The sequence below is a fragment of the Stenotrophomonas sp. TWI700 genome (assembly GCF_039673645.1).
GTDB classification, from domain to species: Bacteria; Pseudomonadota; Gammaproteobacteria; order Xanthomonadales; family Xanthomonadaceae; genus Stenotrophomonas; species Stenotrophomonas maltophilia_AA.
On sequence record NZ_JBDJMB010000007.1, the window covers coordinates 1 to 57,671 of the forward strand.

The 57,671-nt window shown below is 67.8% G+C and carries 33 protein-coding genes (1 of these 33 running past the window's edge); 19 read left to right on the forward strand and 14 right to left on the reverse strand.

All coding sequences use genetic code 11. The features are described from left to right. Positions 1–118 precede the first annotated feature (118 nt). From ABE473_RS07395 to ABE473_RS07410, 4 genes are all read right to left on the reverse strand, one after another. Positions 119–2,188 carry a TonB-dependent receptor gene (locus ABE473_RS07395; RefSeq protein ID WP_346489008.1) on the reverse strand — a complete coding sequence of 690 codons (2,070 nt, stop codon included), beginning with the start codon at positions 2,186–2,188 and terminating at the stop codon, positions 119–121. 214 nt (positions 2,189–2,402) lie between these two features. Next, positions 2,403–5,528, reverse strand: coding sequence for an efflux RND transporter permease subunit (locus ABE473_RS07400; RefSeq protein ID WP_346489009.1), 3,126 nt, complete (start codon positions 5,526–5,528; stop codon positions 2,403–2,405). 34 nt (positions 5,529–5,562) lie between these two features. After that, entirely contained in the window at positions 5,563–8,802 is a 3,240-nt protein-coding gene (locus tag ABE473_RS07405; RefSeq protein ID WP_346489010.1) for an efflux RND transporter permease subunit, read from the reverse strand. 88 nt (positions 8,803–8,890) lie between these two features. Further along, on the reverse strand, positions 8,891–10,129 hold the full coding sequence (locus ABE473_RS07410) for an efflux RND transporter periplasmic adaptor subunit (RefSeq protein ID WP_346489011.1): 1,239 nt from the start codon (positions 10,127–10,129) through the stop codon (positions 8,891–8,893). Positions 10,130–10,361: 232 nt separating this feature from the next. Here ABE473_RS07410 and ABE473_RS07415 point away from each other — a divergent pair, with 232 nt between their 5' ends. The 7 genes from ABE473_RS07415 (at position 10,362) to ABE473_RS07445 (ending at position 19,101) form a co-directional block, all read left to right on the forward strand. Beyond that, the gene (locus ABE473_RS07415) at positions 10,362–11,693 is read left to right on the forward strand and encodes a M20 family metallopeptidase (protein WP_346489012.1); all 1,332 of its coding nucleotides are present in this window, start codon (positions 10,362–10,364) and stop codon (positions 11,691–11,693) included. A 170-nt stretch (positions 11,694–11,863) separates the two neighbouring features. Then, on the forward strand, positions 11,864–12,682 hold the full coding sequence (gene queF, locus ABE473_RS07420) for an NADPH-dependent 7-cyano-7-deazaguanine reductase QueF (RefSeq protein ID WP_346489013.1): 819 nt from the start codon (positions 11,864–11,866) through the stop codon (positions 12,680–12,682). 127 nt (positions 12,683–12,809) lie between these two features. After that, complete coding sequence (locus ABE473_RS07425; protein ID WP_070426094.1) at positions 12,810–13,103, forward strand: LysM peptidoglycan-binding domain-containing protein; 294 nt, start codon at positions 12,810–12,812, stop codon at positions 13,101–13,103. Positions 13,104–13,142: 39 nt separating this feature from the next. Then, positions 13,143–13,646 carry a hypothetical protein gene (locus tag ABE473_RS07430; protein ID WP_346489014.1) on the forward strand — a complete coding sequence of 168 codons (504 nt, stop codon included), beginning with the start codon at positions 13,143–13,145 and terminating at the stop codon, positions 13,644–13,646. 305 nt (positions 13,647–13,951) lie between these two features. Next, a complete protein-coding gene (locus ABE473_RS07435) occupies positions 13,952–16,177 on the forward strand; it encodes an NADP-dependent isocitrate dehydrogenase (protein ID WP_346489015.1) in 2,226 nt (741 codons plus the stop codon). A gap of 183 nt (positions 16,178–16,360) precedes the next feature. Further along, positions 16,361–18,073, forward strand: coding sequence for a bifunctional isocitrate dehydrogenase kinase/phosphatase (aceK, locus tag ABE473_RS07440; protein WP_346489016.1), 1,713 nt, complete (start codon positions 16,361–16,363; stop codon positions 18,071–18,073). A 173-nt stretch (positions 18,074–18,246) separates the two neighbouring features. Further along, a complete protein-coding gene (locus ABE473_RS07445) occupies positions 18,247–19,101 on the forward strand; it encodes a protein tonB (RefSeq protein ID WP_346489017.1) in 855 nt (284 codons plus the stop codon). 42 nt (positions 19,102–19,143) lie between these two features. On the opposite strand, the gene ABE473_RS07450 is transcribed toward ABE473_RS07445, so the two are convergent. Beyond that, entirely contained in the window at positions 19,144–20,730 is a 1,587-nt protein-coding gene (locus tag ABE473_RS07450) for a sensor domain-containing diguanylate cyclase (RefSeq protein WP_346489018.1), read from the reverse strand. A 366-nt stretch (positions 20,731–21,096) separates the two neighbouring features. Between ABE473_RS07450 and ABE473_RS07455 the strand changes: the two genes are divergently transcribed. Then, positions 21,097–22,374, forward strand: a complete 1,278-nt coding sequence (locus tag ABE473_RS07455) for a sugar MFS transporter (RefSeq protein WP_346489019.1) — start codon at positions 21,097–21,099, stop codon at positions 22,372–22,374. Positions 22,375–22,497: 123 nt separating this feature from the next. On the opposite strand, the gene rho is transcribed toward ABE473_RS07455, so the two are convergent. Beyond that, complete coding sequence (gene rho, locus ABE473_RS07460) at positions 22,498–24,288, reverse strand: transcription termination factor Rho (protein WP_346489020.1); 1,791 nt, start codon at positions 24,286–24,288, stop codon at positions 22,498–22,500. A gap of 221 nt (positions 24,289–24,509) precedes the next feature. Beyond that, the gene (trxA, locus tag ABE473_RS07465; protein WP_176987992.1) at positions 24,510–24,839 is read right to left on the reverse strand and encodes a thioredoxin; all 330 of its coding nucleotides are present in this window, start codon (positions 24,837–24,839) and stop codon (positions 24,510–24,512) included. Between the two features lie 561 nt (positions 24,840–25,400). Between trxA and rhlB the strand changes: the two genes are divergently transcribed. From rhlB to ung, 5 genes are all read left to right on the forward strand, one after another. Next, positions 25,401–27,122 carry an ATP-dependent RNA helicase RhlB gene (gene rhlB, locus ABE473_RS07470; RefSeq protein WP_176987993.1) on the forward strand — a complete coding sequence of 574 codons (1,722 nt, stop codon included), beginning with the start codon at positions 25,401–25,403 and terminating at the stop codon, positions 27,120–27,122. Between the two features lie 232 nt (positions 27,123–27,354). After that, on the forward strand, positions 27,355–28,041 hold the full coding sequence (ftsE, locus tag ABE473_RS07475; protein ID WP_019183511.1) for a cell division ATP-binding protein FtsE: 687 nt from the start codon (positions 27,355–27,357) through the stop codon (positions 28,039–28,041). Then, complete coding sequence (gene ftsX, locus ABE473_RS07480; RefSeq protein ID WP_346489021.1) at positions 28,038–28,988, forward strand: permease-like cell division protein FtsX; 951 nt, start codon at positions 28,038–28,040, stop codon at positions 28,986–28,988. Before ftsE ends, ftsX begins: the two co-directional genes overlap by 4 nt. Before the next feature lie 7 nt (positions 28,989–28,995). Continuing rightward, positions 28,996–29,838: a response regulator gene (locus ABE473_RS07485; protein ID WP_176987995.1), complete on the forward strand. Its 843-nt coding sequence runs from the start codon at positions 28,996–28,998 to the stop codon at positions 29,836–29,838. Further along, entirely contained in the window at positions 29,835–30,554 is a 720-nt protein-coding gene (ung, locus tag ABE473_RS07490) for a uracil-DNA glycosylase (RefSeq protein ID WP_346477846.1), read from the forward strand. The genes ABE473_RS07485 and ung overlap by 4 nt, the downstream gene beginning before the upstream one ends. A 17-nt stretch (positions 30,555–30,571) precedes the next feature. Here ung and ABE473_RS07495 read toward each other — a convergent pair whose 3' ends face one another. Then, positions 30,572–30,931, reverse strand: coding sequence for a helix-turn-helix transcriptional regulator (locus ABE473_RS07495; protein WP_346489022.1), 360 nt, complete (start codon positions 30,929–30,931; stop codon positions 30,572–30,574). Between the two features lie 468 nt (positions 30,932–31,399). Between ABE473_RS07495 and ABE473_RS07500 the strand changes: the two genes are divergently transcribed. The 6 genes from ABE473_RS07500 (at position 31,400) to ABE473_RS07525 (ending at position 51,464) form a co-directional block, all read left to right on the forward strand. Continuing rightward, on the forward strand, positions 31,400–33,427 hold the full coding sequence (locus ABE473_RS07500) for a hypothetical protein (protein WP_346489023.1): 2,028 nt from the start codon (positions 31,400–31,402) through the stop codon (positions 33,425–33,427). Positions 33,428–33,506: 79 nt separating this feature from the next. Then, the gene (locus ABE473_RS07505) at positions 33,507–45,824 is read left to right on the forward strand and encodes an Ig-like domain-containing protein (RefSeq protein WP_346489024.1); all 12,318 of its coding nucleotides are present in this window, start codon (positions 33,507–33,509) and stop codon (positions 45,822–45,824) included. A 7-nt stretch (positions 45,825–45,831) separates the two neighbouring features. Further along, positions 45,832–49,506 carry a TonB-dependent receptor gene (locus tag ABE473_RS07510; RefSeq protein ID WP_346489025.1) on the forward strand — a complete coding sequence of 1,225 codons (3,675 nt, stop codon included), beginning with the start codon at positions 45,832–45,834 and terminating at the stop codon, positions 49,504–49,506. Between the two features lie 444 nt (positions 49,507–49,950). Further along, entirely contained in the window at positions 49,951–50,826 is an 876-nt protein-coding gene (rpoH, locus tag ABE473_RS07515) for an RNA polymerase sigma factor RpoH (RefSeq protein WP_019183519.1), read from the forward strand. A gap of 153 nt (positions 50,827–50,979) precedes the next feature. Then, complete coding sequence (locus ABE473_RS07520) at positions 50,980–51,114, forward strand: type II toxin-antitoxin system RelE/ParE family toxin (protein WP_346489026.1); 135 nt, start codon at positions 50,980–50,982, stop codon at positions 51,112–51,114. A gap of 17 nt (positions 51,115–51,131) precedes the next feature. Beyond that, positions 51,132–51,464 carry a DNA-binding transcriptional regulator gene (locus ABE473_RS07525; RefSeq protein WP_346489027.1) on the forward strand — a complete coding sequence of 111 codons (333 nt, stop codon included), beginning with the start codon at positions 51,132–51,134 and terminating at the stop codon, positions 51,462–51,464. A 64-nt stretch (positions 51,465–51,528) separates the two neighbouring features. Here ABE473_RS07525 and purD read toward each other — a convergent pair whose 3' ends face one another. The 6 genes from purD to ABE473_RS07555 form a co-directional block, all read right to left on the reverse strand. After that, positions 51,529–52,815 carry a phosphoribosylamine--glycine ligase gene (gene purD, locus ABE473_RS07530; protein WP_346489028.1) on the reverse strand — a complete coding sequence of 429 codons (1,287 nt, stop codon included), beginning with the start codon at positions 52,813–52,815 and terminating at the stop codon, positions 51,529–51,531. 93 nt (positions 52,816–52,908) lie between these two features. After that, the gene (locus ABE473_RS07535; protein WP_346489029.1) at positions 52,909–53,724 is read right to left on the reverse strand and encodes a hypothetical protein; all 816 of its coding nucleotides are present in this window, start codon (positions 53,722–53,724) and stop codon (positions 52,909–52,911) included. A 92-nt stretch (positions 53,725–53,816) separates the two neighbouring features. Further along, entirely contained in the window at positions 53,817–54,677 is an 861-nt protein-coding gene (locus ABE473_RS07540) for a hypothetical protein (protein WP_346489030.1), read from the reverse strand. A gap of 17 nt (positions 54,678–54,694) precedes the next feature. After that, positions 54,695–56,278: a bifunctional phosphoribosylaminoimidazolecarboxamide formyltransferase/IMP cyclohydrolase gene (gene purH / locus ABE473_RS07545; RefSeq protein WP_346489031.1), complete on the reverse strand. Its 1,584-nt coding sequence runs from the start codon at positions 56,276–56,278 to the stop codon at positions 54,695–54,697. Positions 56,279–56,450: 172 nt separating this feature from the next. After that, positions 56,451–56,726 carry a DNA-binding transcriptional regulator Fis gene (fis, locus tag ABE473_RS07550; RefSeq protein ID WP_026069829.1) on the reverse strand — a complete coding sequence of 92 codons (276 nt, stop codon included), beginning with the start codon at positions 56,724–56,726 and terminating at the stop codon, positions 56,451–56,453. Between the two features lie 114 nt (positions 56,727–56,840). After that, on the reverse strand, positions 56,841–57,671 hold the 3' portion of the coding sequence (locus ABE473_RS07555; RefSeq protein ID WP_346489032.1) for a DUF3426 domain-containing protein. The gene runs 81 nt beyond the window's last position; only the last 831 of its 912 coding nucleotides appear in the window; its start codon lies off the right edge, out of view — the gene reads right to left on this strand; its stop codon occupies positions 56,841–56,843.

The following is a 57,671-nucleotide window of genomic DNA, read 5'->3' on the forward strand; positions in this document are numbered from 1 at the left end:
GGGGGTGCGGGGGCCCCCTACCCCGCCGCGGGGAGGGCCGGCCGCTGGCCGGCATGGTCGGGCGCCCGGCATGGGGGGGCGCCGCCCCGCGGCGGGCACTACCTGTGGGTTTTCCGGCTTACATGTCGAAGCGCACGCTTACCGCAAAGGTCCGTGGCAGGCCCACGCCTGCATTGGACCAGTACGTCCGGTTGGCGAGGTTCTCCACGCCGGCGCGCCAGGTGACGGGGTGACCGGCGGCCTGCATGCGGTAACCCACGCCGGCGTTGACCAGCGTGTAGTCGGGCAGCTTGAGGGTGTTGTCGGCGTCGTAGTAGACGTCGCCGTAGTAGCGGGCCAGTGCATACACGCTCAGCCCCTCGACCTGCCGGACGCTGTAATCGGCATGCAGCACGCCCTGCCAGCGGGCGGCGCCGGCGGTACGGTTGCCTTCCTGGGCCGCGCTGCCCGGGGAGAGCTTGTCGTAGGTCGGGTCCAGCCAGGTGACGCCGCCGCCGAGGGTGAACGCATCGGTCAGGCGCACGTCGGCGCTGGCTTCCACGCCTTCGTACAGGGTGATGCCGTCCTGCACCAGCCGCTTGCCGGCGGAGGTGATCAGATCGATGTTCGCGCCACGCTCCAATCGGAAGGCGGCCGCATTCGCGCTCCAGCGCGGGTACTCGATCTTGGCGCCGATCTCATACTGCTTGCTGATGGTCGGGTCGAGCACGTCACCGGCGTTGATGTAGTCGCTGCCCACGCGGCTGCCGGCTTCCAGCGATTCGACGTAGCTGGCATACAGCGTCACCGCATCGGCCGGCTTGTACATCAGGGCGTAGGTCGGGGTGACCGGATAGGTGTGGTACGCGCCCTTGTTCTCGAAGTCGTTGTAGCGCGCACCGGCCAGCAGCGACCAGCCATCGGCGAAGCTGACGGTGTCGCTGACGAACACCGCCTGCTGCACGGTCTCGCTGCCGCGCGTCAGCACGCGGGAGCCCACCGCGTCGTGGCGCAGGGTCGGGCGCTGGTAGATGTTGCCGCGGCCGAGGGTGTTCCATTCGGACGGGCGGTCCCAGCCCAGCCCGGTCTGGTGGGAGACACCGGCAACGACCTGGTGCGACAGCAGGCCGGTCTGGAAGCGGCCCTGCACGAGGGCCTGGGCCAGCTTCCACTCGCTCTTGCCGCCGAGCTCGTAGGTGTTGACGTCGTAATCGCCGTTGACGTCATCGATGTAGGCGAAGATCTTGTTGACGTCGTTCCAGGAGGTGGTCACGCCATAGCTCAGGCTGGCCTTCCAGTCGCTGTTGATCTGCCAGTCCAGGGCGGTGGAGAGCAGGCTGGAGCGGGTGTCGTAGTAGCTGCCGTCGATGCTGTTGTCGATGTCGCCCGCAAGCGGACGCGGCAGCCCGGTCAGCCCGATGAAGTAGTACTGCGGGGATTCGTTGCCGAGATCGCGCGACTGGAACACGCCATCGAAGGTCCAGGTGAGGCGGTCGCTCAGGCGCGCATCCAGCGACAGCGCACCAACCTTGCGGTCCACGTCGCCACCGTTGAAGGTCTCGCCCTTCTCCTGGTAGGCATTGAAGCGGTAGCCGAACATGTCCTCGTTGCCGAAGCGCCCGCCCACATCGACCTGGCCGCTGACGATGCCGGCCTCGCGCCAGCCCAGCTGCGCCGACAGCGTGGTGACCTCGGTGGGCTTTTTGGTGACGTAGTTGACGATGCCGCCGGGCTGGCCGAAGCCGTACATGAAACCGCCGGGACCCTTCAGCAGTTCCACCTGCTCCATGACTTCCAGTGGCCACTCGGTGCCCCACGAGGACACCTGCAGGCCGTTGACGCGGTAGCTGTCGTAGCTCAGGTCGATGCCGCGGTTGCGGATCGGCGAGCTCCAGCCGCTGGCATAGGCGCTGACCTGGGTGACCACCGAGGGGTCGGTCAGGAAGGCCTCGCCGAGCGAGACCACTTGGCGCTTCTCGATGTCCTCGCGGCCGACTACCGAGATCGCGAACGGGGTGTCGCGCACGGCGCGGTCACCCAGGGCGCCGGTGTCGGTGTGGGTGCGCTCGGCGGTGACCTTGATGGCATCCAGGTCGGTGGCGGAGCGCACCCGGGCGCCGCCGTCGGGCGCGGACTGGGCATGGGTGGCGCAGGCGAGCGACAGCGCAACGGCCAACGTGGCCAGGCGGGGCAGGGAGGACGACAGCATCGATGGGTTCCTTGGCGGACAGCACAACGCCGTCCGCGATCTACAGAGGGCGGGGGAGGGTCGATGGCTGGATCGCGCAGGCTGGCCGGGAACCGGCAGCGGGGGCATCGCAGAGGGCGATGCAGGACCGTGGCTGGATGAGAATTGTTGTCGTTTTGTTACGTGGCGTCAAACCGAGGGGCAACGACCTGGTGTACCGACCAACGGTCGGTACCTACCGGGCGATGGCGCTGCGCTTCAGGGCCCGCTTCTCGCGGCGCCGCGCCCGCCGGGCCACCCAGCGCTCGCGCAGGCACGAGAAGATCACGTACAGCGCCGGGGTGCTGAGCAGGGTCAGGCTCTGCGAGAACAGCAGGCCACCGATCATCGCGATGCCCAGCGGGCGGCGCAGCTCGGAGCCTTCGCCGAGGCCGATCGCCAGCGGCACCGCCGCCAGGATCGCCACCATGCTGGTCATCATGATCGGGCGGAAGCGCACGATGCTCGCTTCGCGTGCGGCTTCCAGCGGGCTCTTGCCGTGCTCGCGCTGCGCCACCACCGCGAAGTCGATCATCATGATCGCGTTCTTCTTGACGATGCCGATCAGCAGCACCAGCGCGATCATCGAGATCACCGACAGCTCGGTGTTGGTGCCGTACAGCGCCAGCAGCGCGCCGACGCCCGCCGCCGGCAGCGTGGAGAGGATGGTGACCGGATGGATCAGGCTCTCGTAGAGCATGCCCAGCACCAGGTAGACGGTGATGATCGCCGCCATCACCAGGATCAGCATCGCCATCGGGTCCGAATCGAAGCCGAAGCCGGCGTTCTCCGCCAGGCGGATATCGCCGGGCATGCGCATGCCGTTGACCGTGCTGTCGATGATGGCCTTGGCCTCGCCCATGCTGGTGCCGGGGGCGAGGTTGTAGCTCAGCTCCATCGTGGTGTACTGGTTTTCGTGGGTGATCTGCGACGGGGCCAGCCCCGGCACCTGTTCGGCCACGGCGGTGATCGGCACCATCTCGCCATTGCCGGCACGCACATGGATCTGGTCCAGCGCCCCCGGTGTCGCGGTCTGGTCGGGCAGGGCGTTGACCACCACGCTGTACTGGTTGATGTCCGAGTAGATCGTGGAAATCTGGCGCTGGCCGAAGGCGCCGTACAGCGCGCCGTCGATCGCACCGACCGACACGCCCAGGCGCGCCGCCTTGGCGCGGTCGATCACGATGTTCTGGCGCAGGCCGGCGGCGTCCACGTCGGTGCCGACGTCGGCCAGCTTCGGGTTCTTCTTCAGTGCGGCCTGCAGCTTGGGCAGCCACTCCTGCAGCTGGGCCAGGTCGTTGCCCTGCAGCGAGACGCGGTACTGCGCGCCCTGGCTGGCGCCACCGCCATCATTGCTGGGCAGGTCCTGGATCGCGCGCAGCCGCAGCTGCAGGTCGGGATAGCGGTCGGCCTTTGCGCTCAGGCGGGCCAGGGCCTGCGCGGTGGTCTCGCGGCGGCCGTCCTTGCGCGACTTCAGTTCGACGTTGAACTGCGCGCTGGAGCCCTGTCGGCCACTGCCCAGGCGCACGCCCACGGTCTTCACCGCCGGGTCGGCCATCAGCATGTCGGTGATGCGGCGCTGGCGGTTGACCATGTCTTCGAAGGAGACGGTCGCGCTGGAATTCGCGCGGCCCCAGATCAGGCCGGTGTCCTGGGCCGGGAACGCGCCCTTCTTGACCGCACCGAACAGGAACACCGTCGCACCGATCAGCAGCAGCGGGGTCAGCGACAGCAGCAGCGCATGGCGCAGCGAGAAGTCCAGCAGCTTCACGTAGATGCGCAGCATGCGGTCGTGGCCGGCATCGAGCAGGCGGCCGAAGCGGCTCGGTGCGCCGCCATCGGCATGCGCACTCAGGAAGCGGCTGCACAGCGCGGGCGTCAGGGTCAGCGAGATGACCATCGAGACCACGATGGCCGCGACCAGGGTCACGGTGAACTCGCGGAAGAACGCACCCATCATGCCTTCGGCGAACAGCAGCGGGATGAACACCGCCACCAGCGAGGCGGTGATCGATACGATGGTGAAGCCGATCTCGCGCGCGCCGGTGAGGGCGGCCTGCATGCGCGTCATGCCCTCGTCGAGGTGGCGCATGATGTTCTCGATCACCACGATCGCATCATCGACCACGAAGCCGATCGCGATCACCAGCGCCAGCAGGCTCAGGTTGTTCAGGGTGAAGCCCAGCACGTACATCACCAGGGCCGCGCCGGCCAGCGACAGCGGCACGGTCACCGCGGCGATCAGGGTCGGGGCCAGCCGGCGCAGGAACAGCGCCATGGTCAGCACCACCATCGCCAGTGCGATCAGCAGGGTGATCTGCACTTCATGCAGCGAGGAGCGGATGGTCGGGGTACGGTCGAAATACGGGGTGAGCGTGGTGCCCGGCTGCAGGTAGTCGCGCAGGGTCGGGATCTGCGCCTTCACCCGGTCCACGGTCTCCACGATATTGGCGCCGGCGCGGGTGAACACGTACATCACCACCGCCGGTTTGTGGTTGAACCACGCGGCCTGGTAGGCGTCCTGCTGCCCGTCGTAGACATTGGCGATGTCCTGCAGGCGGATCACCCGGCCATCGTCGGCGGTCTTGATCACCAGCTGGGCGAAATCGGCCGCGCGCGCGACGGAGTCGTTGGCGATGATCGCGGTGGTGGTGTTGCCATCGGTGAGGAAGCCGGTCGGCGAGGTCACGTTGGCCGCGCGCACGGCGTTGCGCAGGTCATCGGCGGTCAGGCCGAGCGCGTTCATCAGGCGCAGGTTGACGTCCACGCGCACGGCCGGCGTGGAGGCCCCGGCGATATCCACCGAGGACACGCCGGTGATCTGGCGGATGCGCTGGGCCAGCAGCGAATCGGCCACGTTGTAGAGGTCGTCGGCCGACTGCGTTTCCGAGGTCAGGGCGATCGCGATGACCGGGTCGTCGTTCGGGTTCGCCTTCTGGAACATCGGCGTGCCCAGCCCGGCGGGCAGGTCGGACTGCGCCGAGTTGATCGCGGTCTGCACGTCCAGCGCGGCCGAATCGATGTCGCGGTCGCTCTGGAAGATCATGAAGACCAGCGAGCTGCCTTCCGAGCTGGACGAGCGCATGCGGTCGATGCCCGGGAGCTGGCCGAGGTGGCGCTCCAGCGGCGCGGTCACCGTGGAGGCCATCGTCGTGGCATCCGCGCCGGCCTGGTTGGCATGCACGAAGATCACCGGGATCTGGATGTTCGGCAGCGCCGACACGCCCAGCTGCAGGTAGCAGATCACACCCACCACGAACAGGCCGATGGCCAGCAGGGCGGTGCCGATCGGGCGGCGGATGAACGGACCGGAGATGTTCATCGAACGCCTCCGCAGCGGTCTGCGGTGCTCATCATCACGCCTGCGGCTCCCGCACCGGGTCATGGCCGTGGCGCAGCGCGCGCTGTTCGCGCCGCTGGCGCAGGCGCTCGGAGAAGCGTTCCATGTACAGGTAGATCACCGGCGTGGTGTACAGCGTGACCAGCTGCGACAGCAGCAGGCCGCCGACGATGGCGATGCCGAGCGGCCGGCGCAGTTCCGAGCCGATGCCGGTGCCCAGCGCCAGCGGCAATGCACCGAGCATCGCGGCAGCGGTGGTCATCATGATCGGGCGGAAACGCAGCAGGCAGGCACGACGGATCGCTTCATGCGCGTTGGCCCCGGTGCGGCGGGCCTCGATCGCGAAGTCGACCATCATGATGCCGTTCTTCTTGACGATGCCGATCAGCAGCACGATGCCGACGATGCCGTCCACCGACAGCGGCAGCCCGCACACCATCAGCGCCAGCAGCGCGCCGACACCGGCCGGGGGCAGGGTGGAGATGATGGTGAAGGGGTGGATATAGCTCTCATACAGCACGCCCAGCACGATGTAGATCAGCACCAGCGAGGCCAGCAGCAGCCACACCACGTCGGTCTGGCTGCCGGTGAACTCGGCGGCCTTGCCGATGAACTGCGCATGCACCTGCGAGGGCATGTCCAGGCTGGCCTTGGTCTCTTCGATCGCCTTCACCGCATCGGACAGCGAGTAGCCGGGCGCGATGTTGAACGACACCGTGACCGCCGGCAGCTGCTGCTGGTGGCTGACCACCAGCGGGGTGCTGGTGACCCGGCCTTCGGCCAGCGCGGCCAGCGGGATGATGTTGCCGGCGCCGACCGGGATGCCGGTGTTCTGCGCGCCGATGCCGGTGGCGGTGGACGAGTTGGACGAGGTCACCTGGCCGAAGTTGGTCGCATTGCTGCCGGTCAGTGCGCCGGCGCCGTTGGAGGCGACCGCCAGCTGGTTCATCAGCGCGGTGCTGGTGCGGAACTCGGGCGCCACTTCCAGCACCACGCGGTACTGGTTGAGCTCGGTGAAGATGGTCGAGATCTGGCGCTGGCCGAAGGCGTCGTACAGCGTGTCGTCGATGGTCTGCATCGGCACGCCGAGCACGCTGGCCTTGTCGCGGTCGATGGTCAGCTCGAGCGCGCGGCCCTGGTTGGACAGGTTGTTGTCCACGTCGGCCAGTTCCGGGCGCTGGCGCAGCGCCTCGGTCATCCGCGTGGCCTGCAGCGCGACCTGGGCGCTGTCCACGTCCGACAGCGAATACTGGTACTCGGTGGCGGCCACGCGGGTATCCAGGGTGACGTCCTGCACCGGCTTGAGGTACAGCGCCACACCGGGGATACCGGCCACGGCCTTCTGCAGGCGCGGAAGGATTTCATCCAGCCCGTCGCGGTCGCCGCGCTCCTTCAGCACGATCGACAGCTGGCCCTGGTTGAGCGTGGGGTTCATGGTGCCGGCGCCGATGAAGGCCGACACGCCAGTCACCGCCGGGTCGCCGCGCAGCGCTTCGGCCACGGCCTTGGTGCGCTGCTCCATCTGCGGGAAGGCGATGTTCTGGTCGGCCTGGACCACGCCGGTGATCAGGCCGGTGTCCTGCTCGGGCAGCAGGCCCTTGGGGATCACGATGTAGAGCACCACGGTCAGCACCAGTGCGCCGGCGGCGACGGCCAGGGTCAGCGGCTGATGCTCGAGCACCCAGTCCAGGCTGCGTTCGTACACGCCGACGGTGCGCGACCACACGGTGGTCTTGCCGGCCGCGGCCGCCCGCTCGTGCGCGTCTTCGCCTTCGGGCAGCGCATCGGGCTTGAGCAGGTAGGCGCACATCATCGGGGTGAGCGTCAGCGAGATCAGCATCGACAGCGTCACCGCGATGCTCAGCACCCAGGCGAATTCGTGGAACAACCGGCCGGTGACACCGGGCATCAGCAGCAGCGGCAGGAACACCGCCACCAGCGAGATGGTCAGCGAGAGCACGGTGAAGCCGATCTGCTGCGCACCGATCTCGGCCGCTTCGGGTCCGCTTTTGCCCTGTTCGATGTAACGCACGACGTTCTCGATCATCACGATCGCATCGTCGACCACGAAGCCGGTGGCCACCACCAGCGCCATCAGCGAGAGGTTGTCCAGCGACATGCCGGCGAATGCCATCACGCCGAAGGTGCCGGCCAGCGACAGCGGCACCGCCACCGAGGGAATGATGGTCGCCCACAGGCGGCGCAGGAACACGAAGATCACCGCGACCACCAGGCCGATGGTGAGGATCAGGGTGAACTGCACCTCATGCACCGAGGCGCGGATGGTCTCGGTCCGGTCGTTGAAGATCTCCAGGTGCACGTCGGCCGGCAGCACGTTCTGCAGCTGCGGCAGCAGCGCACGGATGCGCTCGACGGTCTGCACGATGTTGGCGCCGGGCTGGCGGCGCACTTCCAGCAGCACCGCCGGCTTGCCATCGGCCCATGCGGCCAGCTGGTCGTTCTCCACGCCGTCGACCACGTTGGCCACGTCGGACAGGCGTACCGGGCGGCTGTTCTTGTAGCTGATGATGGTGTCGCGGTACTCGGCGGCGCTGGTCAGCTGGTCGTTGGTGCCGATCGAGTAGGACTGGGTCTTGCCGTTGAGCGAGCCCTTGGGCGCGTTGACGTTGGCTTGGGTCAGCGCGCTGCGCAGGTCTTCCAGGGTCAGGCCCATGTTGGACAGCTGCGCCGGATTGACCTGGATGCGCACGGCCGGGCGCACGTTGCCGGCGATGGAGACCAGGCCCACGCCCTGCACCTGCGACAGGCGCTGGGCGAGGATGGAGTCGGCGTAGTTGTTGACGTCGCGCAGCGGGCGCGTGTCGGAGGTGAGCTTGAGGGTGACGATCGCCGCGTCGGCCGGATTCACCCGGTTGTAGACCGGCTGGTAGGGCAGCGAGGAGGGCAGGGTGGCCTGGCGGATCGCGGCCTGCACGTCCTGCGCGGCGATGTCGATGTCGCGGTCCATCGAGAACTGCAGGATGATCGTGGACAGCCCCGCCGATGAATCGGAGGTCATGATCTCCAGCCCGGAGATCTGCCCGAACTGGCGCTCCAGCGGCGTGGTCACCAGCGAGGCCATGGTGACCGCGTTGGCGCCGGGGTACTGGGTGGTCACCACCAGGCTCGGCGCATCGATCTCGGGCAGCGCCGACACCGGCAGCTGGCGGTAGCCGAGGATGCCGAGCAGCAGCAGGCCCGCCATCAGCAGCGAAGTGGCGATCGGGCGGCGGATGAAAATCGTCGAAAAGCCCACGGGCGGGTCCTTGCTGGTGCGTCGTGCTGCGGTGGATCAGGCGAACGCCGGCAGGTGCGCGGGCGTCAGGAACGTGGGGTGGGCGCGATCAGCGCGGACCGCCGCCGCGGCGTCCACCGCCACCCTGCTGCTGGGCGGCCTTGAGCTCGGCTTCGGTCGGTGCGGCCGGGGTTTCGCCCGGCTTGAGCGCGGTGACCTTGGCGCCCGGCTTGAGCCGGAACTGGCCTTCGCTCACGACCCGCTCGCCGCCCTTCAGGCCCTCGGTGATCTGCACCTGGCTGTCGCCGACTTCCACGCCGCTCTTGACCGTCTGCATGGCCACGGTGCTGTCCGGCTTGACGATATAGACGTACTCGCCATCCGGGCCGCGCATCACCGCCTGGGTCGGGATCACCACGCCGCCGGCGATGGTGCGCAGCTGCATGCGGACGTTGACGAACTGGCCCGGCCACAGCGAATTGTCGTCGTTGTCGAACAGGGCGCGCGCGCGGAAGGTGCCGCTGTCGCTGCTGATCTGGTTGTCGACCACGTCGAGCTTGCCGCCATCGGTGAGCACGTGCGCATCGTTGCGATCCAGCGCGGCGATATCCACCGCGCCGGCGGCCTGGGCTTGGCGCACGGCCGGCAGCTGGCGCTCGGGCAGGTTGAACACCACGTGGATCGGATGGATCTGGGTCAGCGTCACCAGCGCGGTGCCGGCGCTGACGATGTTGCCGGCATCGACCGCGCGGATACCGGCGATGCCGGAGATCGGCGCGGTGACGCGGGTGTACTGCAGCTGCACCTGGGCGGCGCGCATGCTGGCCTCGTTGGCGGCCACGGCACTCTCGAACTGGGCGACCTGGTTGCGCTGGGTGTCCAGGTCGGTCTTGGCCACGTACTGGCGGTACTCGGCCGAATTGGAGCGCTGGTAGTTGGAGCGCGCGGTGGCGAGCTGGGCCTGGTTCTGGCGCTTGGCCGCCGCGGCTTCATCAAAGCTGGCCTGCAGGGTGCGCGGATCGATCTGCGCGAGCAGGTCGCCCTTCTTCACTTCCTGGCCTTCCTTGAAGTTCAGGCTGATCAGCTGGCCGCCCACCTGCGGGCTCACCGTGACGGTATTCATCGCCGCGACCGTGCCCAGCGCGCTGGCATAGACCGGTACGTCCTGGCGGACCGCATCGATCACCGTGACCGGCACCGGGCCTGCATTGGCCGGATCACCGCCCTGGCGCCCTTCGGCTGCCGGACCCGCCGCGTCCCCCTTCTTGCCACCCATCAGGCGCACGCCGACAACGGCAACCACCAGCACTGCGACCACCAGCAGCACGATCTTCCAGAAACGCGACATTCAATAACTCCTGAGGGGGCTGGCGGAGGGCGGGGGGCCCCGGTTGGCTAGGCGCAAAGCATACCCGTCGCCCGTGGGCTTTCATGCATGACGGATGGGACGGGCGATCAGACCGGATGTGACGGGTGAGGTTCCCTCCATGAACGTCTGCCGGGGCAGAAAGTTACAGCGTGATCGGCGCCGATGCCCTACATTCAGGTTCGACCGCCGTCCTGACCCGTGGAGACCCTCAATGCCCCGTCTGTCGCTGTTGATGTCCGCCCTGCTGCTGGCTGCCCCCGGCCTGGCCGCCGCCGCCCCTGCCGAACGCCCGGAAGTGGCCGCCGCCGCGACCCGCCTGAAGGCCCAGGTGATCGACTGGCGCCGCGACTTCCACCAGCACCCGGAGCTGTCCAACCGCGAAGAACGCACCTCGACCAAGGTCGCCGAACGCCTGCGCGCGATGGGCCTGAAGCCGCAGACCGGCATCGCCCACCACGGCGTGGTGGCCATCATCAAGGGCGGCAAGCCCGGCCCGCGGATCGCCCTGCGCGCGGACATGGACGCGCTGCCGGTGACCGAGCAGACCGGCCTGCCGTTCGCCTCCAAGGCCACCAGCACCTACCGCGGCGAGACCGTCGGGGTGATGCACGCCTGCGGCCACGACGCCCACACTGCCACCCTGCTGGGCGTGGCCGATGCGCTGGTGAAGATGCGCGCGAACCTGCCGGGCGAAGTGATGCTGATCTTCCAGCCCGCCGAGGAAGGCGCGCCGCCGCCGGAAGAGGGCGGTGCGGCGTTGATGCTCAAGGAAGGCCTGTTCAAGGACTTCAAGCCGGAGGCGGTGTTCGGCCTGCATGTGTTCTCCAGCGTGCCGGCCGGCCAGATCGCGGTGCGCGGCGGCCCGCTGATGGCGGCGTCGGATCGTTTCGGGATCAAGGTGATCGGCCGCCAGACCCATGGCTCGGCGCCGTGGAACGGGGTGGACCCGATCGTGGCCACGGCCGACCTGGTCGGCACCGTGCAGACCATCGTCAGCCGCCGCGCCAACCTGTCCAAGCAGCCTGCCGTGGTGACCTTCGGCGCGATCAAGGGCGGCATCCGCTACAACATCATCCCCGATGAAGTGGAGATGGTCGGCACCATCCGGACCTTCGACGAGGGCATGCGCCAGCAGATCTTCGCCGACCTGCGCAACGTGGCCGATCACACTGCCGCTGCCCATGGCGCCAAGGCGGAAACCGAGATCTACGAGGCCGAGGGCAACCCGGCCACGGTCAACGATCCGGCACTGACCGCGCGGATGCTGCCGAGCCTGCAGGCCGTGGTGGGCGAGGGCAACGTCTACGAGCCGCCGCTGCAGATGGGCGCGGAGGACTTCTCGCTGTACGCCCAACAGGTGCCCGGCATGTTCTTCTTCGTGGGCTCGACCAGCGAAGGGATCGATCCCGCCAACGCGCCGGCCAATCATTCGCCGAAGTTCCTGCTCGATGAGAAGGCGCTGGACGTGGGCCTGCGCGCGCTGCTGCAGGTGAGTCTGGATTATCTGAATGGGACGCCGGCTGCGGCGCCTGGCGCAGGCTGAAGTCAGCGGACGGCTGGTAGACGGTGGGTCCCGGCCGTTGGCCGGGGCGAAAACCGGCACGGGCGGGAGGGTTCCGGTCCTCCCGCCGACCGGGAACGCCATCACCCGGTCGCCGTGGCCGTTCGTTTTCGCCGCCGGACGCCGCGCGCCTGCCGGCGTAAAATGGCGGCATGAATACCCCCCAGGACTCCAGCCTCGGTCGCGAGGTGGCTTACCCGTCGCAGTACGATTCCGGCCTGCTCTTTCCCATCCCGCGCCGTGGCGCCCGCGAGGAGATCGGCCTGGACGAGGCGGCACTGCCGTTCGTCGGCCATGACCGCTGGCAAGCCTATGAGCTGAGCTGGCTGGACGGTCTCGGCAAGCCGCGCGTGGCGGTGGCCACGGTCAGCGTGCCGTGCACCTCGCCGAACCTGATCGAATCCAAGTCGTTCAAGCTCTACCTCAACTCCCTCAACAGCACGCGTTTCGACGATGACGCTGCCGCACGGCTGTGCATCACCCGCGACCTGTCGGCCTGTGCCGGCGCGGTGGTGACGGTGGTGTTCGGCGTGCCGCCGCTGGTGGAAGACGCCGAGGGCGAGTCACTGGACGAACGCGATGTCGCCATCGAACGCTACGGCCCGCCCGCACCGGAATTCCTGTTCGCCGACGCGGATGAGGTGGTGACCGAGACGTTGAGCTCGGCCCTGCTGAAGTCCAACTGCCCGGTCACCGGTCAGCCGGACTGGGCCAGCGTCAGCGTGCGCTACCGCGGCCCGAAGATCGACCGCGATGGCCTGCTCAAGTACCTGATCAGCTACCGCGAACACGCCGAATTCCACGAGCAGTGCGTGGAGCGGATCTTCAGCGAGATCACCCAGCGCTGCCAGCCGCAGTGGCTGGAAGTGGAAGCGCGCTACACCCGCCGCGGTGGCCTGGACATCAACCCGTGGCGGGCCAGCCCGGGCATCGCCGCCCCGGCGCGCACCGTGCGCGACCTGCGGCAGTAGGCATCGACCGTTGGTCGATGCGCCCCGTCTGTCAGGTTCGGCGCGTCTTCACATCCACGCCATGCCCCATTAACAAGGGCTGTGACACCGTGCCTCCCATGTCGTCAATCAAGACGGGAGTGTATGGATGAGTACCGATAAGAAAGTCGACTTTTCCGGTGTCAGCGCCAGCGTTGATACCACCGCGCAGAAAGTCGATCAGGTTGATTTCTCGGGCGTGACCGCCTCGGTGGATACCACCGCGGAGAAGGTCGGAGGCACCTACACGGTGCAGAAGGGCGATTCGCTCTCGAAGATCGCCAAGCAGGAACTGGGCGATGCCAATGCGTGGAAGCGCATCTTCGAGGCCAACCGCGACGTGCTGGACGACCCGGACAAAATCCAGCCGGGCCAGACCCTCAAACTGCCGCCTAAAGCCTGATCCGCTGCACTGCCCACCATCTCACAGGGAGCAACCTCCATGAAGAAGTCGTCCATCAGTACTGCCGTTCTCGCCGCGCTTCTGGCCACCGTGGCCTTGGCCGGCTGCAAGAAGAAAGAAGACACCGCCGACAACAACGCACAGCCGGCAGCGACCACGCCTGCCGCCCCGGCCCCGATGACCGAAGCCGCCCCGCAGCCGATGACCGCTGCAACCGGTGTGATGGTCTCCGCGGTCACCGTCGGCAAGACCGCCGCGGCGGACAAGACGGTCACTTCGGCCGCGCTGTTCGCGCCGAAGGACGACATCATCGTCTCCGTCCGTACCGATGGCAGCGCCAACAACGCCAACCTGGCGGCCAAGCTGACCTTCCAGAACGGTCAGGTCGCCGGTGAGCAGAACCAGGTGGTCAATACCACCGGTGCCGAAACCACCAACATCTCCTTCAAGAATGCCAACGGCTGGCCGGCGGGCAAGTACCGCGCGGAAGTCATGGTGGATGGTAAGGCGGCTGGATCGCCGCAGGAGTTCGAGGTCAAGTAAGCCCAGGCGCCGACTCTCTCCCGGCAACAGGCTCACGATGGACGCAGCCGCGAGGCTGCGTCTTTTTTATGGGCGCCTGCCGGACCACAGCGTTCCAGTACGTTTGCGTATGGGACGGCTTTGCTCCGGGGGGCTGAAAACGCGACAATGCGGGGGTTTCCCGCCGTGCGCGCCGTTGGTTGGCGCGGTCCCCGGGGAAAGTGCGGGCCACGCTCTGCAAAGCCCTGCACGCGACACGGTTGCACGCGGCCCGGCATTGCCGTCGGCCATCATTCACGAGATCTGCAAGAGAGCCCTGATCCCCCATGTCGAACACGCCCAAGATTCTCTACACGCTCACCGATGAAGCCCCGTTCCTGGCCACGCAGTCGCTGCTGCCGATCGTCGAGGCCTACACCGCCACCGCCGGCATCGCCGTGGAAACCCGCGACATCTCGCTGTCCGGCCGCATCCTGGCCCTGTTCCCGGATTACCTGAAGGACGAGCAGAAGGAAGCCGACCACCTGGCCGAACTGGGTCAGCTGGCGACCACCCCGGACGCGAACATCATCAAGCTGCCCAACATCAGCGCCTCGGTGCCGCAGCTGAAGGCCGCGATCAAGGAACTGCAGGACCAGGGTTTCGCACTTCCGAACTACCCGGACGTACCGACCGACGACGTCTCGCGCGACATCAAGGCGCGCTACGACAAGGTCAAGGGCAGCGCGGTGAACCCGGTGCTGCGCGAAGGCAACTCCGACCGCCGCGCGCCGCTGTCGGTCAAGAACTACGCCCGCAAGCATCCGCATCGCATGGGCAAGTGGTCCACCGACTGCAAGTCGCATGTCTCGCACATGGACGGCGGTGACTTCTACGGCAGCGAAAAGTCGGCCACGCTGGCCAACGCCGGCAGCCTGAAGATCGAGCTGTTCAAGGCCGACGGCAGCAGCGTCGTGCTCAAGGAAAAGACCGCGGTCAAGGCCGGTGAGATCGTCGACGCCGCGGTGATGAGCCGCACTGCGCTGGCCTCGTTCGTGCAGGCGCAGATCGCCGATGCCAAGGCCAAGGGCGTGCTGTTCTCGCTGCACCTGAAGGCCACCATGATGAAGGTCTCGGACCCGATCATGTTCGGCGTGGTCGTCGAAGAGTTCTACAAGGATGTGCTGGCCAAGCACGCCGACGTGCTCAAGCAGGCCGGTTTCGATCCGAACAACGGCATCGGCGATCTGTTCGCGCGCCTGCCGCAGCTGCCCGAAGCCACCCAGGAAGCGATCAAGGCCGACCTGGCTGCCGAGTACGGCAAGCGCCCGGCCCTGGCCATGGTCAATTCGGACAAGGGCATCACCAACCTGCACGTGCCCAGCGACGTGATCGTCGACGCCTCGATGCCGGCGATGATCCGCGACTCCGGTGGCATGTGGAATGCCGACGGCAAGCTGCAGGACACCAAGGCCGTCATTCCGGACCGTTGCTACGCCGGTGTGTACCAGGCCGTGATCGACGACTGCCGCACCCACGGTGCCTTCGACCCGGCGACCATGGGCTCGGTGCCCAACGTCGGCCTGATGGCGCAGAAGGCCGAGGAATACGGTTCGCACGACAAGACCTTCCAGATCCCGGCCGACGGCACCGTGCGCGTCACCGATGACGCCGGCAAGGTGATCTTCGAGCACGCCGTGCAGACCGGCGACATCTGGCGCATGTGCCAGACCAAGGACGCCCCGATCCAGGACTGGGTGAAGCTGGCCGTCAACCGTGCCCGCCTGAGCGGCACCCCGGCGGTGTTCTGGCTGGACGCTGCCCGCGCGCACGATGCGCAGGTGATCGCCAAGGTCGAGACCTACCTGAAAGACCACGACACCAGCGGCCTGGACATCCGCATCCTGGCGCCGGTGGAAGCGACCGCCTTCTCGCTGGACCGCATCCGCAAAGGCGAGGACACCATCTCGGTCACCGGCAACGTGCTGCGCGATTACCTGACCGACCTGTTCCCGATCATGGAGCTGGGCACCAGCGCCAAGATGCTCTCCATCGTGCCGTTGATGGCCGGCGGTGGCCTGTTCGAGACCGGTGCCGGTGGTTCGGCACCCAAGCACGTGCAGCAGTTCGTCGAAGAGGATTACCTGCGCTGGGATTCGCTGGGTGAGTTCCTGGCCCTGGCCGCGTCGCTGGAGCACCTGGGCAACCGCTACGACAACGCCGGTGCCACCGTGCTGGCCAAGACCCTGGACCAGGCCAACGGCCAGTTCCTGGACAACGACAAGTCGCCGTCGCGCAAGCTGGGCGGCATCGACAACCGCGGCAGCCACTTCTATATCGCGCTGTACTGGGCCCAGGCCCTGGCCGCGCAGGATGACGATGCCGCGCTGAAGGCCCGTTTTGCTCCGCTGGCCAAGGCACTGGCCGACAACGAGCAGGCCATCGTCGGTGAGCTGGCGGCGGTGCAGGGCAAGGCGGTCGACATCGGCGGCTACTACCGTCCGGACGTGGCCAAGGCCAGCGCCGCGATGCGTCCGAGCAGCACCTTCAACAGCGCGCTGTCTGCGCTGTAAGGCAGCGGTACCGCACATGCGGTGATCGATGAAGAACCCGCGCTCCGGCGCGGGTTTTTTCATGGGTGCCCGCTGGGCAAGCGCCCAGTCGCTGCCGTATGGTGGCGGCAGGTCCTCTGGAAGTGGCTGCATGCGCGCCTGCTGTTTCTGCCGGTTCCATCACTGCGCCATCCGGGGCGTCGCATGAACGCGACGCCGGACGCGCTCGCGCGGCAGATCCGCGATGGCTTCGAGGACTACCATGCGCGCTTCGCGGCGATCAGCCGGCGTGCACGGCAGCGCTTCGAGCAGCGGGACTGGGCCGGGGCACGGCAGGACGCCGTGGAGCGCATCGCGCTGTATGACCAGTGCATCGCCGAGACCGTCGATACCCTGCGCCGCGCCGTCGGTGAACGTGTGGGCGAGCGCGCGCTGTGGCTGCAGGTTCGCGCGGCGTATGCCGCGCTGCTGGCCGGATTGATCGACGCCGAGCTGTACAAGACCTTCTACAACACGCTGGCACGCCGGCTGTTCGCGACCCGCGGCGTGGACGGGGCGATCGAGTTCATGGCGATGGATGTGGAGCCGTCCGACGCCATCACCCATCCCGTCGCGCGGCACAGCTATACCCTCTCGCCGACGCGCCCGGCCGACGCGTTCATGCGCGTCCTCGGTGACTATCGCTTCCATGTTCCCTATGCGCACCAGCTGCGCTGCGCTGCCGCGATCGCGGTGCGGTTGCAGGATGATCTGGCGCACTGGGGCGATTACCCGGTGCGCAGCATCGAACTGCTCGACACCGTGTTCTACCGTGAGCGCCGCGCCTATCTGGTCGGACGCGTATTCGGCGAGCATCGCTTCTCGCCCTGCGTGATCGCGCTGGTGCATGACGAACGCGGCGTTCGCGTGGATGCGGTGCTGACCCGGCGCCGCGATGTGGCCCATCTGTTCGGCGTCTCGCGCAGCTATTTCCAGGCGGATCTGGCGACCGTCGGCGACGCGGTGGTATTCCTGCGCAGCCTGCTGCCGGGCAAGCCAGTGGATGAGATCTACACGGTGCTCGGGCGCGCCAAGCAGGGCAAGACCGAACGCTATCGCACCTTTTTCCGTCACTTCCATGAGCAGCCGGGCGAGCAGCTCGTCCATGCCGATGGCACGCCCGGCATGGTCATGGCGGTGTTCACCCTGCCCAGCTATCCGCTGGTGTTCAAGCTGATCCGGGACCGTTTCGCCTGGCCGAAAACCATGACCCGGCACCAGGTCGAGGAGAAGTATGCGTTGGTGTTCAACCTGGACCGTGTTGGCCGACTGCTCGACGCGCAGCCCTATCGGCACCTGCGCTTCCCGCGGGCGCGTTTCTCCGCGGCGCTGCGCGACGAGCTGCTGACCCAGTGCGCCAGCAGCGTGCATGAGGACGGGGACGAACTGGTGATCGCGCTGTGCTACGTGCAGCGGCGGTTCCGTCCGCTCAACCTGTACCTGCGCGAGCAGACCGTGGAGTCGCGACGCGTGGCCGCACTGGACTATGCGCAGGCGATCACCGACATGGCACGCAACAACATCTTTCCGGGCGATATGTTGCCGAAGAACTTCGGCGTCTCGCGGCATGGGCGTGCGGTCTTCTACGACTACGATGAGCTGTGTCTGGTCACCGAGTGCAACTTCCGTGCGTGGCCGGTGCCGCGCAACGAGGAGGAAGCGCTGGCTGACGAGCCGTGGTTCCAGATCGGTCCGCGCGATGTGTTTCCGGAGCGCTTCTGGATGTTCATGGGCCTGCCGGCGGCCGAGCTGGCGGCGGTGCGCGAGCATTTCGCCCACCTGTTCGATCCGGCATGGTGGCAGCGGCTGCAGGCGGGGTTCGCGGCCGGCGATTTCCCGGATACACCGCCCTATGCCGCGGTGCTGCGACTGGCGTGATTGGCTGCAGGAGCGCAGATGCGCTACGTCGCCCGCCATTGACGCCTTGCACCTACTGCGAAAGCGCCTTTCGTAAGACCGGGATGGATCCATCGATTCGATTGGTAACGTGGTCAGTGCTCGCTATGCTTTCGATATCGACAACGATGGATGGCACAAGGAGGAACAACGGAATGGATATCATCAAGGGACTTGCCGTGGCAGTCGCGTTGGCGGTAGCACCGGCGCATGCCGCCAAGCTGGGCGCCGATGTGCCCGTGGAAATGGGCATGCGGATCGAGGGCGCCCTCACCATTGGCGACGACGGTCGTATCAGCGCGCTGAAGATCGACAAGCAGGACAGGCTTCCCGAGGCAGTGGCCACGCTGGTGCGTGACACCGTGCAGAAATGGGAGTTCGAGCCGCACCTGCGTGACGGCGTTGCAGTGGCAACCGAGACACAGATGACCGTGCGCGTGGTGGCGCGGCCAGGTGACAACGAGACGTTCAACGTGCATCTGGTCAGTGCGCACTTCGAGGCTGCAAAGAGTGATGCCGATCGGGCCGCCGACATCCGTGGGCGCATGCCGGCGCCGCGCTATCCCGCTGACGTATTTCGGGCCGGCGGCCAGGGAACGGTCTATCTGGCGTTGAAGGTCGACCAGGACGGCCGTGTGGTCGACCAGGTCGCTGAGCAGGTCAACCTGCGCAGTACCGGTACGCCCAAGCAGTTGGAGGCGTTCCGCAGTGGCCTGGCCAAGGCCTCGCTGGGTGCCGCGCGCAGGTGGCGCTTCACCCAGAGTGCCGAGGGTGAAGCGCTGGATCAGCCCTACCGAACCCTGCGTGTGCCGGTCACGTTCTCCATTGGCGGAACGCCAGCGGATGATCTCAGGCACTGGCGAGCTTATGTGCCGGGGCCGCGCAGCCGGATTCCGTGGACCACCCGTGCCGACAATGCCGGCTTCTCACCCGATCTGCTGAGCGAGGGCTCGGCAACCCTGGCCGGGGACCCGGACGTGCCGCGCCTGCGCACGCCACTGGGCGGTTGATCCGCACAGGATCGCGGGCGTGCTGCGCCCGCGGCCCTTGTCTCAACCGCTGCCCGGGCCTACCGGCTGCGGATACACCACGGTGCGGTTGCGGCCCTGTTCCTTGGCCATGTACAGCGCCTTGTCGGCCAGCCGCAGTGCCTGCTGCGGGTCAGCGTGATAGGTCGGGTAGTGGGCCACGCCCAGCGACACGGTCACCGTGCCGGCCTGCTCGAACACTTCGGCGGCGACCTGCACGCGCAGGCGCTCGGCCACCAGGGCCGCGTTGACCGCATCGATACCCGGCAGCAGGATCAGGAACTCTTCGCCTCCGTTGCGGCAGAGCAGGTCGGTGTCGCGCGCGTCATCGCGCATCAGCTGCGCGATGCGCAGGATCACCGCATCGCCGACGGCGTGGCCGAAGCGGTCGTTGATGGTCTTGAAGCGGTCGATGTCCACGGCGATGATCCCGAACGGCTGGCCGCGCGCCTGCCAGTCTTCCAGCCCCTGCTGCAGGCCGCGCCGGTTCTGCAGACCGGTGAGCGGGTCGGTCATGCTGGCGCGGTTGAGCTTGCCGATGCGGTCCTGCAGGAGATTGAAGCTGTAGAGCAGCGCGGTCTTGAGCTGTGCGACCTCGTAGTACCAGGCGCGGATACCGGTGACATGGCGGATGGCGATGCCGGTGTCGCGGTTCTGCACGTTGCGCGCCAGCTGCCACAGCGGCCGCGAGATGCGCCGCGCGAACCACCAGGTGATCAACAGCGACAGGATGCCCAGCGGGATCGCATTCCAGATCACCGAGGACATCAGCTTGGACAGCGCGGCCAGCGTGGCGGTGGTCGGGCGCTGGGCGACCACGCCCCACCCCACGCTCGGCACCGGTGCATAGCCGGCCAGCATCAATACGCCGTGGCTGTTGCGCACCTGCTGCGCGCCGGAGTGCCCCTGGGTGACCGCCTGGACGGCCGGGTTTTCCAGCGCCAACTCGCCGATCCGGTTCTGTTCGATGTGGTACAGGATGCGACCATGGCGATCGACCACGTACAGGTAAGAGCCATCGCGGTAATAGTGTTTGCCCAGCAGGGACTGCAGGATGCTGCGCTGGCGCAGGTAGATCGTCCCGCTGACGTAGCCCTGGTACTCGCCCTGTGCAGAGAAGATCGGGTGCGAGATCGCGACCAGCAGCCGGCCTGTCGCCGACTCGTACGGGTCGCTGATGAAGGGCACGCGGCGATCGAGGGCATCGCGGTTGCCGCTGCTCTTGAGCAGTACGCCCTGCAGCGCCAGGCTCTGCGGCGAGGTGGCCAGCACGGTGCCGCCTGCATCCACGATCAGCACCGAGTTGAAGCTGTTGGTCTGCAGCTGCAGGCGCGCGGCCTCGGCTTCCAGCGCCTCGCGATCGTGACGGCGCTGGCCGAGCAGGGTGGCGCTGTAGGCGACCTGCTGCTGGGCCGACAGCACGAAGTTCTGGGTCGACTCGGCAAGCTTGCTGGCGTACACGCGGTTGGCTTCCAGCGTGTTGCCGATCAACTGCTCACGCTGCACGCGGTAGCTGGCATGCAGGGTATTGACCAGCGCGATGGTCGCGCTGAGCAGGGCCAGGGCAAGGATCAACGTGCCGAGAGTGAGGCGGGCAGACAACGGGCGCATGCGGTTCACGGGCAACAGGGTGCAGTGCCAACCGGACAGGCGGGTGGAACGGCAACGGCGAAGCAGTCAGGAGCGCACGACATCGCCTTGAACCGGTACGCATCCCGCGCCCATCCGTCGACGATCCCGCCCCCGGGCGGTCAACAACTCTATCGGCGGCGATTATTGCGGATTACGCTGCCGCGTGGGTGAAGCGGGGCATCCGCGAAGCAGCACGCTGCATCCCGCGGCGTTTGCGGCAGTCACTGCATGTCGTGCCCGCAGCGCTGCCGTGTGTACTGCCGACAGTGCTGGACAATCGAGGCGCAAGCGGGTTCCATGTCTGGCTGCCAATTGACCGGCACTCCCTATCTGGAAGGACACGCGATGGATACCCCCGCTGCCGTCCGCGGACAACATGTGCAAAGCAATCGCGTTGCACTGGCCGTGGTCACCGCCATTTTCTTCATGTGGGGCTTCCTCACGTGCCTCAATGACATCCTGATTCCGCATCTCAAGGCGGCGTTCGCGCTGACCTGGGTGCAGGCGATGCTGGTCCAGTTCACCTTCTTCGGCGCGTACTTCCTGATGTCGCTGCCCGCCGGGCGCCTGGTCGCGGCGGTGGGCTACAAGCGTGGCATCGTCGCCGGGCTGGCCATTGCCGGCGTCGGCGCGCTGCTGTTCTGGCCGGCTGCGCAGGCGCATGTGTACGGCCTGTTCCTCGGTGCGCTGTTCGTGTTGGCCACCGGCATCACGGTGCTGCAGGTGGCCGCCAATCCCTACGTCGCGCTGCTCGGGCCGGAGCAGACCAGTTCCAGCCGGCTGACGCTTGCGCAGTCGATGAATGCGCTGGGCACGACCATCGCGCCGCTGTTCGGCGGGCTGCTGATCCTCTCGGCCGCGCCGCGCACCGCCGATGAACTGGCCTTGCTGCCGCAGGCCGAGGCGCTGGCCTATCGCGCCGCCGAAGCGCAATCGGTGCAGGTGCCGTACTTCGGCCTGGCGGTTGCGCTGTTCGTGCTGGCCGTGGCGATCTGGATGTTCCGCCTGCCGACGATCCCGGGCGTGGAGGACACGGCGGCCAGCGGTCGCGGCCGGCTGCGCGATGCGCTGCGGCACCGCCACCTGCGCTACGGCGTGCTGGCGATCTTCTTCTACGTGGGCGCCGAAGTTTCGATCGGCAGCGTGCTGGTCAACTTCCTCTCGATGCCGGGCATCGGCGAGGGCCTGACCGAGCAGGAAGCCACGCGCTACGTGTCGCTGTACTGGGGCGGTGCGCTGGTCGGCCGACTGCTCGGTGCGGCGTTGCTGACCCGTCTCGACCCGCGCCGCATGCTGGGTGTCTTCGCGTTGATCGTGATGGCCCTGCTCACGGTGACGATGCTGGGCAGCGGCAACCTGGCCAAGTGGAGCGTGGTCAGCATCGGCCTGTTCAACTCGATCATGTTCCCGACCATCTTCGCACTGGCGATCGCACGGCTGGGTACGCTGACCGGGCAGGCGTCGAGCCTGCTGGTGATGGCGATTGTCGGTGGGGCGGTCATTCCCCTTGCGATGGGCTGGCTGGCCGACCACCACGGGCTGCAGCTGTCCTTCCTGCTGCCCATGCTGTGCTACGTGTTCATCGCGTTCTACGCGTGGCGTGGTTCGCGCCACGGCGGTTGAGGCAACGCGACGGCGTCTGGGTAGTCCAGCGCGCCGTACCGTCCGGAACACATCGAAGTCAGGATGTCGATACGAAAAAGGCCCCGCAATGCGGGGCCTTTTCCTGTCCGGATGATGCGCCGATCAGCGCTTCATCGAACCGAAGAACTCGTCGTTGGACTTGGTGTTCTTCATCTTGTCGAGCAGGAATTCCATCGCGGCCATTTCATCCATCGGATGCAGCAGCTTGCGCAGGATCCAGATCTTCTGCAGCAGTTCCGGTTCGATCAGCAGATCTTCGCGACGGGTGCCCGAGCGGTTGATGTCGATCGCCGGGAACACGCGCTTTTCGGAGATGCGACGGCTCAGGTGCACTTCGCTGTTGCCGGTGCCCTTGAACTCTTCGTAGATCACCTCGTCCATCTTGCTGCCGGTATCGACCAGCGCGGTGGCGATGATGGTCAGGCTGCCGCCTTCCTCCACGTTGCGCGCGGCGCCGAAGAAGCGCTTCGGACGGTGCAGGGCGTTGGCGTCCACACCACCGGTGAGCACCTTGCCGGAGCTGGGCACCACGTTGTTGTAGGCACGCGCCAGGCGGGTGATCGAGTCGAGCAGGATCACCACGTCCTTCTTGTGCTCGACCAGGCGCTTGGCACGCTCGATCACCATTTCGGCGACCTGCACGTGACGGGCGGCCGGCTCGTCGAAGGTGGAGCTGATGACTTCGCCGCGCACGGTGCGCTGCATTTCCGTCACTTCTTCCGGGCGCTCATCGATCAGCAGGACGATCAGGTGCACGTCCGGATGATTGGTGGTGATCGCCGTCGCCACCTGCTGCATCATCATCGTCTTGCCGGCCTTGGGCTGGGAGACGATCAGCGAACGCTGACCCTTGCCCTGCGGTGCCATCAGATCGAGGATGCGGCCGGTGATGTCTTCGGACGAACCGTTGCCACGTTCCAGGGTGAAGCGCTTGCGCGGGAACAGCGGGGTCAGGTTCTCGAACAGCACCTTGTTCTTCGACGCTTCCAGCGGCTCACCATTGATGGTGTCCACGATCGACAGCGCGAAGTAACGCTCGCCGTCCTTCGGGAAGCGGATGCGGCCGGACAGATGATCGCCGGTCCGCAGGTTGAAGCGGCGGATCTGGCTGGGCGAAATGTAGGTATCGTCCGGGCCGGCCAGGTAGCTGGCTTCGGCCGCGCGCAGGAAGCCGAAGCCGTCCGGCAGGATTTCCAGCACGCCGTCGGCGGCAACGCCGTCGCCATGGCGGGTCAGCACCTTGAGCAGGGCGAAGATCACGTCCTGCTTGCGGGCGCGGGCGACGCCTTCGGAAATCTGCAGCTGCTCGGCGATTTCCAGCAGCTTCTGCGCCGGCATGCGCTTGAGGTCGCTCAGCGAGTAGACCGGGAAGCCTTCGGGCACGTTGGCCTGCTGGCTGCGCACGAACGGCTGCTGTTCACCGTTGTCCTGCGGCATGCCATCGTCGTTGTAGCGATCGCCACCGCGGTTGCGGTCACGGCGATTGCGGAAACGATCGCGGCGGTTGCCCTGGCCTTGACCTTGACCCTGGCCTTGGCCCTGGTTCTGGCCCTGACCCTGCTGGTACGGGTTCTGCCCGCCCTGCGGGTTCTGGTTGCGGCCGTTCTGGTTGCGCTGGCCACCGTCGCCGGTGTCCTGCTGACCACCGCCCTGCGAGGGCGATGCGTCGCCACCGGCAGAAGCCGCCGGTGCCGATGCCTGCGGAGCTGCCGAAGAAGCGGCAGCCGGCGCCGGCGCGTCAGACGCGGCAGCCAGAGGCAGAGCGGGTTGTGAGGGGGGGGAACCTGCGTCGGCACCGGTGTTGGCGGCGGCCTTGGCGACGCGCGGCTTGCGCACGCGCTTCTCGGCGGGCGCGTCGGCGCTCCCGGGTTCGGAAGTAGTGATATCGGACAAGTGCTGGATTCCTCGCTAGAAGGTGCGAGCGCCCGGCAGGGCGGCGAACGTTGGGAAAGGATCTGGAAGGAAACTGCGTCCAGAAGATGCGGCGCGCGAATGCGGCCGGATATGCCGACACTAACACCGGCTCGCGGCGGCGCGCAAGCCGGGTGGGGCAGGGTCATTCATGCGGGCGACGGGCCCGCGTGGCAGCCGGACGGGCCGGCTGCCTGCTGCGATCAGGCCAGAGCCTTGTCGAGCATGCCGGCCAGCTGGGCCTTGCCGACGGCACCGATCTGCTGGGCCTGGACTTCGCCGTCCTTGAACACCAGCAGCATCGGGATCGAGCGCACGTGGTACTTGGCGGCCAGTTCGCGCTGTTCGTCGACGTTGACCTTGGCGATCTTGGCGCGGCCGTTATAGGCGTCGGCCAGTTCGTCCAGCGCCGGGGCGATCATCTTGCAGGGACCACACCATTCGGCCCAGAAATCGACCAGCACCGGTTCCTTGGAATCCAGTACTGCGCTTTGGAAGTCAGCGGTGCTGACGTGTACAACCTTGTCGCTCATCTTGGTTTCTCGTCTGGTAATGCACCCGGCAGGGCCGGAGGAAGTTGAAGTTGGGCAACGCCACCCGGGCGTCACCCGCGTCTGGTGCCTCGTGGCCGCGGGCGGCCAGCGGTGCGTTCGGCGGATGCCTGGACGCTCACGGGGCGCAGTGTACCGCTATCGCCGTGACCGGACAGACGCTGGTTGGAAAGAAGCATCCCGTGATCGCCCACCTGCGGTGTCGCGACGATCCCCTTCGATATGCGGGGGCCTGGACCCCGGTTCCACCCCCGTCAGCGGGGCCGTTCAACCGGCGGCAGGCCCGGTGAATGCGGGGTGCAGATCCACTCCCGAGGCACTGGACCGCCCTGCAACGGCGCGCCGGGCGGGCATTCTCACCGGGTTGTGCGACGAACTATCCCGGTTTGGCGCCGACATTGCGCTAAACTGGGGCATTGTGCGGCGCCCTGGACCTGGAGTCCGGCCCCGCCAATCCCGGCGCAGGGGCCGTTTGCGACGGTGCCCCCCAAGATTGCAAGCCACCCCGCACCTCTGCCGGGATGGCCTTACCAAGACGGACTCATGAGCGACAAACCGCTGACCGATTTGACCTTCTCCACTTTCGACCTGCATCCGGCGCTCCAATCCGGGCTTGAAAGTGCTGGTTTCACCCGCTGCACCCCGATCCAGGCGCTGACCCTGCCGGTGGCACTGCCCGGTGGCGACGTCGCCGGCCAGGCCCAGACCGGTACCGGCAAGACCCTGGCGTTCCTGGTCGCGGTCGTGAACCGCCTGCTGACCCGCCCGGCGCTGGCCGATCGCAAGCCGGAAGATCCGCGCGCGCTGATCCTGGCCCCGACCCGTGAGCTGGCCATCCAGATCCACAAGGACGCGGTGAAGTTCGGTTCCGACCTCGGCCTGCGCTTCGCGCTGGTCTACGGTGGCGTGGACTACGACAAGCAGCGCGAGATCCTGCAGCAGGGCGTGGACGTGATCATCGCCACCCCGGGCCGCCTGATCGACTACGTCAAGCAGCACAAGGTGGTCTCGCTGCACGCCTGCGAAATCTGCGTGCTCGACGAAGCCGACCGCATGTTCGACCTGGGCTTCATCAAGGACATCCGCTTCCTGCTGCGCCGCATGCCCGAGCGCAGCACGCGCCAGACGCTGCTGTTCAGCGCCACGCTCAGCCATCGCGTGCTGGAGCTGGCCTACGAGCACATGAACGAGCCGCAGAAGCTGGTGGTGGAGAGCGAATCGATCACCGCCGCCCGCGTGCGCCAGCGCATCTACTTCCCGGCCGACGAAGAAAAGATCCCGCTGCTGCTGGGCCTGCTCTCGCGCAGTGAAGGCGCCCGCACCATGGTGTTCGTCAACACCAAGGTGTTCGTCGAGCGCGTGGCGCGTTCGCTGGAAAAGGCTGGCTACCGCGTCGGCGTGCTGTCCGGCGACGTGCCGCAGAAGAAGCGTGAGAGCCTGCTCAACCGCTTCCAGAAGGGCCAGCTGGAAATCCTGGTGGCCACCGATGTCGCCGCCCGCGGCCTGCACATCGATGGCATCAAGTACGTCTACAACTACGACCTGCCGTTCGATGCGGAAGACTACGTGCACCGCATCGGCCGCACCGCGCGCCTGGGCGAAGAGGGCGATGCGATCAGCTTCGCCTGCGAGCGCTATGCGATGGGCCTGCCGGACATCGAGGCCTACATCGAACAGAAGATCCCGGTCGAACCGGTCACCAGCGAGATCCTGACCCCGATTCCGCGCGCGCCGCGCGCCCCGCTGCCGGAAGGCGAGGGCGATGCCGAGGGCGACGAGAATGAGAGCGTCGGCCAGATCTTCCGCGAAGCACGCGAAGCGCGTGCCGCCGAAGAGCAGCGCCGTGGCGGTGGCAGCAGCAGCCGTGGCGGCAAGCCGTCCGGTGGCCGCGGCGAGCGCCGCGCCCCGGGTGAGCGCAGTGCCGATGGCAAGCCCCGCCGCGAGCGCAAGCCGCGCGTGGAAGGCGAGCAGCCGGTCGCCGCCGTCGATGCGGTCGATGCCGAGGCCAAGCCGCAGCTCGCGCCGACCGCCGCCCCGTCTGCCGAAGGCAGCCCGGCGGTGGAAGGTGAGCGCGCGCCGCGCAAGCGTCGTCGTCGTCGCCACGGCCGTCCGGTCGAGGGTGCCGAAGGCGCGGCAGCGACCGGCCCGGTGACCCCGGTGCAGGTGACCGCCAAGCCGATGCGCGGCACGCCGGCCGCCGACCCGGGCGCCTCGTTCCTGACCCGCCTGGGCCGCAAGATCCGCCGGATGCTGTCCGGTTCGTAAGACCGGACGCGCGACCCGCGATGCCTGGGGGGTATAGCCCCCTTGGTAAGGGGGCGGTCGCGAAGCGACGGGGGATCGGGTGCTGATGAGAGGGGCCCACGGTTTGCGCAGCGAACCGTGGGGCGACAGCGCGAATGCGATGGCGCTTCCCCCGGCCAGCGGCCGGCACTACGGAGCAGACCCCACCGGTTGCCGTTACCTACACGCCACCCTCGTCCTGCATAATCAGGGGATGAGCGTCCTGCGTTTTGACAATGTCAGCAAACAATATGCCGGCGGCCACCAGGCACTGGTGGACGTCAGCTTCGATGTCGCCCCCGGGGAAATGCTGTTCGTTACCGGTCACTCCGGTGCGGGCAAGAGCACCCTGCTCAAGTTGATCCATCTCGACGAGCGGCCCAGCCGCGGCGCGGTGATCTTCGATGAGCGCAACCTGCTGAAGGTGCGCGGCGGCAGCATTCCGCGGCATCGGCGCGAGGTCGGTGCGGTCTACCAGGACCACCGCCTGCTGATGGACCGCAGCATCGCCGAGAACGTCGCCCTGCCGTTGATCCTGCGCGGCACCCGCCGCAACGAGATCGGCAAGCGCGTGCGCTCGGTGCTCGAGCGCATGGGCCTGGGCCACCGCGAGAAGGCGCTGCCCTCGCAGTTGTCGGCCGGTGAGCAGCAGCGCGTCGGCATTGCCCGTGCGATTGTCGGCGAGCCCAAGCTGCTGGTCGCCGACGAACCGACCGGCAATCTCGATCCCACACTGGCGGCGGAGATCATGGCCTTGTTCGCCGAGCTGCCCGACCGCGGCACCAGCGTGCTGGTGGTCAGCCACGATCTGGCCCTGCTGCGGCGCATGCGCAAGCGCGTGCTGATCCTGGACCACGGCCGCCTGGTCGATGACATCTCGCCGCAGGACCTGGCCGAATGAACGCACCGGTGACCAAAGAAACGGCCGCGCCCTCACGCCTGGGCGTGTGGCTGCACCATCACGGCCACAGCGTGGTCTTCAGCCTCGGCCGCGCGTGGCGCAAGCCGTGGGCGACGCTGCTCACGGTGATGGTCATGGCGCTGGCGCTGGCCCTGCCACTGGGCCTGTCGATCGCGCTGGACAACCTCAAGCACTTCGCCGGCAGCGTGCAGCAGTCGCGCGACATCAACCTGTTCCTGAAGACCGACGCCGGTGCCGACGCGGTCCGCCAGGTGGCCGAAACCCTGCGCGCTCGCGCCGACGTGGCCAACGTCACCGTGCAGACGCCGGAGCAGGGCCTGGCCGAGCTGCGCGAGAGCGCCGGGCTCGGCGAAGCCATCGATGCACTGCATGACAATCCGCTGCCGACCCTGCTGATCGTGACCCCGGGCGAGGGCGCCGATGACGCGCGCCTGGCGCAGTCGCTGGAAGGCCTGCCGCAGGCCGATCTGGTCCAGCACGATGCGCTGTGGCGCAAGCGCCTGGATGGCTGGCTGGGCTTCGGTACGCGCCTGGTGCAGGTGCTGTCGGTGCTGCTCGGACTCGGTGCCGCGCTGGTGGTGGGCAATACGGTGCGGCTGGACATCCAGGCCCGCCGCGATGAGATCGGCGTGCTGCAGCTGCTCGGCGCCAGCGATGGCTTCATCCGTCGCCCCTTCCTGTATCTGGGCGCGTGGTACGGCCTGGGCGCCGGCGCGGTCGCCCTGGCATTGATCGGTGCGGCCGGGTTGGCCCTGCGCCCGCCGCTGGCCGCGCTCTCGCAGAGTTATGGCAGCCCGTTCGTGCTGCATGGTCTGGATCTGCTGCATTCCTCGTTCGTGCTGCTCGGCACCGTGGTGCTGGGCTGGCTGGGCGCCTGGCTGGTGACGGGGCATTTCCTGCGCCAGACCCGTCCGACCGAAACCTGAGGCCCGCATGCGTCCGCAAGCCCTCAAGCACCTCGCCGACGACGCACCGCGCGTGATGGTCGTCGACGGCTCCAGGCTGGTCCGCAAGTTGATTGCCGATGTGCTGCAACGCGAACTGCCGGCGGTGGAGGTGGTGGGCTGCGCGAGCATCGCCGAGGCGCGTGCGGCGCTGGACGCCGGGCCGGTCAGCCTGGTCACCACCTCGCTCACCCTGAGCGATGGTGACGGGCTGGACCTGGCGCGCATCGTGCGCGACGCGGCGGGCCAGGCCTACGTGCCGGTGATCGTGGTGTCCGGCGACGCGCAGCAGCATCTGGAACAGCGCCGCTTCACCGAGTACGTCACCGATTATTTCGACAAGGCGCTCGGCCACGAAGCACTGGCCACCTTCATCCGTGGCTACGTGCAGCCGGAGACGATTCCCGGCGCGACCATCCTCTACGTCGAAGACAGCCGCGTCGTCGCCGAAGCGACCAAGCGCATGCTCGAACGGCAGGGTTTGAACGTGCTGCATGTGTTGACCGCCGAAGATGCGTTCGCGCTGCTCACGGCCGAGTCGCTCGGTCGCAGCAGTCACCGCATCGACCTGGTGCTTACCGATGTCACGCTCAAGGGCGAACTCAGCGGCCGCGATGTGGTGCAGCGCGTACGCGTGGATTTCGGCTACGGCAAGCGCCGCCTGCCGGTGCTGGTGATGACCGGCGACGGCAACCCGCACAATCAATCCGGCCTGCTCCAGGCCGGTGCCAACGATCTGGTGCAGAAACCGATCGAAGAGCGGCTGCTCATCACCAAGGTGCTGTTCCAGCTGCGCCTGTCCCGCCTCAACGACAAGCCTGTAGTGCGATGAATGACGATGTAGTGCCCAGCATCCAGCTCGAACCGAGCTGGAAGACGCGTATCGGTGATTACCTGCTGCGCCCGGACATGCGCGAACTCTCCGCGTTCCTGCGCCAGCGCAAGGCGGCCGGGGCGCAGGTGTTCCCGCCCGGCCCGCAGATCTTCGCCGCGTTCGATGCCACGCCCTTCGACCAGGTCAAGGTGGTCATCCTCGGCCAGGATCCGTATCACGGGCCTGGCCAGGCGCACGGCCTGAGTTTCTCGGTGATGCCGGGCGTGCCGGTGCCGCCATCGCTGCTGAACATCTACAAGGAGATCGAGTCCGATCTGGGCATCCCGCGTCCCGACCATGGGTGCCTGCTGCCGTGGGCGCATCGTGGTGTGCTGCTGCTCAACGCGGTGCTGACCGTGGAAGCGGGCAACGCCGGCTCGCATCAGCGTCGCGGCTGGGAAGGCTTCACCGATCACGTCGTGGACACCCTGAACCGTGAGCGCGAAGGCCTGGTGTTCCTGTTGTGGGGCAGCTATGCGCAGCAGAAAGGCAAGGTCATCGATACCGGTCGGCATCGCGTGCTCAAGGCGCCGCATCCTTCGCCGCTGTCGGCACATCGCGGTTTCCTGGGCTGCCGCCATTTCTCGATGACCAACGAGTACCTGCAGCGCCGCGGCCACGACCGCATCGACTGGTCGCTGCCGCCGCGCGCCGCGCTGGAGTCCGCGGGCTGATCACCCGCGGCCGTCCGCTACACGGCCAGCATCTCGATGATCGATTGCGCGACCTGCCGCTTGCGCGGTGGCAGCCGCCGCAGCAGCGACAGAATGTTGCCTTCCAGGTCATCGCGCACGTAGTCCTGTGCGGGCGCGGTCATCGTGAGTTCCTCCCCGCTGGCCTTGCACACCCCGCGGCCGGTGGCCAACCACTCGAAGCGCACCTGCGTACTGATGGCGATATGTGCCAGATGCGACACACTTGGATGGGTGCCCCCACGCCGTTCCCACTGCGCCACCGCGCTGCGCTTGACCCCGGTTTCCACCGCCAACTGCGTTTGTGACATCCCTGCGCTGGTGCGTGCTGCGCGAATTCGATCCGACATCGCCAACATGGGGTTCCCCTTTATCGTTCCTTGAACGGTGGATGGTTATCGATACTTACCGGGCAGTGATTCTTTTCCCACTCTGTACAGAATGACTTGCCGCCCCTGTCGCGCCGAGCGCTCCACCGCGAAACTTCTGGCTGACAGTGAAACTTCCCCCTGCACGCAGCGTGGCCGGTTTGACGGTTTCCCTGCGTGCACGTAGTTAATCCCTCAAGCCGGCCATGACGCGCCGGGATATCCAAAACATCGGAAGCAGGCCGATGCCCCGTCGATCATGGTCGGTACCCACCGGCCCGTGAAAGACCGCTTCGGCCAGGACGCAGGGGATGGCCGATGGATAAAGTTTCTGTTGTGAAGTTGGCGTTACGGCGATTCAGCTTGAGGGCTGTTTCGCTATTATTTGTGATGTTGATCGCATTAAGTGCGGGTATTTCCACCGCCAGCGCGCAATCGGCCTGCACGGCTGGCGCGTGCGTGAGCGCCGGGCCGCGCCTGGCGTCGATCGATTCCACCCAGAGCCCCGTGCTCAATCTCCTGTTCGGGGCGCTGCTTCCCGGCACCACGGTCAACCTCAGCGTGGCCGACTGGAACAACCTGGCGGGTGCCAACATCAATCTCAACGCGCTGCTGACCCAGCTCAACGGCGGCGTGGTGGTGAGTGATCCCAGCCAGGTGCTAAACGCCAACATCACCCTGGGCCAGCTGCGTGCGGCGATGGTGCAGGTGCTGCAGGCCGACGGGCAGACGGCGGCAGCCAACGTGCTTAACGCGCTCCCGCTCGGTGCTGCCGGGCTGAGCGGCAACATCCGCCTGGCCGACATCCTGCAGATCGCACTGCCCACCGGCTCGCTGGCGACGGTGCGGCTCAACGTGCTGGACCTGCTGACCGGTGGCATCCAGCTGTACAACTTCCGCAACGTCCTCACCACGCCGGCACCGATCACGGTGGATACCGCCGCACTCGGCCTCAACGGCGTCGCCAACGTGCGCCTGTGGCTGCAGGTGGTCGAACCGCCGGTCTACACCTGCGGCGCGGCCGGCGCGGCGTTCCACAGCGCGGCGATCCGCATCAAGCTGGACCTTGATCTCGTCCAGGGGCTCAACACCGGCACGCTCTCGGCGGCGCTGAGTGGTTTGAATCTGCTGGGTGTCACGCTCTCCAACACCAGCATCACCGCCGATGTCCTGCATCTGCAGGTGTACGCCGATGTCGCGCGTGCCGAAGGCGCGATCTCGGCGATCAACCTGGTCGGCAACGCGGTCACCCTGCAGGCGCGGCCGGGCCTGGTGAATCTCTACGTCGGCCAGATCAGCGATGCCACGTTCTTCAACCGCAGCACCGTGCTGACCGACACCGCGTTGAGTGCGGCCACGCTGACCTCGCTGAGTGTGCGCGTGCGGGTTTCGGCCAACGTGCTTGGCCTGCTCACGCCGGTGGCCGACATCACCATTCCGCTGACGGTCAGCATCCGCAGTTTCGCCACTGCCACGCCCGGGCTGCAGAGCGCCAGTTTCACCGGCCCATACCCACAGACACGCACGCTGAGCGCCGGCACCGTCAGTGCGGCGACGATGGTCTCCACCCTGGTCAATTCGCTCAGCATCCAGGTCACCAGCGGCAATCCCACGGTCACCCTGCTGGGCGGCATCCCGTTGCCGCTGCCGGTGGCCGACCTGGTCAACGGCATCGTCAACACGCTGCTCACGCCGATCCGCACGCAGGTCAACGCGCTGGTCACGCCGGTGTTGACCGCGCTGCTCGGCGGTGTGGTCGACAACCTGCTGGCCCTGCTCGGCATCCGCATCGGCCAGGCGGTGTTCACCGTGGAAGGCATCACCCAGGCCTGTGCGGCGACGCTGCAGCTGGTCAAGGACCTGCAGCCGACCAGCGACACCGGGCGCTTCAATCTCTCCATCACCTACAACGGCAGTACCGTCGGCTCGGCCAGCAATGTCGGCAACAACGGCGCCACCGCCGCGGTGATCACCGTCCCCGGAGGCAGCTACGCACTGGCCGAAGCCGCTGCAGCCGGCACCACGCTCGCCCGCTACGCCAGCACCTGGCAGTGCACGGACCAGAACAACACCGTGGTGTCCTCCGGCAGCGGCGGCAGCTTCACCCTGCAGGCACCGGCCATGACCGCCACCGCGGTGACCCTCGTATGCCGGATCACCAATCGAACGCGGCAAGCGGACCTGTCGATCACCAAGACCGATGGCAGCGGCAGCTACACCCCGGGCGGCACCGCGACCTACACGCTGCTGGTCCGAAACGATGGCCCGGATGCGGTGATCAATGCCGTGGTTGCCGACACCCTCCCCAACGGCACCACGCTGCGCGGCGCCTGGACCTGCAGTGCCACCAGCGGCAGCACCTGTGCCGCAGCAAGCGGTGGTGCGGTCGGCGGCAACGCGGTGAGCGTCGGGGTGGATCTGATCAACGGCGGGCAGGCCACGATCAGCGTACCGGTCAGCTTCAGCAGCAATCCGGGCGCGTACTAGCGGCCGGTGCAGCACGGCGTGTGGCGCGGGGTGACCCGTGCAGGGGATGGACAGGACCACTGTTTTCGAGGATGAGCGCATGGCAGCAACCGGCACATACAGCAGGGCAGGGACGGCTTCGGCCTGCATCGCGCGCGCGGTGGCCCTGCTGGCGTTGCTGCTGCCGCCGCCGCTGCTGCTGGCGCAGAGCTATCCCAACCCGCTCAACAACACCGCCACCGTGACGGCGCCGGCCGATGTCGGCGATCCCGCGCCCGGCAACAACAGCGCCATCGACAGCAATGCACTGGCCCTGCAGGCGCAGCTGAGCGTCACCAAGGCGCTGCTCAGCGCCACGCCGGTTGCTGCGGGTGGGGCGGTGCAATACCGCATCCAGGTCAACAACGCGGGTCCGTCGGCCGCCTCGGGCGTGGGTGTGGTCGATACCGTGTCCGCGCTGCTCACCAATGTCAGCTGGACCTGCCAGGCCACCACCGCCGCCTCGTCGTGCGCCCAGGCCACCGGCAGCGGCAACGCGATCAACGTCCAGGTCAACATCGCGGTCGGGGACAGCGTGGTGCTGCTGGTCACGGGTACGGCGCCGACCAGCACGCCGGCCACGGTGCCGGCCAACAGCGTCTCGCTGGTGCTGCCGGTGGGCACCACCGACCCGACCCCGGGGGACAACACCGCGACCACGCCGGCGGTGCCGGTGCAGGCCAACGCGCTGGTGGCGAACAACGACACCTTTGCCACGGCGATCTCTTCGACCACGGGCGGCAGCACGCCCACCGTGCTCGGCAACGACACGCTCAACGGCGCGCCGGTGAACGGGCCCGACCTGATCATCGCGCTGCAGAACGCACCGTCCGGCTTCACGATCAACAGCGCAGGCGTGATCACCGTGCCCGCGGGTGCGGCCGCCGGGGCGACCACGCTTACCTACCAGATCTGCGAGAACGCCTCGCCGACCAACTGCGCCACCGCGACGGTGAGCCTCATCATCGGCCCGACCGCGGTGAACGACAGTTTCAACGCGACCGGTGGCGCGCCCTCGCTGACCGCTACCGTGGCCGCCAACGACAATGCACCGGCAGGCGCGGTGTTCACCGCCGTCGGCGTGCCGCCGGCCGGTCTGACGCTCAACGGCGACGGTAGCTTCACCTACGCGCCCGCCGGTGGCATCGCCGCGGCGACGTCCTTCCCGTACCAGGTCTGCCTGCCGGCACCGAACGGCACCGTCTGCAGCACGGCGACCGCCTCGATCGTGGTCGATGCGAACGCGCTGGTCGCCGTCGATGACACCTTCACCACGCCCCTTCCGCCGGGCACCGGCGGGCTGATCCCGAGCGTGCTCGGCAACGACACCTTCAACGGCGGCACCGTGCCGCAGGCGCAGGTCACGCTGAGTCTGGTCGGTGCACCGGCCGGCTTCGCGATCAATGCCGACGGTACGATCCAGGTGCCGGCCACCGCTGCCGCCGGTGCGTTGGCGCTGACCTACCGTTTCTGCGAGAACGCGCTGCCGGCCAACTGCGCCACTGCCACGGCGAATCTGATCGTCAGCCCGGACGCGGTCAACGATACGGTCACCACGCCTGGCGGTGGACAGCCCGCGACCGGCACCCTGGCCGGCAACGACACCATCGCCAGCGGTTCCGCCTACACACTGGGGATCGCGCCGACCCGGGGCATCGCGGTGGTCAACGCCGATGGCACCTTCAGCTATACGCCGACCAACGCCAACACCGGACCGGACACGTTCACATATCAGGTATGCCTGCCGACGCCGAACACGACGGTGTGCGACAGCGCGACCGTCAGCGTCAATGTGCAGGGCAACCAGATCGCCGCCGTGGACGATCTGTTCGTGACACCGCTGCAGCCGGGGAGCACCACGAGCGTCAGCCTGCTCGCCAACGACACGCTCAACGGCGCGGCGGTTGCGGCGGGGACGGTTGCACTCACGCTCAGCAACGCGCCGGCCGACTACGCCGTCGACGCCGGCGGGCAGGTGATTGTTCCCGCCAGCGCCGCCGCCGGTGCGGTGAATTTCAGCTATCAGGTCTGCGAATTGGCCACCCCGGGCAATTGCGCCACCGCCAACGTCCAGCTGGTGATCGCGCCGGATGCGGTGGACGACATCGTCACGGCCACTGCGGGCATCGCCCTGGCCGGGACGGTTGCCGGCAACGACAACGTGCCGACCGGCGCGCAGTTCAGCGTGCTGGCGGTGGCCGCGCACGGCAGCGTCACGCTCGCTGCCGATGGCAGCTTCAGCTATACCGCCCAGGCGGCCTACAGCGGGCCGGACAGTTTCCTTTACCAGGTGTGCCTGCCGGCACCGAACGGCAACGTGTGTGACAGCGCCACGGTCACGATCAATGTCAGCCCGGGTGCGATCGTCGCCACCAACGATGATTTCAGCAGCGCGCCGCTGACCAGCGCCGGTGGGCTCACCGCCAGCGTGCTGGGCAACGACACCCTCAACGGCGTCGCCATCCTTCCCGCGCAGGCCGCGCTCTCGCTGATCAACGCCCCTCCGGCCGGCTACACGCTCGATGCCGCCGGCCAGCTGCAGGTGCCTGCCGGTGCCGCCGCCGGCCCGGTCACCCTGACCTATCAGCTGTGCCAGGCCGGTACCAGCAACTGCGCCACCGCCACCATCGTCGTGGTGATCGCGCCGGATGCGGTGGCGGATGCGTACACCACCCAGGTCGCCACGCCGCTCAGCGGCAATGTGTCGGTGAACGACAACACCGCGGCCGGCACCACCTTCGCGGTGACGGGCGCGACTCCGCCCGGCCTGGCGTTCAACGCCGATGGCAGCTTCACCTACACCCCGCCGGCGCAGTACACCGGCACCACCACGTTCAACTACCAGGCCTGCCTGGCCGCGCCGCTGGCGGGCGTCTGCGATACCGCCACGGTCACGCTCAACGTCAATGCCGGCACCCTGGTCGCCAATGACGATGATTTCCGCAGTGCGATCATCACGCCCACCACCGGTGGCACCACCAACAGTGTGCTGGCCAACGACACCCTCAACGGTGCCATTCCGCCTGCGCCGGCCCAGGTGATCCTGAGCCTGGTCGGTGCGCCGGCCGGGTATGCACTCAACAGCAACGGCACGATCTCGGTGCCGGGCGGCGCAGCGTCCGGGGCGGTCGACTTCTCCTACCAGCTGTGCGAAGCGGCGCTGCCCGGCAACTGCACCACGGCGGCAGTGCGCCTGCTGCTGGCGCCGGTGGCGGTCAACGATACCTTCAGCACACCCGTAGGCGTGGCGGTGACCGGCAACGTGGCCGGCAATGACAACGTGCCGGCAAACGCCACCTTCAGCCTGAGTGGTACCGCGCCGACCGGGCTGGTGTTCAATCCGAACGGCGGCTTCACCTATACCCCGCCGGCCGGTACCCAGGGCGCGATCACCTTCGCCTACCAGGCCTGCCTGCCTGCGCCGGACAGCGCGGTGTGTGCGGGCGCGACGGTCACCCTCAACGTCAATGCCGGCACCCTGGTCGCCAATGACGATGATTTCCGCGGCGCTCCGGTCGACCCCGAGCTCGGCGGCAGTACCGCTTCGGTACTGGTCAATGACAGCCTCAACGGCACCGTGCCGCCCGCCTCCGCGGACGTGCTGCTCAGCCTGGTCGGTGCGCCGGCCGGCTATACGCTGGCCTCCGATGGCAGCGTGACGGTCAGCAGCGGCATACCGGCCGGTGCGGTCACGCTGACCTACCAGCTGTGCGAAGCGGCCTTGCCGGGCAACTGCGATTCAGCGCAGATCCGGCTGCTGGTGGCACCGTCCGCGCAGGCCGACGTGTTCTCGACGCCGGCCGGTCAATTGCTGGCCGGCAATGTTGGCGGCAACGACAACGCGCCGGCCGGTGCGGTGTTCTCCCTGACCACCCCGGCGCCGGCGGGACTGCAGTTCGGCCTGGACGGCACGTTCCAGTACACGCCGCCGGCCGGCTTCACCGGGCCGGTGACGTTCACCTACCAGGTCTGCCTGCCGGCGCCGGACACCGCCCAGTGCCGCACCGCCACGGCGACCATCAACGTCAACGCCGGCACGCTGCTGGCGCGCGATGACGACTTCAGTGCCGCGCCGCTCGCGCCCGGCGGCACCACCACGGTCAGCGTGCTGGCCAACGACGCGCTGGATGGCGTCACACCCCCGCCCGCCGCCAGTGTGCTGCTCAGCCTGATCGGTGCCCCGGCCGGCTACGCGCTGGATGCCAATGGTCTGCTGCAGGTGCCACCCACCGCGGTGGGCGGTGCCGCAGTGCTGACGTACCAGGTCTGCGAAGCGGCGCTGCCGGGCAACTGCGCCAGCGCCACGATCCGTCTGGTGGTCACACCGTCGGCGAGCAACGACGTGTTCTCCACGCCGGCCGGGCAAGCACTCAACGGCGCCGTGGGCGACAACGACAACGTGCCGCCGGGCGCGCTGTTCACCGTCACCGGCACCGCGCCGGTCGGCCTGGTGTTCAGCGGCGGCGGCACCTTCACCTATACCCCGCCGGTCGGTACCACCGGCGCGGTCACGTTCGACTACCAGGTCTGCCTGCCGGCACCGAACGCCGCGTTGTGCGCGAGCGCCAGCGTCACCATCACCGTCAACGCAGGCACGCTCGCCGCCAATCCGGATGACTTCAGCACGACCCCGATCAACCCGGTCACCGGCGGCAGCACCCCCTCGGTGCTGGCCAACGATGCGCTCAATGGCAGCACGCCGCCGGCGGCAGCCGATGTGCTGCTGTCGTTGCAGGGCGCGCCGGCCGGGCTGGCCATCACCGCCGAGGGTGCGGTGACCGTGGCACCGGGCACGCCGGCAGGGGCCAAGAACCTGACCTACCAGCTCTGCGAAGCGGCGGCGCCTTCCAACTGCGCTATCGCCACCGCACGCGTGGTGGTCGCGCCGTCCGCCGCGGACGATGCGTTGTCCACGCCGTCGGGCCAGGTGCTGAACGGGTCGGTGGCCAGCAACGACAACGCGCCGGTCGGCGCCCAGTTCACTGTGCTCAACATCCCGCCGGATGGCCTGGTGTTCGCGGCCGACGGCACCTTCAGCTATACGCCCCCGGTCGGCTTCAGCGGCGCAATCCCGTTCTCCTACCAGGTCTGCCTGCCGGCACCGGACGCAGGCGTCTGCGCGACGGCCAGCGTTACCCTCAACGTCAACAGCGGCACGCTGGTGGCGGTCGACGACAGCTTCGCCACCCCGCTCGCGCCCGGTGCCGCCTCGCCGTCCGTACTGGTCAACGACACGCTCAACACGGCCACGCCGCTGCCTGCGGAGGTCGTGCTGTCGCTGATCGGCGCGCCGACCGGTTTCGCCATCGCTGCCGATGGCACGGTCACGGTGGCGGCCGGGACCGCCGCCGGCGCCACCACGCTCACGTACCAGATCTGCGAAGCCGCTGCGTCGTCCAACTGCGCCACCGCCAGTGTCGCGCTGGTGGTGGCGCCTGCACCGGTCAACGATGCGTTCGCCGTGCAGGCAGGCCAGACGATCAACGACACGGTGTCGGGCAACGACAACATGCCCATCGGGTCGCTCTACAGCGTGCCGGGCGCACTGCCGTCTGGTGTGACCCTCAATGCCGACGGCAGCTTCAGCTACACGCCGCCGGCCGGCACCACCAGCCCGACCAGCTTCACCTACCAGGCCTGCCTGCCGGCGCCGAACGCGGCCGTCTGCGGCACCGCCACGGTCACGCTCAACATCAACAACGGCGCCCTGGTCGCGAACGACGACAGCTTCGGTGCGATCGCGCCGGGCGCTGCCACGCCCAGCGTGTTGAACAACGATGCGCTCAACGGCGTCAGCCCGGCGCCGGCCGCCAGCGTCTCGCTGAGCCTGGTCGGCGCGCCCGCCGGATTCACGATCAACCCCAACGGCACGGTCTCGGTGGCGGGCAATGCGCCTACCGGCGCGACCACGCTGAGCTACCAGATCTGCGAAACCGCCGCGGCGAACAACTGCGCCACCGCGAGCATCGCGCTGGTGGTGCGTCCGGCACCCGTCGATGATGCGATCGCCGTGCAGGCAGGCCAGCCCAACAGCGGCAACGTGTCGGGCAACGACAACATGCCCGCCGGCTCGACCTGGAGCGTGGCCGCGCCGCCCCAGGGCCTGGTGTTCAACAGCAACGGCAGCTTCACCTATACGCCGCCGGCCGGCACCGTCGGCCCGGTCACGTTCGCCTACCAGGCCTGCCTGCCCGCACCGGATGCCGCCCTGTGCGGCACCGCCACGGCCACCTTGACCATCGCCGTCAACGCCGTGGTCGCCAACGACGATACCTTCGCCGCGCCGCTCACCGGTGGCTCCGCTACGCCCAGCGTGCTGGCCAACGATTCGCTCAATGGCGTGAGTCCGCCGGCCGCGGCGACGGTGCAGCTGCTGCTGGTCGGTGCACCGGCCGGCTTCGTGATCAACAACGATGGCACCGTGCAGATTCCCGTCGGCGCCACCGCCGGGGCCACGATACTGACCTATCAGCTGTGCGAAGCCGCATCGCCGACCAACTGCGCCACCGCCGCGATCCGCATCGTGGTCACGCCGGCGCCGCAGAACGATGCCTTCTCCGTGCCGGCCGGTGGCACGCTCGTCAACGGCAGCGTCGCCGCCAACGACAGCATGCCGGCCGGGTCCACCTGGACCGTGCAGGGCACGCCGCCGAACGGGCTGGTGTTCAATGGCGACGGCACCTTCAGCTACACGCCGCCGGTAGGCACCACCGGTGCGGTGACCTTCACCTATCAGACCTGCCTGCCCGCACCCAATGCCGGTGTCTGCGGCACGGCGACGGTCACACTCAACGTCAATCTGGGCACGTTGGCGGCCGCCGACGACAGCTTCACCGACATCGCGCCGGGTACCGCCACGCCCAGCGTGCTCGGCAACGATGCGCTCAACGGCGTCAGTCCGCCGGCGCCGGCCACCGTGCAGCTGAGCCTGGTCGGTGCACCGTCCGGTTACAGCATCGCCCCGGACGGGACGATCAACGTGCCGACCGGTGTCTTCGCCGGCGCGACCACGCTGACCTATCAGATCTGCGAAACCGCCGCGCCGTCCAATTGCGATACCGCCACCGTTGCGCTGGTGATCCGTCCGGCACCGCAGAACGATGCCTATGCGGTGCAGGCCGGTGGCACGATCAGCAACGGCAACGTCGCGGCGAACGATGGCATGCCGGCCGGGTCCACCTGGACCGTGCAGGGCACGCCGCCGAACGGGCTGGTGTTCAATGCCGATGGCACGTTCACCTATACCCCGCCGGTCGGCACCACCGGTCCGGTCACCTTCACCTACCAGACCTGTCTGCCGGCCCCGAACGCGGCACTGTGCGCGACCGCCACGGTGACGCTCAACGTCAACACCGGCACCCTGGCCGCCGCCGATGACACGCTCACCGGCGTGCTGCCGGGCGCCACCACGGCCGGCAGCGTGCTGGCCAACGACAGCCTCAACGGCACCTCGCCGCCGGCAGCGACGGATGTGCTGCTGAGCCTGGTCGGTGCACCGGCCGGCTTCACGATCAATCCGGATGGCACGATCAGTGTCGGTGGCGGGGTGACCGCCGGCCCGACCACGCTCACCTATCAGATCTGCGAAGCCGCTGCATCGAACAACTGCGATACCGCCAGCGTCACCGTGGTGGTGACGCCGCTGCCGCAGAACGATGCCTTCAGCGTGCAGTTGGGGCAGACGCTGGGCAACAGCGTGGCCAGCAACGACAACCTGCCGCCCGGCGCCGGCTGGACGCTGCAGGGCACGCCGCCGGCCGGCCTGACCTTCAATGCCGATGGCTCGTTCACCTATACCCCGCCGGGTGGCACCACCGGGCCGGTGAACTTTACCTACCAGGCCTGCCTGCCGGCGCCGAACACGACCCTGTGCGGCACCGCCACGGTCACCCTCAACATCACCACCGGTGCGCTGCTGGCCGGCAATGACACCTTCAGTGGCATCGCCCCCGGCACCACGTCGGCCGCCAGCGTGCTGGCCAATGACAGCCTCAACGGCGTCTCGCCGCCGGCCGCGGCCAGCGTCGTGCTGAGCCTGGTGGGCGCGCCCGCCGGCTTCGCGATCACGCCCAGCGGCACCATCAGCGTCGCCACCGGCACGATGGCAGGCGCGACCACGCTCACCTACCAGATCTGCGAAGCGGCCGCGCCAGGCAACTGCGCCACGGCTACGGTGACGGTGATCGTCAGTCCCACGCCGCAGAACGATGCCTTCTCGGTGCAGGCCGGGCAGAGTGTGGGTAACAGTGTGGCGACCAATGACAGCCTGCCGCCGGGGTCCACCTGGGCGATCCAGGGCACGCCGCCCGCCGGGCTTGCGTTCAACGCCGATGGCAGCTTCACCTATACGCCGCCGATCGGCACGCCCAGCCCGGTGACCTTCGTTTACAGCGCGTGCCTGCCAGCACCGGACAGCAGCCTGTGCGGCACGGCCACGGTCACCCTCAACGTCAACAACGGCACGCTCACCGCCGGCGATGACACGCTGACCGGCGTGCTGCCCGGTGCGACCACGGGCGGCAGCGTGCTTGCCAACGACAGCCTCAACGGTGTCTCGCCGCCGGCGCCCGCCGATGTGGTGCTGAGCCTGGTCGGCGCGCCGGGTGGCTTCACTCTCTCGCCGGACGGCACGATCAGCGTGGGCACCGGTGTGGTGTCCGGTCCGACCACGATCACCTACCAGATCTGCGAAGCGGCGGCGCCGGCCAACTGCGATACCGCCAGCGTCACCGTGGTCGTCACCCCGGCACCGCAGAACGATGGCTTCGCGGTGCAGGCCGGACAGACGTTGGGCAACACGGTCGCCGCCAACGACAACACGCCGCCGGGTGCGGTGTTCACCCTGCAGGACACTGCGCCGGCGGGCCTGGCCTTCAACCCCGACGGCACGTTCACCTATACCCCGGCCGCGGGCGTGACCGGCCCGGTCAGCGTCGCCTACCAGGTGTGCCTGCCGGCGCCGAACGGCAGCCTGTGCGGCCGCGCGATCCTTACCATCAACATCAACAACGGCCTGCTGGTGGCCGGTGATGACACGCTCACCGGCGTCGCACCGGGAACCACGTCCAGTGGCAGCGTGCTGGCCAACGACAGCCTCAATGGCGTCTCGCCGCCGGCCGCGGCGGATGTACTGCTGAGCCTGGTCGGCGCACCGGCCGGTTTCAGCATCACGCCGACCGGCACGATCACGGTGGCCAGTGGCACGACCTCCGGTGCCACGACGATCACCTACCAGATCTGCGAAGCCGCCGCCCCGGGCAACTGCGATACCGCCAGCGTCACCGTGGTGGTCACTCCCGCCCCGCAGAACGACGCGTTCTCGGTCCAGGTCGGGCAGACCCTGAGCAACAGCGTGGCCAGCAACGACGCCATGCCCGCTGGTGCGCTCTACACCGTGCAGGGCACGCCGCCGCCCGGTCTGACCCTGGCCAGCAATGGTGGCTTCACCTATACGCCACCGGCAGGCACGCCGAGTCCGGTCAGCTTCACCTACCAGACCTGCCTGCCTGCGCCGTACGCCGCGACCTGCGGCACCGCTGCGGTGACGATCAACATCAACACCGGCACGCTGGTGGCCGGTGACGACGTGCTTACCGGGCTCGTACCGGGCACCACGTCCTCGCTCAGCGTACTGGCCAACGATCAGCTCAACGGCGTCAGCCCGCCGCCGGCGGCAGCGGTGCAGCTCAGCCTGATCGGCGCACCGGCCGGTGTCAGCATCAACCCGGACGGCACGATCAGCATCGGCAGCGGCGTCACTGGCGGCGCGACCGTGGTGACCTACCAGATCTGCGAAGCCGCCGCGCTCGCCAACTGCACCACCGCCACGGTCACCGTGGTGGTCACCCCGGTCCCGCAGAACGACAGCTTCACCGTGCCTGCCGGGCTTCCGCTCACGGCCAACGTCGGCGCCAATGACAATGTCGCCGCCGGTGCGCTCTACACCCTCACCAGCGGCGCATTGCCGGGCCTGGTGTTCAATGCCGATGGCAGCTTCAGCTACACCCCGCCGTCGGGCACGCCGGGGCCGGTGAGCTTCAGCTACCGGGTCTGCCTGCCTGCGCCGTACACCGCGCAATGTGGCGACGCCACCGTGACGCTCACCCTGTCCGGCTCGGCCAACGTCGTGCTCGCGGTCAACGACGACTTCACCGGCACCCCGGTCGATCCGGCGGTGGGCGGCACCATCGCCCGCTCGGTCGTGGAGAACGACAGCTTCAACAACGTTTCGCCGCCGCCGGTGGGCAGCGTCGTGGCCAGCCTGACCGGCAGCACGCCGGGCTACACGATGAACAACCAGGGCCAGATCATGGTCGCGGCGGGTGTGCAGCCCGGCCAGGTGCAACTGGCCTACCAGCTGTGCGAGAACGGCGTGCCGACCAACTGCACCACCGCGATCGCCACGGTGCGGGTACAGGGTCCGGTCGGTGCGCTGCTGGCGGTGGATGACAGCGGCGGCCCGATCGGTCCGTCCGGCCGCACGCGCCTGTTCAACGTGTTCACCAACGATACGTTCAACACCGCGCCGCTGGATCCGGCCCAGGTGAGCTTCGTACCGGTGGCCACCAACGCCCTGGCCTTCAGCGCCGATGGCTGGGTGGATGTCGCGGCCGGGCTGGCGCCGGGCAGCTATGGCACCACGTATACGATCTGCCTGCTCAACCAGCCGACCGTCTGCGATACCGCAAACGTCACCGTCACCGTCATCGCCGGCGATCCAGGCGTGGATGCTGAAGACGACCGGGTGGAAATCCCGCAGGACGGCGTGATCGAGATCGACGTGCTCGGCAACGACCGCGTCAACGGCACGCCGATCGATCCGGACAGCGTCACCGTGACCATCACCGCGCCACCGCCGTATGGCACGGCCACGGTGCTGCCGCGTGCACGCATCCGCTTCGCCGCGCGGGACAACTTCTCCGGCGAGCAGGCCTTCGATTACCAGGTCTGCGACGTGGTCGATCCGGCGATGTGCGCCGGCGCCACGGTCACGGTGGTGGTCGCCCCGAACGTGCTCACCCTGGGTGACGATGCCGTCACCGCGGAGAGCAGCGCGCCGCTGGCGATCAACGTGCTGGCCAACGACAGTGCCCGTACCGCGCCACTGGATCCGGCGTCGCTGCAGGTCGCGGTGGCGCCCACGCACGGCAGCGTGCAGTGCACCAACGGCGTCTGCACCTATACGCCGGCGGCCAACTTCGCCGGCACCGACAGCTTCCGCTACCGGGTCTGCGATGTGTCCCTCCCGACACCGCTGTGCGCCGAAGCGAACGTCGCGGTCACCGTGGCCGGCCAGCAGGCCGTACTGCGCCTCACCAAGGTGGCCGGCAAGCGCAGCGCTCAGATCGGGGACCTGGTGCGCTACACCGTCACCATCGACAACGTCGGCGAGGTGGATGCCAACGGTGCCACCCTGCTCGATACGCTGCCGCCGGGCTTCACCTTCGTGCGCGGCGGATTCGCGGTGCTCGATGCCGACAACGACGCACGCACCAGCGGCGTGCAGCCGCTGCGCATCGACGGCATCGACGTGGCCGCGGGCGAGCGCGCCACGGTGGTGTACTACCTGCGCGTCGGCGCCGGGACCGGCACGGGGGTGCATACCAACCGCATCACCGCCATCGATGGCGAGAACCGCACGATCGGCAACGTGGCCTCGGCCGAGGTGGAGATCACTACCGATCCGCTGCTCGATGAGAGCCTGATCGTGGGCAGCGTGTTCGACGACCGCAACGGCAACGGCATCCATGATGACGGTGAGCGTGGCATTCCCGGCGTGCGCATCGCAGCGGTGGAAGGCCTGCTGATGGAAACCGACGCCTTCGGCCGCTATCACCTGGTCGGGATTCCGGGCGGCGAGGCGCGCGGGCGCAACTTCATCCTCAAGGTGGATCCGTCCACGTTGCCGGCCGGTGCGCGCTTCACCACGCCCAACCCGCTGGTCCGTCGCATCACCCCCGGGCTGCCGGTGCGCTTCGACTTCGGTGTGCGCATGCCCGAGGGTGCGCTGAGTACCGCACCGCCGACAGCGCCCACCGCATCGCGACCCGCGCGCATCGAGCTGGGCGAGGCGCTGTTCCCCACGGGCAGCGCGCAGCTGGGGGCCGACCGCGCACCGGTGATCGCAACGGCCGCGCAGGCCCTGGTGGCGCGTGGCGGCGGACGGCTGCAGCTCACCGCGCCTGCCGGCCAGGCCGACCTTGCACGGCAACGGGCACAGGCGTTGCGGGTGGCCCTGCGGTCGCAGCTGCCGGACCCGGTCGCCGCAGCGACCACGATCGAGGTGCTGGACGCCGATGGGCGCGTGCTGCAGCGCCTGCGCCTGGATGATCCCCCCGAGCCTGCCAGTCCCGGTCGCGCGACCGGGGAGGGGCGCTGACATGGACATGACCCTGATTCCGAGCCCGATCTCCCGCCGCCTCATCCTCGGCGTGGCCAGCGCCGTGCTGCTGGCAGCGCCTGCCGCCGCCCAGCAGTCCCTGCCGGCTCCTTCACCCGCGCCGATCCGCTGCGAAGCCGACAGCTGCCGCAGCGATGACGGGCTGCTGCTGCGCATCGGCGATGACGACGCGCCCGCGCTGCCGCTGCCGGGCCGCACCGATCTCCCCGTGGCCGGCACGGTACCGGCGTCACCGGCAGTCACCCCGGACGTGGCGGCGCGCGGCGGCCAGTTCATGGCCGAGCTGCCCAACGGCGGCGTGGTGTGGGCGACCGAAGATCCGACCATGGTGCCACCCAGCCTGAGCGTGCAGGCCGCCGCCACCGTGCCGTTCGAGAATGGCCGGGTGATCCGTCCGCTGCGCTTCCACAGCTACAACAACTACGCCTCCTTCATTCAGAAACTGGAGGTGACGCTGTATCGCGGTACCGATACCGATCTGGTCACGCCGCTGGCCCGCATCGAGTTGCCGGCCGACTACGTTGGCGATGCCGAGTGGAGCGGTGAGCTGCCGCCGCAGATCAAGCTGCGCACCGGTGACGATCTCATCTACGTCGCACGTGCCTACGGCGCCGGTGGGGCGTTCGATGAAACCCGCCTGCAGCGCATCCAGCTGGTCACCCCGGCCGACTTCGACCGGGGCCTGCAGATCACCCGCGAGAACGTGCAGAAAACGCTGGGCCAGGCCCTGGATGGCGACAGCGCGCAGGACCTGCAGCTCAGCAACAGCATCTATGGGCAGAGCATGCTCCGCCTGCAGAACATTCCCATCCACGGCTCGCGCGTGCGTCTGTATGGCCGCAACCTGGAACCCAACAGCCGCGTGCGCATCAACGGCCAGGACTTCCCGGTCGACCTGGAGCAGAAGTTCGCGGCCGAGTTCCTCGAGCCGGTCGGCGAGCATCGCTACGACGTCAGTGTCGAATCCCGCGATGCGCCCTCCGCGCAGCGGCAGCTGGATGTGGATGTCACCGGCCGCTATCTGTTCCTGGTCGCCATCGCCGATGTCACCGTGTCCAAGAACAGCGCCAGTGGCAACCTGCAGCCCTTGGCGGCGGATGATCGCGACGACGACAGCTTCCTCAGCGAGGGCCGGCTGGCGTTCTACCTGAAGGGCAAATTGCGCGGCAAATACCTGGTCACTGCACAGGCCGACACCCAGGACCGCGAGCTGAAGTACCTGTTCCGCGATTTCACCCAGGCCGACGCGCAGGACGTGTTCCGCCGCCTGGATCCAGACCTGTATTACCCGGTATATGGCGATGACTCCACCACCTACCGCGACGTGGATACGCAGGGCCGGCTGTACCTGCGCGTGGACTGGGATCAGAGCCAGGCCGTGTGGGGCAACTACGCCACTGGCATCACCGGCACCGAATATGGCCAGTACGTACGCTCGCTGTATGGCGGTGCATTGAACTGGCGTTCGCTGGAGGCCACGCCGCTGGGCGAGGCACGCTCGCAGGTGAAGGTGTTCGGTTCAGAAGCGCAGTCCGCGCCGGGCCATAGTGAATTCCTCGGTACCGGCGGCAGCCTGTACTACCTGCGCCACACCGATGTGCTGCCGGGCTCGGAGCAGGTGGTGCTGGAAGTACGTGACCGCACCACCGGTCGCACCGAAACGCGCGCCACCCTGCAGGAGGGCGTGGACTACGAGATCGACAACCTGCAGGGCCGCCTGATCCTGACCCGTCCGCTGGCGCAGCTGACCCGCGAGAACGTGCGCAGCATCACCCGCGACATGCCGCTCGACGGCTACGACCAGTTGCTGCTGGTGGACTACGAATACGTGCCGCTCGGCTTCAGCAGCGATGACGTGACTTACGGTGCGCGCGGCCGGCAGTGGATCGGTGACCACGTGGCGATCGGCGGCACCTGGATCGACGAGAACCGCAGCGGCGAGAACTACAGCCTCAAGGGCGCCGACCTCACCCTGCAGGCCGGACGTGGCACGTATTTGAAGATGGAGCAGACCCGCACCGAAGCGACTGCCGCCCCGGTGTTCTATTCGGACAACGGCGGCCTGAGCTTCATCCGTCGCAATCCCTACGAAGGCCGGCGCTCGGGCACCGCCAGCGCGGTGGAAGCGCGTGCCAATCTGCGTGAGCTGGGCTGGACGACCCAGGACTGGAGCCTGGGGGCGTGGTGGCGCGATGTCGATGCCGGTTTCTCGGTCGCGCGCCAGGACACCGGTCTGTCGATCCAGGAATACGGTGCCGAATTCCTCGGCTACCTCACCGACGACGTCAGCCTGTATGGCCGGCACACCCGCACCGAGCAGGGCGAACTGGCGCTGGAGCAGAGCCAGCTGACCGCGGAGTGGCGACTGGGCAACGACGGCCAGCTGACCGGTGAGCTGCGCCGCGTGCGCGAGGAACAGGAGCTGCAGAGCGTGGACGCCCTGCTGGCCGCGATCGGTTACCGCCAGCGCTTCGGCGCGTCGTGGGAGCTGTACGGCACCGGCCAGGTCACGCTGGATGATGACGGTGGCGCGTACGAGAAGAACGACCTGCTCACGCTGGGCGCGCGGTATCTGTTCGGCGACCGCAGCAGTGTCGGCGCGGAAGTCAGTGGCGGCAGCCGCGGCCATGGCGCCAAGGTCGATGGTGAGTACCGCATGGCACCGGACCACAGCCTGTACGGCAGTTACAGCTACAGCACCGACCGCACCGGCACCGATCCGCTGTTCGATACCGGGTTGCAGAGTGGCTGGACGCTGGGCCAGCGCTGGCGACTGAGCAACCAGGTCAACGTCTACAACGAGAGCCAGTATCTGAAGGACCGTCGCCAGGACAGCGCAGGCATCGTGCACACCTTCGGCATGGACTTCTATCCCGCGCAGGGCTGGAACCTGGGCTTCACGATCATGGACGGTGAGCTGGATTCCACCTTGGGCCGTGTCGATCGCCGCGCCTACAGCGTGAGCGGCGGACGTACCGATGCCGTAGCGCAGTGGAACAGCAAGCTGGAGTATCGGCGCGACAGTGGGGCCGAGCAGCGCGAGCAGTGGGTGACCACCAACCGCCTGCTGTACAAGCTCAACGAAGACTGGCGCTTCGCCCTGCGCGCGAACTATGCCGATACCGAAGACCGCATCGACCGTCTGGCCGACGCCAAGCTGGTGGAGACCAACATGGGCTTCGCCTGGCGCCCGCACGACAACACGCGCTGGGCCGGCTTCGGCAAGTTCACCTATCTCTACGATGTGGCATCGCTGGGGCAGGAGGGCGGCAACCTGTACGACCAGCGCTCGCAGATCCTCTCGCTCGAAGGGATCCGTCAGCTGGGCGCGCGCTGGGAAGTGGCCGGCAAGCTGGCCTCGCGCTGGGGCGACTACCGCACCGGCCGTGGCGAGGGTGCCTGGCTGGACAGCCGCGCCGACTTCGCCGCGCTGCAGCTGCGCTATCGCCTGTTCGCGCAATGGGAAGGGTTGGCCGAGCACCGCTGGTTGAAGGTGCGCGACGGTGGCGTGCGCAAGGGCTGGCTGGTGGGCGTGGACCGACGGGTCGGGGAGAACTTCAAGGTCGGGGTGGGCTACAACTTCACCGAGTTCAGCGATGACATGACCGAGCTGAAGTACGACCAGAAGGGGTTCTTCCTGAACATGGCGGGGTATTACTAGGCTTCGGATGGTTCGGGCCTGCCACGCATGGCGTCGTTTGCGGCTTCGGTGGGTTTGGGCCTGCCACGCATGGCGTGGCACTACCGGGCATTGCGGTGTTGGGGGTCGGGTTTGGGGACGATTCGGTTCGGTGACATGGCGCGACCGGGCTGAAAGGTGATTGGGGGTAGAGCCAGGCCATGCCTGGCTGAACTGCCGACAACCTTTCCGGCATGAATGGGCGTTTCCCGGCGGCCCGTTCAGCCAGAAAACACGCCTTGGCGCCCAATTCATTAACCTATGTCGTTGATTTAATTCGACTTGATGCCTTATTTCCAGCCACTCGCCACTGTCATCATTTCGCGGTACGTTAGCGGGGTGATCGGTGCCAGCATCCCATGAACAGAACGCTGGAACTTCTTTCCCCTTTAGCAGTCCAATTCCGGGACTGCTAAGATGAGTGCTATGAGCCAGAACACCTCTACTGCCCTTGTGGCAAACAATCTCCCGATTCCCAGTGCGCTCGGTTCGCTGGACGCCTACATCGGTGCCGTGCACCAGATTCCGGTGCTGTCGGTCGATGACGAGCAGGATCTGGCCCGCCGCTTCCGCGACGAGCTGGACCTGGACGCCGCGCGCGAGCTGGTCCATTCCCACCTGCGCTTCGTGGTGCACGTCGCCCGTGGCTACAACGGCTACGGCCTGGCGCTGGGCGACCTGATCCAGGAAGGCAACATCGGCCTGATGAAGGCGGTGAAGCGCTTCGACCCGGACATGGGCGTTCGCCTGGTGTCGTTCGCGGTGCACTGGATCCGTGCGGAAATGCACGAGTTCATCCTCAAGAACTGGCGCATCGTCAAGGTCGCCACGACCAAGGCGCAGCGCAAGCTGTTCTTCAACCTGCGCAAATCCAAGACCCGTCTGGGCTGGATGAACGCGGCGGAAGTCAGTGCGGTGGCCAAGGATCTGAACGTGTCCGAGCGCGAAGTGCTCGAGATGGAGTCGCGCCTGTCCGGCCGCGATATCGGTTTCGATCTCTCCAGCGATGACGATGACGACCATGCGCCGCCGTCGCCGGCTGCCTATCTGCGCGCCAACGAAGAAGATCCTTCGATGGCGTATGAGCGGATGGACAGCGAAGACAATCAGCTGCAGCTGCTGCGCGAAGGCATGGCCGAGCTGGATGCGCGTTCGCGCGACATCATCCGCCGTCGCTGGCTGGACGCGGACAGCAAGGTGACGCTGCAGGAGCTGGCCGATGAGTACGGCGTGTCGGCCGAACGCATCCGCCAGGTCGAGGCGAACGCGCTGAAGAAGATGAAGGCGCTGTTTACTGCGTGATGCAGTAAGCCGCTGAGTAAATGATAAGGCCCGGCACTGCCGGGCCTTTTCTTTGCGGCAGCGTTATACCGGTGTCTGGCCGCTGATCTTTCCGACAGCGGGGCACGCCACTGCTGATGTTCACGCCGTACCACTCAGTGGCACGGTATGATCATGCAACGTGTCTTCCGCACCCGGAGTTTCAACCGCAGCCTGCGAAGGTCTGCGCTCGGCGACGCGGCCCTGTGCCGCGCGGTGGATGAGATGCGGCGAGGCCTGACAGTTGGATCGCGCCGTGAAATGCGGTGACCTGCAGGAGATCTGTCATGACAAAGACATCTGAGCGCCGGCGCCCGAAGAGCAGGCTTCTGGAGGCCGTGCACGATGCGGCCGTGAGCCTGCATGCACATGGGGTCATCGATAAGCGCCGGTTGGGCTGCTACGAAGCCCTTTGCCTGGAGCCGGTGCCCGCGTACAGCAGCGCCCAGATCCGTGCACTCCGCACGTCGCTTGCGCTCAGCCAGCCGGTATTCGCAGGCGTGCTGAACACCAGCGTTTCAACAGTGCGCAGTTGGGAGCAGGGCGACAAGAAGCCCAGTGGACCATCGCTGAAGCTGTTGAACCTGATCGACCGGAAAGGGCTCGACGCCGTTCTCTAGAACAAAGGCCCGGCAATGCCGGGCCTTTGCGCTGCACAGCAGCCGTTGCTGCCCTTGACCCGCCTCAGCCCTGCTCGCGCGCAATCGCCCGCCAGCCGATATCGCGGCGGTGGAACTCATGGGCCCAGTGGATCGCACCGACGCCGGCGTAAGCGTTGCGCTGTGCCTCGCCTACCGTGCCGCCCAACGCCGCCACGCACAGCACGCGGCCACCGGCGCTGAGCACCTGGCCCTGCGCGTCCAGCGTGGTGCCGGCATGGAACACCTTGGCGGTCGCGGCGACCGCCTCCAGGCCATGGATCACGTCGCCGGTGATCGGCGTTTCCGGATACGGCGAGGCCGCCATCACCACGCCCAGCGAGGGCCGCGGATCCCACTGCGCCTCCACGGTGTCCAGGCGCTCGTCGATCGCCGCTTCGACCAGGTCCACCAGGTCCGACTGCAGGCGCAGCATCACCGGCTGGGTTTCCGGGTCGCCGAAGCGCACGTTGAACTCGATCACCTTCGGCGCGCCGTTGGCATCGATCATCAAGCCGGCATAGAGGAAACCGGTGAACGGAATGCCGTCGGCGATCATGCCCTGCACGGTCGGGTTGACCACCTCGCGCATCACGCGCGCATGCACTTCGTCGGTCACCACCGGGGCTGGCGAGTACGCGCCCATGCCGCCGGTGTTCGGGCCGGTGTCGCCGTCGCCGACGCGCTTGTGATCCTGCGAGGTCGCCATCGGCAGCGCCGTCCTGCCGTCCACCATCGAGATGAAGCTGGCTTCTTCGCCGTCGAGGAATTCTTCGATCACCACGCGTGCGCCTGCATCGCCGAAGGCATTGCCGGAGAGCATGTCGCGCACCGCGTCCTCGGCCTCGGCCAGGGTCATCGCCACGATCACGCCCTTGCCGGCAGCCAGACCATCGGCCTTGACCACGATCGGTGCGCCTTTCTCACGCAGGTAGGCCAGCGCCGGTTCGATGTCGGTATGCACGGCATAGAACGCGGTCGGGATCCTGTGGCGGGCCAGGAAGTCCTTCGCGTATGCCTTGCTGCCTTCCAGCTGCGCGGCGGCGGCGGTCGGCCCGAAGATGCGGTGGCCGGCGGCGCGGAAGCGGTCGACCACACCGGCCACCAGCGGCACTTCCGGGCCGACCACGGTCAGGCCGATGTCTTCGGTGCCGACCAGCGCCAGCAGGCCGTCCAGGTCGGTGACCTTGACGTCCACGTTGCGGCACTTGGGTTCGGTGGCGGTGCCTGCATTGCCGGGGGCGACGATGACCTCGCGGACCTTCGCGGACTGGGCCAGCTTCCAGGCCAGGGCGTGTTCGCGGCCGCCGGCGCCGATGACCAGGATCTTCAATGCAGTTCTCGCGTAAGAGGGCAGGAACGTGATTTTACGCGGTGCGGGCGGCGGGTGCATTCGGGCGGTCGGTTGCCGTGGCAACCCACGGCCTCAGCGGTCGGCGCAGCCGTCGCGCTGGAGGTCGTCCGGCACGGGATACGCGCGCTGCCGGGCATCGAAGATGAGGTGGTAGTACTCGGTCGCCGGGCCCGTGCAGTCGTGGCCGCTGGCACGCACCGTCAGCGGCCAGTAGCCATCCACCGCAGTGCCGTCGCCCACCGTCGTGCTGAAGTCGACCGCGAAGACCTCGCTTCCGCATGCGGCTGGCTCACCGTTGCAGTGATGCAGGGCGAGGTTGTCGAGATGATCGCGGTACCGGGCGACATCGCGCAGCCGATGGTTGTGTTCGGCGATGTAGCTGCGCCAGATGTACCGATGGCCGCGCCGGTGTTCCTCATGGGTGATCTGGAACGCACGGCGCTGCGGGCCGAGCTGCGCGATCCGGACGGTGCCGGGTGCGCCGTGGCGGCCGTACTGCCCCTGCAGGCGCTGGGCCATGACCAGCAGCGGATCATCGGCCAGCAGCTGAGCGAAGAAGCCGCCCCGATTGGCGTCTTCGTCGTCCGTGCCCACGCGCAGCACATACAGATCGACCCGGCCCGGCTCGACCGTGGCGGCGTCGTCCAGGGTCTGGCACACCGCCAGCAGGGTCTGCTCGTGACCGTCGGCAGTAAACGTGTCACGCGCACACACGGTGCGGGTGACCGGGCGCAGCGCCTCGACCTCGGTGTCCTCCCAGTCGTCCTTCCATGGCGCATCCAGGACGGCCTTGTCGCCATAGCGCGTGCGAAGGAAGGCCTGCAGGCGCTGGATGTGGTCGCCCCTGACCCGGACGGTGTCTTCCGGTTGCGCCGTGGTGTCGAGCACAGGGTGCGCCTTGGCGGGTCCGGAAGGCGCAGGTGTACGGTCACAGCCGGCCAGCAGCACGAGCGACACGACTGCCAATGCGCATGAACGCATCACTCGCACTCTTCGCGCCTCAGTGCCTCGGGGAACGCGTAGGTCCAGGTCTTCGGGTCCAGGGTGAAGCGGTGTTCGCGGCGCACCGGCTGCCCGCCGCAGCCCAGGCCGGTCTCCTCGATCAGCAGCGGCCACTGCCGTGCCGCAGGATCGCGGTCGTCGAAGCGCAGGGTGAAATCGAGGTTGAACAACCGCGCCTGGCAGTCCGGTTCCGCATCGGCGTCGTCGCAGTCGTAGGCCGCGGTGTTGTCGATATGGCTGCGCACACCGCCGGCTTCCACGAGCCCGTTCGGGCCGGGCAACACCAGCGTCTGGGTGATCAGCGAATAGCCTTGGCCGAACCAGCCGTGCTCGATGCGGAAACCGTAGAAGTCGCTGCCGGCGCGGAGGATCTGCACGGTGCCGGGCTCGCCCCGGCTGCCGAAGTTCTGCCCGGTCAGCTCGGCGGCCACGGCAAAGCGGTCCGCCTCGGGGCGCAGTACGAAGAAGTCGATCGCGCCCGGGTCCGGGTGGGCACCGTCCAGCGGTGAACCGCAGACGGCCAACAGTTGTTGCCAGCTGTCGCCGGTCACCACCGGCTGCTCGGCGCAGACGTGCCAATTGGTGAGCAGTGTGTCGCCGTCCTGCACCCAACTGCCACGCCATTTCCCCGAGCGCTTGGCGGCCTTGCCGTAGCGCTCGGTCAGAAAGCCCTGCAGGCGCGTGCTGCGGCTGACATGGGCGATCGGACCGGCAGAGGGTGCGACGGTATCGGGGGCTGGCTGCGCGGCCGCCGGTTCACTGGTCGGCGTGCAGCTGGCCAGCCCCGCAGCGGTGGCGAGCGCCAGCGCTGCAAGGCATCGGGTCTGCCATGGAGACATCCGTGTCGTCCCGCGGATCAGTGGCGGAAGTGACGCACGCCGGTGAACACCATCGCCAGGCCATGCTCGTCGGCGGCCGCGATCACTTCGCTGTCGCGCATCGAGCCACCCGGCTGGATCACCGCCTTGATGCCGGCGGCAGCGGCGGCGTCGATGCCGTCGCGGAAGGGGAAGAACGCATCGGAGGCCATCACCGAGCCTTCCACCACCAGGTTCGCATCGGCCGCCTTGATGCCGGCGATGCGCGCGGAGTACACGCGGCTCATCTGGCCGGCGCCGACACCGATGGTGCGGTTGTCCTTGGCGTAGACGATGGCGTTGGATTTGACGAACTTGGCGACCTTCCAGGCGAACAGCAGGTCGGCGAACTGCTTCTCGGTCGGTGCCAGCTTGCTCACCACCGTCAGCTCATCGTGGCTCATGCCGCGATTGTCGGCGCTCTGCATCAGCAGGCCGGAACCAATCCGCTTGGTGTCGTAGTTGTTGCGGCCGTCGCCGTGCGGAATGCGCAGCACGCGCACGTTCGCCTTCTTCTGCGCGTATTCCAGCGCGGCCGGTTCGAAGTCCGGGGCGATCAGCACTTCGACGAACTGCCGGTCCAGGATCGCCTGCGCGGTGGCGGCGTCCAGCGGCCGGTTGAAGGCGATGATGCCGCCGAAGGCGCTGGTCGGGTCGGTCGCATAGGCCAGCTCATAGGCATCGCCGTTGCCGGCGCCCACGGCCACGCCGCACGGGTTGGCGTGCTTGACGATGACGCAGGCCGGCACGTCGAACTGACGCACGCATTCCCACGCCGCATCGGCATCGGCCAGGTTGTTGTAGCTCAGTTCCTTGCCCTGCAGCTGCTGGAACGTGGCCAGCGTGCCCGGCACCGGGTACAGGTCGCGGTAGAACGCGCCGCTCTGGTGCGGGTTCTCGCCGTAGCGCAGGTCCATCACCTTCACGAAGCTGGAATTCATCTGCGCCGGGAACTCCGCACGCACTGGCACCGCGGTGTCGGTGGTGGTCACGGCGGAGAGGTAATTGCTGATCGCCGCGTCGTACTGGGCCACGCGGTTGAACGCGGCCACCGAGAAGGCGAAACGCTTGGCGGCCGACAGCTTGCCATCGTGGGCGTCCAGCTCGGCCAGCAGCTCGGCGTACTGCGACGGGTCGGTCGCCACCGCCACGCGGGCGAAGTTCTTCGCGGCCGAGCGCAGCATGGCCGGGCCACCAATGTCGATGTTCTCCACGGCGTCTTCGAGCGTGCAGTCCGCCTTGGCGGTGACCGACTCGAACGGGTACAGGTTCAGTACCAGCAGGTCGATCGCGCCGATGCCGTGTTCGGCCATGACCGCGTCATCCATCCCGGCGCGGCCGAGCAGGCCGCCGTGCACCATCGGGTGCAGGGTCTTGACCCGGCCGTCCATCATTTCCGGGAAACCGGTGACGTCGGCAACGTCCTTCACTGCCAGGCCGGCGTCGCGGATCGCCTTGGCGGTACCGCCGGTGGAGAGCAGCTCCACGTTGCGCGCGGCGAGGGCGCGGGCCAGGTCGATCAGACCGGTTTTGTCGGAAACGGACAGCAGGGCCCGGCGCACGGGCAGCAGATCGGAACTCATGGGGGCAGGAGATCGAAGCGGAGCGGGGGCATAGTGTAGGCCAGTGACGCGGGCCTGACCTCTTCGACGGCCATCGCGGCGCCCGCCAACCCCGCAAAACGACGAAGGCCGGTACCGAGGGCTGCTCGATCCGGCCTTCCTCCCGCTGGGCACGCCCCGTGCCGCACCGGCATCAGGTGGTGATGCCGTATTCCTTCAGCTTCTTGCGCAGGGTGGCGCGGTGGATGCCCAGCATCGAGGCGGCGCGGCTCTGGTTGCCTTCGCAGTGATTGAGCACTTCCACGAACAGCGGAATCTCCATCTCGCGCAGCACGATCTCGTAGACATCGTCCGCATCGCAGCCATCCAGGTCCCGCAGGTACCGCCTGACCGATTGGGCCACGTGTTCGCGCAGGGGTGGCTTGGGCGCGCCACGACTGTTGTCAGGACGAGAAAGGACAGCGTTCAAGGAGTTTCCCGGTGCAAGAGCCGGGGCGGACAACAGCCCACGGCGGAAGGGTGATGGGGTCAGTCTAGCGCGTGCGCCGGCTGCCTGCCACGCTCCGGCGGCCCCGGCGATGCCTCAGAGGAACTCAAAGGTGAATGCGACGGTAGACGCCGCAGGCTCCCGCACGCGGAAGCTGATCTGTGCACTTTGTCCCGGTTCCAGCGTGGCGGCCGGGTCCATCGCGCGCTCCAGATAGTCGGCCGGCGCGAACACATTGGTGCCGATCACGCGGCCATCGGCATCGGACAGCGACAGCCGCAGCGACGGCCAGGCCTGGGCCCACCGCGCGTCGTTGCGGATGCTCGCCTGCACCTGCAGCGCACCCGCCTGGCCCGGTACCGGGCGTACATCACGGCTGAGCATGCTGAAGGCCGCCGGCTCGCGCCAGGCCGGCACTGAACAGCGCAGCACGCTGCACAGTCCGGCGATCCACGGGCGGGTACCGGCATCGGCGGCCAGCCGTGCACGGTCCGCCACCGCGATCTGCATCAGCAGCACGGCAGCCAGCCCGGCCACCATGCCCCACTGCCAGCGCGGCGTGCGCAGGCGTGCACCGGGCAGGCGCAGGAAACTGGGCGTGGTGACCGCTTCGCCCGGGGGCAGGGCAGCGGTGGCCGGGCCGCGCGCGTCCTCATCGATGGCGTGCAGGTCATCCAGCAGCGGGTGCGATGGCGCTTCCGTACCGGCGACCGGTGTGGCGGCCGGTGCAGCTTCGCCGGCGTGCGCATGTTCGACATCGGCTGCACGTTCGTCGGCGAATCCAAATCCGGATTGCGACACGGTCGGCTGCGGCGCATGCACCGGCTGGGCATCGATCACCTGTTCCACCGCCAGCGGGGCGATGCGATCGTCCACGGACGTTGCCGACGCCGCAGGCGTCTCCTCGTGGGAGAGGGACACCGGCTC

Bases quoted from the DNA above. Each gene is read 5' to 3' on its own strand.
- ABE473_RS07520 (WP_346489026.1), top strand. From the start codon at position 50,980: ATGCAACGTGTCTTCCGCACCCGGAGTTTCAACCGCAGCCTGCGAAGG.
- ABE473_RS07455 (WP_346489019.1), top strand. From the start codon at position 21,097: ATGGATACCCCCGCTGCCGTCCGCGGACAACATGTGCAAAGCAATCGC.
- ABE473_RS07410 (WP_346489011.1), bottom strand. From the start codon at position 10,129: ATGTCGCGTTTCTGGAAGATCGTGCTGCTGGTGGTCGCAGTGCTGGTG.
- ftsE (WP_019183511.1), top strand. From the start codon at position 27,355: ATGAGCGTCCTGCGTTTTGACAATGTCAGCAAACAATATGCCGGCGGC.
- ABE473_RS07445 (WP_346489017.1), top strand. From the start codon at position 18,247: ATGGATATCATCAAGGGACTTGCCGTGGCAGTCGCGTTGGCGGTAGCA.
- ftsX (WP_346489021.1), top strand. From the start codon at position 28,038: ATGAACGCACCGGTGACCAAAGAAACGGCCGCGCCCTCACGCCTGGGC.
- ABE473_RS07435 (WP_346489015.1), top strand. From the start codon at position 13,952: ATGTCGAACACGCCCAAGATTCTCTACACGCTCACCGATGAAGCCCCG.
- rpoH (WP_019183519.1), top strand. From the start codon at position 49,951: ATGAGCCAGAACACCTCTACTGCCCTTGTGGCAAACAATCTCCCGATT.
- ABE473_RS07505 (WP_346489024.1), top strand. From the start codon at position 33,507: ATGGCAGCAACCGGCACATACAGCAGGGCAGGGACGGCTTCGGCCTGC.
- aceK (WP_346489016.1), top strand. From the start codon at position 16,361: ATGAACGCGACGCCGGACGCGCTCGCGCGGCAGATCCGCGATGGCTTC.
- ABE473_RS07510 (WP_346489025.1), top strand. From the start codon at position 45,832: ATGACCCTGATTCCGAGCCCGATCTCCCGCCGCCTCATCCTCGGCGTG.
- ABE473_RS07400 (WP_346489009.1), bottom strand. From the start codon at position 5,528: ATGAACATCTCCGGTCCGTTCATCCGCCGCCCGATCGGCACCGCCCTG.
- trxA (WP_176987992.1), bottom strand. From the start codon at position 24,839: ATGAGCGACAAGGTTGTACACGTCAGCACCGCTGACTTCCAAAGCGCA.
- ABE473_RS07495 (WP_346489022.1), bottom strand. From the start codon at position 30,931: ATGTTGGCGATGTCGGATCGAATTCGCGCAGCACGCACCAGCGCAGGG.
- ABE473_RS07415 (WP_346489012.1), top strand. From the start codon at position 10,362: ATGCCCCGTCTGTCGCTGTTGATGTCCGCCCTGCTGCTGGCTGCCCCC.
- ABE473_RS07425 (WP_070426094.1), top strand. From the start codon at position 12,810: ATGAGTACCGATAAGAAAGTCGACTTTTCCGGTGTCAGCGCCAGCGTT.
- ABE473_RS07430 (WP_346489014.1), top strand. From the start codon at position 13,143: ATGAAGAAGTCGTCCATCAGTACTGCCGTTCTCGCCGCGCTTCTGGCC.
- purH (WP_346489031.1), bottom strand. From the start codon at position 56,278: ATGAGTTCCGATCTGCTGCCCGTGCGCCGGGCCCTGCTGTCCGTTTCC.
- queF (WP_346489013.1), top strand. From the start codon at position 11,864: ATGAATACCCCCCAGGACTCCAGCCTCGGTCGCGAGGTGGCTTACCCG.
- ABE473_RS07485 (WP_176987995.1), top strand. From the start codon at position 28,996: ATGCGTCCGCAAGCCCTCAAGCACCTCGCCGACGACGCACCGCGCGTG.
- ABE473_RS07450 (WP_346489018.1), bottom strand. From the start codon at position 20,730: ATGCGCCCGTTGTCTGCCCGCCTCACTCTCGGCACGTTGATCCTTGCC.
- rhlB (WP_176987993.1), top strand. From the start codon at position 25,401: ATGAGCGACAAACCGCTGACCGATTTGACCTTCTCCACTTTCGACCTG.
- ABE473_RS07395 (WP_346489008.1), bottom strand. From the start codon at position 2,188: ATGCTGTCGTCCTCCCTGCCCCGCCTGGCCACGTTGGCCGTTGCGCTG.
- ABE473_RS07540 (WP_346489030.1), bottom strand. From the start codon at position 54,677: ATGTCTCCATGGCAGACCCGATGCCTTGCAGCGCTGGCGCTCGCCACC.
- ung (WP_346477846.1), top strand. From the start codon at position 29,835: ATGAATGACGATGTAGTGCCCAGCATCCAGCTCGAACCGAGCTGGAAG.
- ABE473_RS07525 (WP_346489027.1), top strand. From the start codon at position 51,132: ATGACAAAGACATCTGAGCGCCGGCGCCCGAAGAGCAGGCTTCTGGAG.